Origin of the sequence: Leptotrichia sp. OH3620_COT-345 (genome assembly GCF_003932895.1) — a bacterium.
Lineage (GTDB): Bacteria > Fusobacteriota > Fusobacteriia > Fusobacteriales > Leptotrichiaceae > Pseudoleptotrichia.
The window spans coordinates 1-57671 of the sequence record NZ_RQYW01000013.1 but is presented as its reverse complement, the minus strand read 5'-3'; the positions used below and the strand labels follow the sequence as shown (position 1 = coordinate 57671).

Here is a 57671-nt window from a genome sequence, read left to right as displayed (position 1 = left end):
TTAATCCGAGTCTATGAGCATAAACATAAAGCCTTGCTAAATCTCTTGTAGTGTCCGTACTTTTATTGAATAATATAGTTGATATCCCTTGATCTACATGTCTTTGAATTACGGAAATCAGTTTCAGTATATTTTTCTGATCCATATCATATGCCGATTTATAGAAAAAATAATTATCATTTGTTAAGTAAGGCATAGGATAAAATGTCGTGCTATCTCCGTATTCCCTTACCTCTATGGTATCAACTATAGGCATCACTGAAGCTGTGGAATTCATTATATATGAAGTAGACTGATTAGGTGCTATTGCCATTCTATAAGCATTATACACTCCGTATTTCATAACATCTTCCTTCAATTTTGCCCAATCTTCTTTAGTAGGAATATGTATTCCCTCAAATAATGCTTTTATTTTTTCAGTTTGAGGCATATATTCTTTTTCAATATATTTATTGAAATAATTGCCGTTTGCATATTCCGACTTATCAAAATCTTTGAAAGTTTCACCTTTTTCCTTTGCTATTTCCATTGATCTTTCGAGGGAATAATAATTTACAATCATAAAAAATACATTACAGAAATCAAGAGCTTCTTTACTTTCATACATTATAAAATTTTTGGCAAAATACCCGTGCAGATTCATTGCTCCTAATCCTACACTGTGCAGTTCCTCGTTGGCTTTTTTTATGGATGGCACAATATCTATATTTGTTAAATCCGACACCATTGTCAGCGAATCTATCGCAGCTCTTGTAGCTTCTTTTATTCTTTTATTTTCCATTACGGTAACAATATTAAGAGAACCTAAATTACACGAAATACCTCTTCTTATTTCATCTTCTTCAAAGTAAGGATGAATATCCGATACTTCTGACAACTGCATTATTTCAGTACATAAATTCGAGAATTTTACATTTCCGATTTCTTTCAGTGCATGTTCTTTATTCGCATTATCTTTAAAGAATAAATAAGGATATCCGCTTTCTTTCTGTGTCTGAGATATTTTAACAAGAAGTTCCCTTGCATTTATTTTTTTCTTTTTGACATTTGGATTATCCACTAATTTTTCATACATTTCATTCATATCCATTTCGTCCAAATATTGTCCATATTCAAGAAATACAGTATGTGGATTGAATGTATAGCAGATTTCATCCTCTCTTGCCAATTCCATAAATTTATCAGGAACTATCACTCCTATAGAAAGGGATTTTATTCTGATTTTTTCATCTACATTTATTTTCTTACAATCCAGAAACTCATTAATATCCGAGTGGAACACATTTAGATATACTGCCCCTGCTCCTGCTCTCTGTCCTAGCTGATTTGCATATGAAAATATATCTTCCAGTATTTTCATAATAGGCAATACTCCCGATGCTCTTCCTTCCACTCCTTTTATAGATTCTCCCCTTGCTCTTACTTTGGAAAGATTAATGGAAACTCCTCCTCCGATAGAAGAAAGTTTCATTGCCGAATCAAATATATATCCTATTCCGCTTAAATTATCCCCCATTTCATCAAGAAAACACGAAACAAGCTCTCCTGAACGTTTTTTACCCGAATTCAGAAAAGTAGGCGTAGCAGGCTGATATTCCTGATTAATGAGCATTTCAGCATATTCCAGTGCTTTTTCCAAATCTCCCTGTGCCAAGTAAAGAGAAACTATTGCTATCCTGTCCTCGTATCTTTCAAGAAATTTTTCTCCCGAATCATCTCTTAATGCATAACTCTGATAAAATTTAGAAGCACTCATAAAAGAGGCAAATCTGAACTTTTTACCATACACTAATGAAAATACTTTTTTTATTTCTTCAAATTTATACATATCGTAAAAATTTATATAATATTCATTTTCTATAAGATAATCCATTTTTTCTTTCAAATTATGAAAGAATACCGTATTTTTATTTACATAATCCACAAAGTAAGAATAAACCGCTTCCTTGTCCTTTTCAAGTTGAAATTCTCCATCCTTTTTCAACATTATTTCATTATTCAGATATATCCATTTTTTTGCTTTTTTCATTTTTTTACTTGCCCTTTCTATATTTAAAAACTGTTTTTAGTTATCATTTTCTACATAATTTATAAAATATTCAACTTGTGGCTGAGTTCCTGACAGTTCAAATTTCATTAATATTGATATATTATATTCTCTTGATATTTTATCTGCAGCAACTCCGAATAAAGTTCCCCAATTCATATTACCGCTTGAACTTACTGATTTAATAAAGTTTCTGTTATTTTCTTTTTTTAAGAATTCTACTGTTGTTTCAGGAATTTCTCCAAATTTAGTAGTGAATGTAATCAGATGCCCTGAATTTTCTACTTCCATAGTTTCATTTATTTTTATGAAACTCCACTTCGGTCTTTCTTTTTTAAGTTTATCTATAAATCTCTGGACATTTCCCGTTTTTGAATCATAATATATAAACATAGTTATAACTCCTTATTTATTAAGGATAATTTTATTTTATCCGTTATTTACCGTAAAAATAAATACTCCCTTTTTAAATTTAGGAGCATTTTTGAACTCATTTTTCATATATATTAATTTATATCATTGTTATTATTTCTTTTAATTCTTCAGGGTTAAATCCAATTGTCCTTTTAATTTCTTCATCATTTTTAATAAGTATCGTTGTAGGTACTGTTCTGACTTTATATTTCATTGCTAATTCAGGGTTGTTAAAAGGATTTACTTTTTCGTATTCTACTCCGCTTTTATCCAGTAAATCTGATACCATAGCACAAGGATTACAGTCCTCTTTTTCAAATTTTATTAATTTTCTCATTGTTAATTATTCCTTTCTTTAACTGTGTCCCGGCAAATTTAATTTTTCACACTAAAACACAATATATAGTATTTTTTATTTTTAGTCTTTATAATATGTAGTAGTATACCTGTTATTTAAAAAAAATTCAATATATTTATCCTTTGAAAAAATTTAAAAAATTTTAATTTTTATTTTTTTTCAGTATTTACAGTATTTTTTATCAATGTATCTTTTATATATATAATATATAAAAAAACAGATATTATCTATAATTAAACCTTATCTTTTGCATATACATATAATTGAATTTACGATACAATAATAAAAATGTTTATAAACCGATAATATCCGATTTATGGAGAGTTTAAGGAGGAAAACTGAATGTCGGAAAATATAAATTACAAAAAATCATTTACTCGCCTTAAAGAAGATCCTAATAAAAAAATTATTCTTCTTGACAAGACTATAGGTACTATGATTTAGAAAGAAAATCTAACTGCTGTTGACTTTGGCGGAGAAAAATATGAAGGCTGTAATGATTATCTTATACTGACTAAGCCTGAAATAATAAAAAATATCCATAAAATGTATCTGCAAGCCGGAAGTGATATTATTGAAACAAATACATTCGGTGCCTTGGATATAGTTTTAAGAGATTATGAGTTGGAAGACAAAGTTTTTGAAATAAATCCACAGCCGAGCTTGTACATAAAGCTATTGAGAAATACAAATCGGAAAATCCTGATGAAAAAAGAAATCTATATGTAATTTAGCCGGAGCCTTAGGACCTTCAAATAAATCCATAAACGTTACAGGATGGGTGACTTTCAGCCAGCTTGTACATACTTATTACACATATTTCAGCTCTTCTTGCAGGAAATGCCGATATCATCCTTTTGAAACAATACAGGATACTAGAAACTTAAAAGCTGCTTATCTGGGTCTTCAAAAAGCAATGGGCAAATATTATAAAGTTCCTCTGATGCTTTCCTTTACTATTGAAAGTACAGGAACTACTCTTGCAGGACAGACAGCGGATACCTTTTACTATGCAGTAAGTCATATGAAACCTCTTTCAATAGGCTTAAACTGTGCAACAGGACCTGAATTTATGATACAGTTCCTGAAAATACTGAATGATATATCAGACATATATATTTCAGTTTATCCCAATGCAGGCCTTCCAAATGAAGAAGGAATGTCAGTTTCTCTTAAAAAAAAATAAGAGTGGCAAAAAGAAGTTACGAACTGCTTACAAAAAAATATGGTATTGATAAAAAAGATATAATTTTCGATACACTTGTATTTCCTGTAGCTACAGGTGATCAAAAATATATAGGTTCTGCAATAGCTACAATTGAAGCAATAAGAGAAATAAGAAAAGAAATGCTCAATGTAAAAACCGTACTCGGAGTAAGTAACGTCTCATTCGGACTTCCCGTTGCAGGACGTGAAGTTTTAAACAGTTATTATATGCAGAAAGCTTATGAAGCAGGATTGGATTTTGCTATAATAAATACTGAAAAACACATCCCTCTTACAGAAATATCCGATGAGGAGAAAAATCTTTCAAACGCACTGCTTTTTAACACTAATGATAATACTGTAGCTGATTTTGTTGTATTTTACATAGAAAAGAAAGGATTCCGGAAAAAAAACGATACAGGAAATATGACTCCTGAAGAAAAAGTTGCAAATCTTGTAGTTGAAGGAAGTAAAAAAGAACTGACGAAGTTACTTGACATATTACTAAAACAGTATTCCGCCGAATATTATAAACGGACCTTTAATGACAGGAACGGACGAGGTGGGAAGACTTTTCAATAATAATGGCTTAATTGTAGCTGAATTCATTCAAAGTGTCGAAGTTATGAAAGCATCAGTTTCCTATTTGGAACAGTTTATGAAAAAATCTGAATCTTCCACTAAAGGTAAAGTTATAATGGCAACTGTTAAAGGTGACGTACATGATATAGGGAAAAATCTTCTAGGAATTATAATAGGAAATAACGGATATGATGTTGTTGATTTAGGAATCAATACCCCTGCTGAGAAAATAAGAGAAGCTGTTACAAATGAAAAAGCTGATTTTCTAGGTCTTTTGGGACTTCTTGTAAAATCTGAGGCAGAAATGGTCAATACAGTGGCAGCTTTAAGAGAGGCAGGAATTAAAATACCTATATTTGTTGGAGGAACTGCCCTTACTGAAAAATTTACAGTAAATAAAATAGAACCGTCATACAAGAATAACATCGTCATTTATTCAAAAGATGCAATGACTGCCCTTGCAAATTTAAATAAAATGATTGTCCCTGAAAAATTTGAAGAATTCAAGCAATATCTTCAATCTAGAAGAGATATGCTTCTCATTAAAGATAAAGCTATCCTTGAGAAATTAAATGTAAAACAAAAAGTACTATAGTATTCTCTCAGCCATTTTGTAAATATTTTAACATTTAATTTTACTATCACTGAAAAAACTTCAATTTAAAATTTAAATGTTGAAAAAAATTAAAGGAATAAAAATGTAGTTAAACTGTAAAATAAAAGAAGCCTGGTTATAAGTAAAAAGCCTATATTCAAATTATTTTAATGAAAAAAAGATAGAAAAAAACGTCAGAAAAATCAATATCTAAGTGAAGTAAGTTCGTGATTTTTCAGTAAATGAAGTGCTTTTAATCGAAAATTTTTTGAGAGCTATATTGAAATTCAAAAATAACTTAAAAACATAAATAATATATATTTTTAAAAATTAAAATTACTACTTTACTGAATTTTATAAATATTAAACACATTCAAAATTTATGATTTTGATGTATTTTAATATCTTTTGAGACAGTTTTTAATAACAAAATATTAAACCTTCACAAAAAAAATTAAATAAATCATATTTATATTTATTAAATGCCTTATTTTAGGCATTTATTTATTTTTTTAAATAAACTTGACACTGCTAATATTTTATTATATAATCTTAACAGTGATTAGATTATCAAAATGTAAAGGAAGTATTTAATATGAAAAAAAATTATCACCATGGAAATTTGAAAAATGAACTCATTAAAGAAGGAATCAACACAATAAATAGCATAGGGGAAGAAAAACTGTCTTTAAGAAAACTTGCTGAAATATGTGGAGTAAGTGCTGCAGCTCCTTACACATATTTTAAAAAGAAAAGTGATCTTCTTGAAGCAATGAGCAGTTATATTTGGGACATATTAGCTGCAAAACTAGAAATAACGGTTGAAAAATATAAAAATAATGACGATTTGCTTGTAAAATTAGGTAAAACGTACATAATGTTTTTTTATAAAAATCCTGCATATTATCATTTTATAATCTCAAAAAAAAATACAAAAATAAATTTTTCATTGGAAATTACCGAAAAAGAGAATGAAAATGCTTTGAATATTTTAAAAAGAGAGGCGATTAAAGTATTTGAAAAAATAAATATGCCAAAAAAAATTATGGAAAATAAAATCATAGCAATGTGGGCATTAGTTCAAGGACTTACAACAATAATAATTATGCGTAATAAAGAATGTCCTGAAGATTGGGAAGAAAAAATAGAAGAAATAATAAAATCAAGCTTCATAACATACTATAAATAAAGTCATTATTTAAATCGGAGGGAAAATATGGAAGTAATTATAACTGATCTGAATAAAAAAACATTTCAAGAAACATATGAAAATGTTATAAAAAAAAGAAACTCCATAAATGTATCGGAAAGTCAAGAAATTGAAATAACAACAAATAAAAAAATATATGTAATTTATGATGACAATAAAATCAAAAGTTGTACCGGTTGTTTTGAATGTTGGATTAAAATTCCCGGAAAATGTAAAATTAAAGATAATTATGAAAATTTAGGAAAAATATATTCGAAAGCAGAAAAGATTACAATTATAAGTAAATGCTGTTACGGTTCATACAGTCCTTTTGTAAAAAACGTATTAGATAGAAGTATTCCCTATTTACTTCCATTTTTTAAATTTAAAAATAGAGAAATGCATCATTCAACAAGATATAAAACAAAATTTAATTTAAATGTTTATTTTTATGGAGAAAATCTTACGGAAAAAGAAAAGGAAACTGCTGAAAAAATGGTAGAAGCCAATGTTGTTAATTTAGACATTAAAAATTTCAATATTTCTTTTTTCGAAAAAAGTGAAAGAGAGAATTAAATATGAAAATAAGTATAATAAACGGAAGCCCTAAAGGAATTAAAGGTCATTCTGAAATGTTGATAAATTATTTTTCTTCATTACTCAAAGAAAATGAAATAAAAAAATATTATTCAATTTCTTTTAAATTAAATGATAAAACTAAAAACGAAATTAATAGCAGTGATGTTTTAATATTTTCCTTTCCTTTATATGTTGACGGTATTCCTTCTAATCTTTTAAAATTACTTACAGAATTTGAAAAAGAAAAGATTGTAAATTCAAATACAAAAGTTTATTGTATAGTTAATAATGGATTTTTTGAAGGAAAGCAAAATCATATAGCAATTTCTCAAATAAGAAACTGGTGTGAAAAAGTCAATGCAAAATGGGGGCAAGGTATAGGTATAGGAGCGGGAGAATTATTGACATATACTACAAAAATTCCACTGGGACACGGTCCTCTCAAAAACTTAGGAAACGCTCTGAATATACTCTCTCATAACATTTTATCTTTAAAAAGTGATAAAAATATTTATATAAATCCGAATTGGTTAAAAATTTTATATTGGGGACAGGGAACGTTTTCATGGATTATAAAAGCAAAGAAAAACAATTTAAAAATATACGAATTATTCAAAAAATAGAAATTCAGGAAAAATGGAATATAACATTTATTATAATAATATAAAGTGTATGTTTAATGAAACTTTTTTAAAGAATTATGATGTGTTTAAACTATTTTTCAGAATATTTTCTTATACTTCAGCAGTTGTTGAGTAAAAACATATAATATATCTTAAAATATCAGTAAATGTTATAGTTATTAGCACAGAGAAAAAAATTGGAAAAATATTGATTCTATTTCTAATTATCAATAAATATATAGTAATTCTATAATCGTCTAAATTTTTTAATATGTAAAATTAAAAAACTGTTTTAAAGTACTTACAATTTACCAAAACAGTTTTTTATTTTATATTATGACTTTGCGTTTATCTTTGGAGCGGAAAACGAGGCTCGAACTCGCGACCTCAACCTTGGCAAGGTTGCGCTCTACCAACTGAGCTATTCCCGCAATATTCTGCTACAAAGAAATATTACACTATTTTAAAATATATGTCAATAATTTTTTGTTATTCAAAAGCAGTTTCCAATTTTTTCTGTTAAAAATTTCTAATAATGATTTTTAGTTTTTACAATTTTTAACCGCTTTTCTATTCTTTCCGTTTTTATGTTTCTTTCATAATATAAAAATATTAAAAAAATTTAGATATAAAGTTTATTTTTAAACTTTTAATTCCAATCTTTCATTATCAATTTCATTTTTATATTTTTCAATCAAAGGATTTATTTCTTCATTTATAAAGTCCTCTGTCTGTTTGTCTGCAAAACCTATATAATTTTCTGAAATTAAAATATTTTCTATATCTTCAATTTTCAATCCGAGCCTGCCGTCTTTTATAATTCTTTGGATTAAATTATTTGATTTTCCGTTTGTTTTTATTTCCTTAGTTTCCTCCATAGAAAGTTCTCTTATTATTTCATGAACCTCCTGTCTGTCCATACCTTTTTTTACAGATTCCATAATAATATTTTCAGTTGCCATAAATGGAAGTTCTTTTTGTATATTGGATTCTATAACTTTAGGATAAACTACCACTCCATCCATTATATTAAGCCATATTATAAGGATAGCATCTACAGCTAAAAATGCTTGAGGAATTGAAAGTCTCTTATTTGCCGAATCGTCAAGAGTTCTTTCAAACCATTGTGTTGAATAAACCAATGCACCATTCATAGAAAGTGACATTACAAATTTTGCAAGAGATGATATCCTCTCACTTCTCATCGGATTTCTTTTATATGCCATTGCACTTGAACCTATCTGATTTCTTTCAAAAGGTTCTTCCAACTCTTTCAAATGCTGAAGTAATCGAAAATCATTACTAAATTTATGAGACGACTGTGCAATATCGGAAAGCAGATTTAATATCTGAGCATCCGTTTTTCTGTCATAAGTCTGTCCGGAAACGCTTTGTTTTATTTTAAATCCTGCCTTTTCAGTAACAAGACTATCAAGTTTTTTGACTTTTTTAAAATTTCCATCAAAAAGTTCTTTAAAACTTGCCTGAGTTCCTGTTGTTCCTTTTACACCTCTGTAACGCAACATTTCAATCCTAAATTCAAGTTCTTCAAAATCCATTAAAAGGGAATGCAACCATAAAGTTGCCCTCTTCCCTACTGTTGTTAACTGCGCCGGTTGAAAATGGGTGAATCCTAAAGTCGGAAGAGATTTATATTTCAATGCAAATTCTTTCATTTTTTGAATTAATGCAAGCAATCTTTTTCTTATAATTAAAAGACCTTCTTTTATCTGAATTAAATCTGTATTATCTCCCACATAAGCACTTGTTGCTCCTAAGTGAATTATTTTTCTGGCATTTTTTGCCTGTTCCCCATAAGTATGCACATGAGACATTACATCGTGTCTTAATTTTTTTTCAAATTGTGCCGCCATTTCAAAATCAACATCATCTTTAAATTTTTTCAGCTCTTCAATTTGTTCCTCAGTAATAAAATCAAGGCCAAGCTCTTTCTCGGCTTCAGCAAGTATAATCCAGAGCTTTCTCCATATTCTGAATTTATTTTCAGGAGAAAAATTGTACAACATTTCCTTACTGGAATATCTTTCTGCTAAAGGATTTGAATATTTTTCCAAACAACTCACTCCCTCTTAAATTTATTTTATTTTTACTTTGAATTTCAAGATTAAGGATTTATCCAGTTTTTTTATAAAAAAGTTTCCAACTCAAATTATTTAATACTCGAAAATACTTCATTCACTAAAAAATCACAAACTTGTTCCACTCAAACATTGATTTTTCTTTAAGCCTGTTCCCATATTTTTTAATTGAATAATTTGAATGTTGAATTTTGCTTCTATTTTGATTATATATTTCTATTACAACTACAGTTTAAATCATATTCTTAATTTTATTTCAATATTTTCTCTGACATTCAAAATTTTCCGAAAAAATGTGAAATTATACTGTTCAAGAAATACTAAATTTACAATGTTGGATAGCTTTTTTTCAAACATAACAAGTATTTTTAAGAGCTAAAAAATTTGCAGTCTAGTAGGAGTATAAAATCTTCATAAAAAACCAATACAGCAAATAGGCATTTTTGATTTCATATAAAATTTGAATTGAATTATTTTTTAATTTAACTTTTTTTATAAAACAAACTCTCCCAAATCATACCTATAAATATTCTGACTTCTTTCAGGCCCTACAGAAATCATTGAAATATTGCAGTTAAGTTTTTTTTCTATATATTCTACATATCTTTTACAATTTTCAGGAAGCTCTTCATATTTTTTTATTTGAGCTATATCTTCTTTCCATCCGTCAAACTCTTCATATATTATTTTCAGATTTTTTGATTTTCTTAAATTTCCGGGATATGATTTATAAATTTTACCGTCTATTTCATATCCTACAGCAACCTTTATCTTATCAAATCCTGTAAGAACATCAAGTTTTGTTAAAACTATATCAGTCAATCCGTCTATAAGTACCGCATATCTTCCTATTACAAGATCGAGCCATCCGCATCTTCTCGGTCTACCTGTTGTAGCTCCGAATTCATTCCCTTTTTCTCTTAATTTTTCTCCCACTTCATCATCAAGTTCTGTGGGAAACGGACCTTCCCCGACTCTTGTCGTATATGCTTTCATAACTCCTAGTATTCTGTCAATTTTTCTGGGAGAAACACCTGTTCCCACAGTTACACCTCCTGAAGTAGGTGAGGATGATGTAACATAAGGGTATGTTCCGTAATCAATATCAAGCATAAGTGCCTGTGCTCCCTCAAACAGTACTGTTTTTCCTTTTTCTATGGCTTCATTTATTTCTACAACCCCATCTATTATTCTATGTTTTATTTTTTCAGAAAGTTTCATAAACTTTTCATATAGTTTTTCAAAATCAAATGTTCCTTTACCATATCTTATAAGTATATCATTTTTTTCTTTTAAATTCCATTTAAGTTTATCTCTAAATCTTTCAGAATCGAGTAAATCTCCAATTCTTATTCCATTTCTTGCTATTTTATCAATATAGCATGGACCTATTCCCCTTTGCGTCGTTCCTATTTTATTTTCACCCATTGCCTCTTCTTTGGCTTTATCTATTTCAATATGATAGGGCATTATTATATGAGCTCTTTCATCTATATAAAGATTATCAAGCTTTTTCCCCCTATTCTCAAGCTTTTCTATTTCGTTCAGAAGAACTTCTATATCAACTACAACTCCTGCTCCTATCACGCATTTTCCTTCCGAATTTATTATTCCTGAAGGAAGTAAATGTAAAATAAATTTTTCATCATTTACTACAACAGTATGTCCTGCATTATTTCCTCCCTGAAATCTCACGACATAATCCGCTTTTGGAGAAAGAACATCTATTATCTTTCCTTTACCTTCATCTCCCCACTGGGTTCCCACAATTACAAAAGTATTGTTTTTCATTTATTACTCCTCCTCTTTTTTTACAATACCTATGTAAGGTAATGTTCTATGTTTTTGAGCAAAATCTATTCCGTATCCCACAACAAATTCATCCGGTATCTGAAATCCGACATAATCAACATTTATCTCTACTTCCCGTCTTTCAGGCTTATCAAGTAAAGTACATATTTTTATAGTTTCAGGCTCTCTTGTCATGAGCATTTCATAGACTTTTTTCAAGGTATTTCCTGTATCAATTATATCTTCAACTATAATCACATTTCTTTCTTTTATATCTTCTTCTAAATCTTTTATTATTCTTACATCTCTTGAACTTTCCATACTGTTTCCATAACTTGATACAACCATAAAATCAAGAGTTGCTTCTGTCTGAAGTTCTCTTACAAGATCACTTAAAAATATTAGTGAACCTCTCAGCAGACCTATCAAAAGGACTTCCTTTCCTTGAAAATCATTATCTATTTCACATGCCAAATCTTTTACTTTTTTTGCTATCTCTTCCTTTGAAATTAATATATCAACTTTATATTTAAACATAAAAATCCTCTCCGGTTCTTATTTTTTATTTTCCATCTATCAAATAAATTCATTATTATTTTACTATATTTATCCCATTTTTTCAAATAAGAAAAAAATATTAAAAATCTATTAATTTTTAAATATATTAAATATACAAAAAAATATGGGAAAAATTTCCCGACTAATATTTTTTTCAAATTATACTTTTAGTGAAATAATTTATTTTAAGAGAGGAGAACAAAAAATGAAAAGAAAAAAAATGTTTCTGTTTCTTACAGTACTTACTTTAATGACTCAAATCACAAATTACATTTTTGCATGTACTGCAATTATAGTAGGTAAAAAACTTACAACTGACGGAAGTTTTATTTTTGGTAGAAATGAAGATTTGGAACCTGATCATAATAAAACTTTTGTTGTTCATAACAGAAAGAAAAACAAACCGGGTGATGTATTTAAAGATGAGACAAACGGATTTACTTATATCCTTCCTTCTGAAAGTTTTAAATATACAGCCATTCCTGATGTTACTCCAAAAGAAGGAGTATTTGATGAAGCAGGATTTAATGAATATGGTGTTATCGTAGATGCTACCGTTTCAGCAAAGGCAAATAAAAAAATACAGGAAATTGACCCTTATGTAAAAGACGGACTTGCAGAATCCGCATTGACTTCTGTCGTCCTTCCTTATGTAAAAACTGCGAGAGAAGGAGTTATGCACTTGGGTAATATTATTAAAACAAAAGGTGCTGCAGAAGGAAATACTCTTGTAATTGCAGATAAAAATGAAGTATGGTATATAGAAATTTATTCAGGACACCAATTTGTCGCAATAAAATATCCTGATGACAAATTTTCCGTTTTCCCTAATACATTTTACTTAGGTACTGTAGATTTAAAAGATAAGAAAAATGTAATAGCATCAGAAAATATTGAAACTATCGCGAAAAAAGCAGGAACATATGTTTCTGAAAATGGAAAAATTCATTTGGCAAAATCTTATGCCCCTGAATTTGATGACAGAAACCGTTCACGTACTTATTCAGGAATATTGTCACTAAATCCTGAAGCAAAAATTACTTATACTGATGAAAGATATGATTTTTTCCAGTCAACAAACAAAAAAATATCACTTCAAGATGTTATGAGAACATTCAGAAATCGTTTTGAAAATATGGGCTTTAAAGCTGAATTATCTAAAGAAGACAAAGGAAAAGAAGGATATAAATATCCGATAGGAAATATAAATACTATGGAATCTCACATTTTCCAAATAAAAAAGAATTTATCCGATAAAGTAGGAGGAATTATGTGGCTTTCCATGGCAGCACCTAAATTTTCTCCTTATGTCCCTTATTATGGAAATATAAATGCTACCGACACTTCATACCATGACACAAGTACAAAATATAATGAAAATTCTTTTTACTGGGTAGCAGATAACGTAAATGACAGACTTGATAAATCTTCTGCTGAAATACAAAATAAGTTTTTAAATAAAATTAAAAATTATGAAGATAGAAAAATTTCCGAACAAGCTGAACTGGATAAAAAAATATCTAAAATGTCAGCAAAAGAAGCTGAAAAATTTGCTACAGAACTTGCTCTGAAAAATGGGAAGGAAGCTTTTAAAATGATGAAAGAGCAAGAAAATCTCTTGTTAGTAAAATAATAATCCTTTTTATATTTTATATATTGAAAAAGGACTGTATGTAAACTGAAAATAGTGCTTTGTTATAAATATTATCCGTCTTAATTATAAAGGATCGTTTAAAAACCTTTATAAATAACAAAATATGATATTTATTTATAACAGAATATAAAATTTTCAGTTTTGTTAAACAGTCCTTTTTCTTTATTTTATTTCTTACTATTCCATGTCATTTTTATTTTCAATCAGCCTAATTTTTCGGCATATTTTTAAATTCATTTATAAGGAAAAATACTGCAATAATAAATGAAATAAAATCTGTAATAGGAGTTGCATAAATTATACCTTCCACTCCTATAAAGCGCGGTAACAGAAATAACAAAGGTAATAAAATTGCTATTTGTTTAGTAAAAGATATTATAACTCCTTTTGCAGGTTTCCCTATTGCAGGAAAAAACGTTCCGGCTGAAATTTGTACTCCGTTAATAAATATAAATAAAAGAAATACTCTCATATATTTTATGCCGAACTTAAAATACAATTTACTTCCTGAACCGAATAATGAGATTATCTGAACAGGAAAACTCTGAAAAATAATAAATATTATGAAAGACATTATAACTATAACTGTAAGAAGTGTCCTCATTGTTTCTCTTACCCTTTTATAATTTTTAGCTCCATAATTATATCCGAATATGGGTTGTGCCCCCTGTACAATTCCTATTACAGCAGCTATGAAAATTATATTTATTTTGGCAACTATCCCTGCAACTGCAATCGGAATATCACTTCCATATATAGATTGACTTCCATATATTTTCAACAAATTATTTGTTGTTATCTGTACAAGCATTGTTGAAAATTGAAATATGAAAGAAGAAATGCCTAAAGATATTATAGTCCTTATTATATTAAAACGAGGAATAAGATCTTTTAGCTCAAGTTTTATGGACTTAAATCTCGGAAAATACAAAAAAAGCAAAATTGCCGAAACAATTTGACTTAATACTGTAGCCCACGCAGCTCCTGCTATTCCCATATTAAACACAAACATAAATATCGGATCCAAAACAGTATTTAAAACAGCACCTGCAATAATAGCAATCATGGAATATTTAGGACTTCTATCAGCTCTCACAAGAGGATTCATTCCTATGGAAAAAATAAGAAAAGGTACTCCAAACGAAGTAATTCCGGTGTATTTCATGGCATAATCAAGAATTTTTTCAGTCGCTCCGAACGAAATCATCATAGGCTTTAAAAATGTCAGTATAAATATGCAAAATAAAATTCCTATAATCATAAGAGAGCCTGCTGCAGTTCCTGCAGTATATTTTGCCTTATCGGGATTTCCTCTACCGAGTTCAAGATTAAAATTGGAAGCTGAACCTATCCCTATCATCAAACCTATTGCCAGACATATTGTAACAATAGGAAAAGCTATATTCGTAGCCGCATTTCCTAAATATCCCACTCCCTGCCCTATAAATATCTGGTCTACAATATTATATAATGCGTTGACCAAATTTGCTACTACTGCCGGAATTGCTAAAGTTCTAAGTAATTGAGTAACCGGCTTACATCCTAAAGGATTTTCCTCTTTATAAATTTTTTCCACTTTTTTCTCCTCTATTTTAATAATTTATTTAATATTTCAAAAAATATATTCTGCTCTTCTTCTGACAATTTCTCCAGAATTTTTTTCTCTTCTTTTAAAATAGTATCCCAATACTTTTTTATAATCTTTTTTCCTTCTTCGGTTAAATAAAGCATGTATACTCTTCTGTCATTTTTATCCGGTTCACGTTTTACATACTCTTTTTCCTGAAGATTATCAATTATCCTACTTACAACATTTTTATCTTTTTGGCTGATTTCCGATAGTTTTACTTGAGTAATTCCCGGATTTTCATAAATACAACACATTGCCATGTAGTTTCCATATGTCAAGTTTAACTTTTGAAGCTCCTCCGTCGATGTTTTTATTACTTTCCTGTGAAGTTTTTTTAACTTAAAGGAAATTAGATCTTTTATAGAATACATTTATATACCTCCTATATAATATACTAAGTATACTATTTTTTTTTAAATTTGTAAATACTCTTTTTGTAACTGTGGTATTTATGAATAAATATAAATAATGCATATGTATAAAAATAAAAGTAATAAAAAGAATATCTTATGAGATAAAAAAGTTTGATAACCTTAAAAAGTTGATACAACTTAGAATTTCTTAATATTACCAAACTTTTTTCACCCCCACTCTTGACAGAGAGCCTCAATAAAATCCACATAAAAAGACACTTGAAATTTCAAGTGTCTTTTTATCTTATTATTTTACCAACTTTTTACTAATTTATACAATTCCAAATATTCTTTTGCAGATTTATCCCATGAAAAATCCAAATCCATATTTCTTTTTACAAGTTTTTCCCATATTTCAGGTTTATCATAATATATACCTTCAGCTACTTTTATTGTAAAAAGCATATCATCGGCATTAAAGTTTGTAAAGGAAAATCCGTTGCCTTCATCACTATATATGTTATAAGGCTGCACAGTATCTTTAAGCCCTCCTGTTTCTCTTACAATAGGTATTGTACCGAATCTCATTGCTATCATCTGACTTAAACCGCAAGGTTCATATCTTGACGGCATTAGAAAAGCATCACTTCCCGCATATATTTCATTTGCAAGATTAGGATTATACCCTAAATACACTTTAAACTTGTCAGGATATTTTTCAGTCAGATAATTGTAATAATCTTCATAAAATTTATCTCCGCTTCCTAGGATTACTATCTGAACCGCATCATACCGTAAAAGATTCTCCAGTACAAGAGAGACCAAGTCAAGTCCTTTTCCTTCTACAAGTCTTGTTACCATTGATATGAGCATATTATCAGACTTTGGAAGACCGAGTTTTTCCTGTAATAAATATTTGTTTTCTTTTTTCTTTTTCAAGGCATTTTTACTGAAATGAATAATATCTTCATTAGTTTCGGGATTAAAATAATCCGTATCAATACCGTTTAATACACCGTGAATTTGTTTATTATTTGTTATTTTTTCCAATCCTTCACTAAAATATGGATATTTTATTTCTTCAGCATAAGTAGGGCTGACAGTATTTGTGATATCTGAAAATGCTATACCTATTTCCATAAAATTCAAATCCTGACCTTCAATAAAGTAACCCATTCTTTCAAAAGAATATTTTGAAAATCTCCCTTGATACATTAAATTATGTATAGTATAGACTGTTCTCATATCCCAGTAAAAAGGGTCATTATTATATCTCACATTTAAAAAATACGGCACGGGCCCCGTCTGCCAATCATTACAATGTAAAATATCAGGCTGCAAATCTATTTCCTTTAAAAATCTAAGTGCCAGCTCCGAAAACATCGCATATTGAACATCTTCATCACTATCACCGTAAACACGTCCTCTTTCATACAATGCTTGATTTTCAATAAAATAAAAATTTATTTTACTATCGGGATATTTCACTAAATTAAATATATCTCCGTGGCTTTCCAATCTTGCCACCCATTCAAGTTTTTCAAGATATTTTAAAGGTATTTTATCATACTTCGGCATTATTACTGAAACCTCATGTCCCAATTCCTGTATTTTCTTAGGCAAAGCATACATTACATCCGCCAGACCTCCTGTTTTAAAAAACGGAAATACCTCTGATGCCAAATATACTATTTTCAAAATGGTTTCCTCCTATTTTTCCAGTGTCTCTCCACTATTGACAATTTTATTAATATCATTTAACGTAACACCACCGAAAATTCTTACATTTCTTCCGATAACCGAGCCATCAGGAAGATGGGCACGTTTTCCTATAACACTTATTCCTTTTGTTAGTAAATCAGGTTTTGCTTTATTCGGAGTATAGTCATCTCCATGACCTAAAAGGGAATTTTTACCTACATATACCCTTTTATCAAGTATTATCGTATCTAAATGAGTATTTTCATCAATATAGCTCCCTGAAAAAATTATACTATTTTTTATTGTACTTCCCTTTCTTATTGTAACCCCCGGCCCAAGTACTGAATTTTCCACTCTTCCTTCTATTTTACAACCATCACATATAAGAGAATTCAGTACACTTCCTGTAACTCCTATTCTGACAGGAGCCAGATCTTCACTTCTCGTATAGATTTTCCATTCCTGATCATAAAGGTTTATTCCTACTTCTTCAGATTTTTTTATTAAATCAAGATTTGCATCCAAATAGGAATCATAAGTTCCTACATCCATCCAGTAACTATCGTATGTGTGAACAAAAACTTTTCTTTCTTCTTCTATCATTGACGGAATAACATGTTTTCCGAAATCCAAATCTTCATTTTCAAGCTTTTTAAGATATTCGAGCAATACATCGGTATTAAATATATATATACCCATTGAAGCCAGATTACTCTTAGGATCTTTCGGTTTTTCCTCAAAATTTAATATTTTTTTACTTTCATCAACTTCAAATATTCCAAATCTTCCCGCTTCTTCCAACGGCACTTCCTGAACTGCAATTGTAAGTTCCGCATTGCTTCTTTTATGGTCTTCCAGCATCCAATTATAGTTCATTTTATAAATATGATCACCCGATAAAATAAGTACATATTTCGGATTTTTACCTTTTATAAATTCGACATTCTGTCTTATGGCATCGGCAGTCCCCAGATACCAAGCATTCCCCCCCGGTTTTTCATGAGGCTGCAACATCGTAATACTTGAATCTCTTCTGTCAAAATCCCACGGCTTTCCTGAGCCTATATGTTCATTTAAAGAAAGGGGCAAGTATTGTGTCAATAATGCGACATCATAAATTCCGGAATTTGAACAGTTACTTAATGCAAAATCAATAATTCTGAATTTTCCAGCAAAAGGAACACTCGGCTTAACTCTTTTTTCAGACAAAATATCCAGTCTTGAACCTCTCCCTCCTGCTAAAATCATTGCTAAAATTTCCATAAAATTACCTCCCATTTAGTCTCTACATTATAAGTATACCTCACTTTTAAAAAAAGAAAACACCTTTACTAAAAATAATTTTATTTCTTTTTTTTCTTTTTGAAAATTTTATGAAAAAAATTCTGTTTTTTTACAATTTCCTTATTTCTTTCTTTATCACTAAAAAATTTCCCCAATTTTTCTTTATTTTCTTCTATTGTATTTTTAGCTTTTTCATCTGTATCTTTATCCGCCACATCAATTTCAAGAATACTGTTTGTTTCATAATCAAGCCGTATGTAGTTTTCTTCCGATAATAATTTATTTACCACATTATGGACACTTTTTGACCCTAACTGAAAAATAATTTTTATTAAAGGATTTGCCCAATTGGCAATTCCCCAACCCCATTGTTTAGCATCAAATTTATTTATCATTCTCTCTTCTCCGGTTCCTATTGACAGTATTTTTATATCCTTCAGTTCCTTTTTGTGTTCCGTATCTGACAAAACTTCAGAAATAGCAGTAAGAGAAGGATTGTTTGCCCATAATCCTCCGTCTGCAAATATCCTTTCTTCATCTATTTTCAGCGGATCGAAAAATATCGGTGCGGCACATGAAGACAATATTGCATCTATCAATTTTATATCATAACAATTTCTGTTTGTCAGTATTACCGCTTCTCCGTTTACAATATTTGTAGTAGTTATCATCAATTCGGTTTCAGCATTTTCAAAAGTTTTATTTTTAAAAGCTGTTTCGAGGAGTTCTCTTAAATATTTATTATCATATTTACTTTGAATAATTCCATTTTTCAGAATATCTTTCTTAAATATTTTTTCCATTTCTTCTATGTACATTTTTTCAATTATTTTTATATTCACTCCCAAAGCAAGAGCTGAAGCAATTATCGATCCTGTACTTGTACCTACTATTAAATCAAAGTATTCGTGAAATTTTATCTCATATTTTTCTTCTATTTTTCTTAATGTACTTGCAATAAATAAACCTCTGGCGCCTCCACCGTCAAGAGAAAGTATTCTAAATACATTATTTGACATTTTATCCTCCATATTTTCCTGAATGTAAAATAAATTTATTATACTTCTTTTTCAAAATATTCTATTGCCTTTAAAAGACTGTCCAGCTTACAATGTAACATTTTCGTTATTTCTTCCGTAGGCTGTATTTTATCAGGAATCATAACAGCAAACATTCCTGCTGAATGTGCAGCTTTGATCCCGTTCAAAGAATCTTCAAAAACCACTGCTTTTTCAGGAGAAACTCCCGCTTTTTGAGCTACAGTCAGAAATACTTCAGGGTCAGGTTTTCCTTTTTTCACATCATTTGATGTCACAATAAAACTGAAATATTTTTTTAACCCTTTATTTTCTATAAGTGTATCTGCCATCAGTCTATCGGCTGAAGTAGCAAGCACCATCTTCTTCCCGTTACTGTATAAATATGCAAGAAATTCCTCAACACCTTTCATAAGAGGGACTTTACATTTTTTCCCTTGTTCTATAATGTATTTGTAAATTTCCGAACTTAGTTCATCATAAGGAAAATCTTTTCCAAATTCTTCAAGATACACAGCTTTTGTAGCTTCATTAGTCATTCCTGTAGTCTTTTCAACAATACTGTCATTTATAATATATCCTTTACTTTCAGCAAGCTTTTTCCCATAATTTACGTATATTGTTTCCGTATCGAAAAGCAGCCCATCCATATCAAATACAAATAAATCCAATTTTTCAAAAAGTTTTTTACTCATCGCTTCTCCTTACTCAATAAAATCTCTTTCTTCAGGTAGCACAGCTATCGACCTGTGAGCTACCGATGTTATCACTTCGTTAAAATGAAGTATTCCGACACTTAGAAATATCGCTACTCCCAAATGTTCTCCATGTCTTGCCAGACCGATTTTACCTCCTACACTTAACCCATTTATATTAGTTTCTATCTGGCTCATTGCTTCTCTCACAGCTCCTATAACAGCTCCATCATGAATATGTTTATCCTGTATAATATTGTTTCTTTTAGCTGCCATTAATGCACTTTCAATAAATTTAAACCTTGAGTTGGGCATTCCTCCTCCCACATCTACAGCTGCCACTTTTATTTTTTCTGCTCTGTATTCTTTTATAAACTGTTTTTCTTCCTCTCTTGAAGAAATAGCCATTTTCAAAGCAATCCGACATATGTCTACACTTTTGCTATCCTTAAATTCCATATTATAACCTACTTTCATTACTGTATTTTCAATATTTGTTTTCTGTCAGGAAGTCTATTGCTTCAATATAACCGTCTTTTCCTTTCCCGTATATCTGTTTTACGCATGCAGGTGCAGTAACGGACACTTTCCTAAAATCCTCACGTTCATGTATGTTACTTAAATGTACTTCAACTGTAGGAAGGATTATCGATTTTATAGCATCAAAAATTGCATAACTGTAATGAGTGTATGCACCCGGATTTATTACAATCCCTTTTACATTTTCATAATAAGCATTCTGAAGAAAATTTATTATTTCTCCTTCAGAATTTGACTGGAAAATTTGTACTTCTATATTTTTTTTTTCACAATAATTTTTTATATATTCACATAAATCTTTATAAGTTTCATTTCCATAAATCCCTAATTCTCTTATTCCCAGAAAATTCAGATTAGGACCGTTTATTACCGTTATTTTTTCTACCATTGAAACTCCTTTATATAATATTTTTTCTTTTAAGAATTTCTGTTATTCTGTCAGTAATTTTATAAAGTGTTTTATTATTTTCAATTGTAATGTCAGCGTACATATTATACAGTTCTATTCTTTCCTTGTATAACTTATTGATATTTTCTATATTTTGTAAAAGGGGTCTATATTTATGGTTTTCCTTTGCAATATCTTCGATTTTCCTACTTAAAAAAATTATTATACCGTTTTTTTTCAGTTCTTCCATATTTTCTGCTCTCTTGACTGCTCCACCTCCGGTAGATATTATTATTCCTTTTCTTTCGGATAATTCTTTTATGTACTTTGTTTCCAAATCACGGAAATACTTTTCCCCCTCCTCAGAAAAAATGGTACTGATTTTTTTATTTTCTTTCATTTCGAGATACCTGTCAATGTCGTAATGTTCATATTTTATTTTTTTTGACAGCATTTTTCCTATAGTGCTTTTTCCACTTGCAGGCATCCCTATTAATACGATATTTTTCATTTAGTTCCCTTCAAAAAAATAAGTTAAATTTTTCTAAACTGATTTACTTCCTCGTTATAAAAGTATCCTTCTTTTTCCATTCTCTTCAATATAATTTCTTTATTTAATGAATAATAACCTATAAGCTTATCCAAATCTGAAAATTCATCTCTTAATTTCATATTTAAAAGGCTTAACATCATATTTATATCTCCACTTTCAAAATTAAACATTATTTTACTTTTTCTCCTACTTTTTTTATTTTCCGTTTTTCTAAACTACATTCTTTAAAATTTAGAGTATCAGTACTACTTCATTCTCATTATCTTCATCTATGTTTTTTATGACCACATTATTTTTAAGAAATAGTGAATGATATTCTTTTCCGTCTTTTTCTATAAAATCTCCTACTTGAAGGTCTTTTACTCCTAAATCTCTTTTTACTTCAAATATTTCATTGTATATTGTTTCAAGATATTCGGCGTCAAATATTGTATATAATTCAGCATCTTTATTTATCCTTTTGTAAGCATCTTCTGATACGATAAAATAAAGGGCGGAATTAAAGCCTATATTAAGTCCGAACATTGTAAGTCCATATTTTTTAAGTTCATAATTTATCATTGCATATAATATATCAAATAAAGATTCTTTATACTTTTTTTCTTTTGTTTCCATACCGAGCCAGTCTATGTCCAGTGTTTTATGATCAATATTATGGCTTTCTAAAAGCTTTTTCATACTTTTTGTAAACCCTTTTTCCAGAAAAGTATATAAATAACAATTTTCATTTTCTGCCAAATAGTAATAAAAGAAGTCTCCAAATGTTTTTATTTCTTCTTTATATTTACTATTTCCAAAATATTCTTTCGTTGTTTTTTCAGGCTCAAGAAAATATTCCTTTTTTATGCCCATATATTTTAAAAGTCCTTCAGGACTAAGTACTTCCGCACAAAAATCATCCATTTCATCATATATTTCGCTATTGACCACTTTCTTCTCCCTCCAATTTTTCCAATGACTTTGTCATAAATTTTAAACTTGCTATGTTTTCAAATTTTACTAATTTCTTTATTTTTTCCTTATCTTCTTTTTTCAATCCTGATCCGTCTATATATTCTTCAAAGCTTTTATCATACTGTCTGTAAAATTTTTCCATTTTTTTCAGACTTGTTCTGGCATTGTTTCCCATTTTCTTTTCTACATGATTTCCTTCAGAAATTCTTTTTTCCAGAGCTTCGTATAATTTTATATATTCTTTATCAACAATTTCAGCTATTTCTCCGTTTGACATTTTCTGATAATCTTCTTTTGATTTCTCATCTCCGTTATAATAAAGATAATCAATTACAGTTTTTATATTCGGTTCTATTGTTTCAGAATTTTTCTGCCCTTCAAGATAAGTATTCATATTCAGATTAAACGCTTCAATGGACAGATAAATATTTGTATACAGATATGCCTGTAAATCATCCTTTTCCTGTAGAAAATTTGAAAAAATACTTCTCGAAAATTTTGAATTTTCAACTATGTATTCATTAAACTGAACATACATTTTCCTAAATAGAGATTTTCTACTGTTTTCCTTTGCAGAAGCCAGCTTGTTAAATTCCCTGTCATAAATATTTCTGTTTATTTTATCCAAATTTGTTATTATTTCAGGAAAAACTGAATTAAGTAAATTTGAGTCTTTTCTTGAAGTTCCGCTCGGTGTCTTGTTAAAATGCTTATCAAAAATCGCTTTCTGGATAGCTGCACCTTGTGAAATAATTTCTTCATTTGTAATTGCAAGCCCTATATTTGAAATTAATATTGCAAATATTGCCATTATTATTTTCTTTGTCATTATATTTCCTTTCCGTCTCTTATTTATATAATTTTTTTGCAAGTCTATCATAAATTTCTTCCGAAATTTTTTCATCATAAGTTTCATTATTCCATATTTCCTGAGATTTTATTGCCTGTGAAACAAGCATCATAAGACCATTTGCACTTTTAACGCCTTTTTCTTTGTATTTTTTCATTAATACCGTTTCTTCAGGATTATATATAAGATCTATAAGATATTCCGTTCCGATGAGATTATCCCCCTCAAGAGGAGACATATTAATTGTCGGATACATTCCTACAGGAGTGCAGTTCACTACAAGATCCACACTTCTTATATTTCTTATTTCTGAATAATTAAGGAGTCTGTCATATTTCCTTATTTTAAATATATCATTTTCCAAAATTGTTGCAACATATATGTGTTCAGCTTCTCTATCCGATAATAAACTGTATACTGACTTTGCCGCTCCACCTGTTCCTAAAATCAAGATTTTTTTGTCTTTAACTTCTATCCGGTTTTTCTCTAATGTTTTGGCAAAACCAAAATAATCGGTATTTTCTCCTGTAAGTTTATTATTTTTTACTGTTACAGTATTTACAGCTCCTATTTTTTTGGCTTCGGGAGAAATTTCATCTAAATACTGCATTATTTCAATTTTATAAGGAATTGTTATATTTATCCCTTTATATTCACCCTCTCTTACTTTATCCAGCAATTCCTCTATTTCATTATATTTTTTTTCAATTAAATCATATTTGGCATTTTTCCCCGTAATTTTAAAGAATATTTTATGTATTTCCTTTGAAAAGCTATGTCCCAATTTTTCACCTAAAAGTCCGAATTTTTCCATACTTCTCCTTCCGTTTCTAAATTTTTAAAATCTCCCATTTTATTTTTAGTTATTTATTCTACTGTTTTTTTAAAATTTCAATTTCTTTTTCCGTTAACTCTCTGTATTCCCCTATTTTCAATGTTTTATCCAGTTCCAATTTTCCCATTTTCACTCTTTTAAGATAGAGGACTTTATTATTTATCGCCTTGAACATTCTCTTGACTTGATGATATTTCCCTTCTGTAATTGTAATATATACTTTATTCGGAAATTTCTCTCGTGTAAAGTCTCCATGTACAGTATCTCCGTTTTTTACTACCTCCACTTTTGCACTTTTTGTTATCGTTCCATTTTCCAGTTCTATACCATTTTCCAGTTTTTCTATTTCAAGAGAAGATACAGGTTTTTTCAATTCTACATAATATTTTTTCTCAACATGTTTAACAGGGGACAGGAGATTATGAGCCAATATTCCGTCATTGGTAAGGATAAGCAATCCCTCAGTATCAATATCCAATCTGCCTACAGGAAATAAACTGTAAGTTCTGTATTTATCTTCCAGAAGTTTCGTCACTGTCTTATGCTCTTTATCTTCAGTTGCTGAAATTACTCCGTCAGGTTTATTCATCATTATATAAACAAAAGGTTTGTAAAGTATCCGTTTTTCATTACTTTCTACAACATCTCCATTTTCATCAATATGAATACTTCCGTCAATTATTATACTCCCGTTTACTTTTATTTTTCTTTTTTTCAAAATTTCCTTTACTTCTTTTCTTGTTCCTACTCCTGAATTTGCCAAAAATCTGTCGAGTCTCATTTTTTTATTCCTTATAAATTAAATTTATTGATTATCTTTTTCAATTTCCGCCTTCTGATATTCCTTACTTACATTCATAATATTATTTAACAGAATATTTATATAATATTTTATATTTTCATCAGAAATATTTTTTAAGTTTTTTTCTATAACCTCTTCTTCTCTTTTACTGTCAAATATTTTCATATTATTCATTTTTTTATATATTGCTACTTCTTTTACTATTTTAAGACGATTTTCCAACATCTTTACAAGTTCTCTGTCAATTCTGTCTATTCTTCCCCTTATTTCATTCAAATCCAGTTTTTCCTTGATTTCATCATATGTTATTTTTTTATTGTTCATAATATTTTCCTCTTATTTTATTTTAAATTTTTATTTTATAAATTATATCATAATTTTCTATATTTATAAACAATATTTGACTATAAAGCAAAATTATGATTAAATACACCTATAATTATTTTTAAAACTTATACAAGGAGAGTATATCATGGAGAGAAAACCCATTATCGGAATATCCGGAAATATTTTAACAACAACCGACGGAGTATTTGCAGGATATCCTCGTGCCTATGTAAATCATGCTTATGTGGAATCTGTAATAAAAGCGGGCGGAATCCCCTTTATTATACCGTTCAATACAAATGCTGAAGTTACAAAAGAACAGATGAAAGTTGTAGACGGATTAATTCTATCAGGGGGACACGATGTATTTCCTCAGCTTTTTGGAGAAGAGCCCAAGCAAAATATAGGCGAAACTTTTTTAGATAGGGATAATTTCGACATACTTCTTTTAAAAACGGCTGTAGAACTTAAAAAACCCGTTTTAGGTATATGTAGGGGACACCAAGTAATAAATGTCGCTTTTGGAGGAAGCCTGTATCAAGATCTTTCTTATAATAGTGATTTTTATATAAAACACTCTCAATTATCAAAATGGGATAGACCCACTCACACCATTGATGTAAAAAAGGAAAGTTTTCTTGGAGAAATTTTCGGAAACGAAGGGCTTGTAAACAGTTTTCATCACCAAGTTGTAAACAAAGTGGCAGATAATTTTAAAGTGACTGCGCGTAGTAAAGACGGAGCTATTGAAGCTCTGGAAAGTATTTCAGAAAACAGATTTATTGTAGGAATTCAATGGCATCCTGAATCAATGATTCATACAGATAAAAATTCGGTAATTCTGTTTGAAAAATTTATAAATAGAGTAAAATTTGGAAAATAATATAAAATTGCAGAAATTATAATTTTAAAAAAAGACCTTTTCAAGTATTTATATATTGAAACGGTCTTTTTTTATGAAAATAATTTAAATATTAAGATTTGATTTTTATTTTTTAACATCCATATTCATATTGTCAAATATAATTTTTCTATATTTTTGTTTAAAATTATTTTATAATTTTATTCTAAATTTCATCCGATATTCAAAAATTTTCTGAAAACATATGAATTTATACTGTTCAAAAAAGCAGCTGTCTGAACAAACTGATTTTTTTGATTTGTCAAGCATAATGATTATTTCTTAGCTTTTAAAATTTTTATAGTTTTAGCTAAAGCATACGAAAGGACAATGCTCCTTATGAAAAAAATTTTAAGTTTAAAAACCAAGCATTTTAGACTCTTTTGAAAATAAAATATTATTAATGCAAAAAAAAATTATAAAAAACTATTGACTATATGAAAAAATATATTAAAATATAGAGTAAGAAAAAGTTTGAATATTATTGGAGGTAAAAAATGAAATAATATATTAAGAAGTAATAATAATCTAAAAATAATAAAATAATCCTAAAAGAAAGAGAGATAATTATGAAATTCGGAACTAAAGTTTTACATGGATATAATATGATTGATAAGTCTACAGGAGCATCTTCTATATCCATATGTCAGGCATCTACATTTCATCAAAGTGATATAGATAATGACCAGAAATATACTTATTCCAGATTTGGCAATCCCACAAGAGAGGCTCTTGAAGAAGCTATTGCAAGTCTTGAAAAAGGAAAATATGGATTGTCTTTTTCTTCCGGAATGGCTGCAATAACTGCTGTTTTGCTGTCATTTTCCACGGGAGATCACATTGTAATGTGTAAAGATGTCTATGGAGGAGCATTTCAACTTGCTACTGAAATTTTCCCCCGTTTCGGAATTGAAGTGACATTTATTGATGAGACTGACATCAACGAATGGAAAAAAGCTATAAAAAGAAATACAAAAGCTTTTTATTTGGAAACACCTTCAAATCCTCTGTTAAAAATTACGGACATAAAAGCTGTTGTAGATATTGCAAAAGAGCATGGTATAATAACAATAATAGATAATACTTTTATGACTCCTCAATATCAGAATCCTATTTCATTAGGTGTGGATATTGTCATTCACAGTGCAACAAAATTTTTGAACGGTCATAGTGATGTAGTTCTGGGAATGATTGTCACTGACAGTGAAACTATATATCAAGAACTTAAAAAACAGCAAATTATTTTAGGTGCATTACCGGGAGTGGAAGAATGCTGGCTCCTTATGCGGGGAATGAAAACAATGGAAATAAGAATGAACAAAAGTTCGGAAACAGCACTGAAAATAGCCGAGCGTCTTGAAAAACATCCAAAAGTCCATAAAGTTTACTATCCCGGACTCAAATCCCATGAGGGATATGAAATTAATAAAAAACAATCTTCCAGCGGAGGAGCTGTATTATCTTTTGATTTAGGCTGCTGTGAAGCTGTAAAACAGTTTTTTAAACATATAAAATATCCTATTGTTGCTGTTAGCTTAGGAGGAGTGGAATCTATACTCTCTTATCCCGTAAAAATGTCTCATGCATGTATTCCTGAAGAAGAACGTTTAAAAATGGGGATAACTTCCGGACTAGTAAGGTTATCCGTAGGAATAGAAGATTATGAAGATTTAATAAATGATATTGAAGATGCATTAAAAATAATAGAATAATATTCAAAAATTTATAAAAAATAAAGTTGATTATGGAGGAAAATATGGAAAGTAATTTAAGAAACACAAAAGAAAAAAATTCTTCGTCTTTTTTTAACTTGATTGAAAAAATAGGAAATAAACTTCCTCATTCTGTATTTATTTTCGTTATTTTAGCGGTAATTGTAATTTTCGCTTCAGAAATTGTACATAGAATGGGTATTTCAGTTTCTTATTTTGATGCAAAAGCCGGAAAAGATGTAACTGTAACTCCTGTTTCTCTTATGAATCGTGAGGGATTTGTATATATGATAACTTCAATGGTTAAAAATTTCACAGGCTTTGCTCCACTGGGAGTGGCTTTAGTTGCAATAATCGGTGTTGGAGTTGCCGAGTATTCAGGATTGATTGATGCTTTTTTAAAGAAAATTGTTATGTCGGTACCGGGAAAATATATAACGGCAGCAGTTGTATTTGTAGGAATTATTTCAAATATTGCAGCTGATTCGGGATATCTTGTAGTAATTCCTTTAGGGGGAATTATATTCATGGGATTGAAAAGACACCCTTTTGCGGGTATTGCAGCTGCATTTGCAGGAGTTTCCGCCGGATTTTCAGCAAATCTGTTAATAGGTCCTATCGATGCCCAGCTTGCAGGACTTACTAATGAAGCACTTAAAGCTTCAGGAATAGAGCACTCCGTGAGTCCGACATCTAACTGGTTCTTTCTTGCAGTTTCAACTGTTTTATTGACTGCAATAGGAACTTTTGTTACAGAAAAAATTGTAGAACCTAAATTAGGTAAATATAAAAATGACAAAAATGAATTTGAATATTCCGAATTGACGGAAAATGAAAACAAAGGATTGTTCTGGGCAGGGATTTCCCTTTTATTATTCATAATTGTAATGGCATTTCTTATTTTCCCGAAAAATGCTATTTTGAAAACACTTGACCCTAAAACTTCCACTTATACATTAACTCAATATTTGCATAGTGGAATTGTTCCTACAATACTGTTTTTCTTCTTTATTCCGGGTGTAGTTTACGGAAAAATAACAAAAAGTATAAAAAATGGTAAGGATATTGTTAAAGGGATGAATAAATCCATGGAAAGTATGTCACTTTTCCTTGTAATAGTATTTTTTGCAGCTCAGTTTATAAGTTACTTTAACCATTCAAAATTAGGATTTATAATTTCAGTAAAAGGGGCTATTTTCCTAAAAAATATAGGATTCACAGGATTACCTCTTGTTATTACTTTCATATTTTTATGTGCATTTATAAATCTTTTTATAGCTTCCGCTTCTGCAAAATGGGCTATAATGGCTCCAATATTTATTCCTATGATGTACAATCTCGGCATATCTCCTGAGGCGACTCAACTTGCATACAGAATAGGGGATTCTTCAACAAATATTATTATGCCTCTTATGAGTTATTTTCCTCTGATTGTTGCATATATGAATAAATATGATGAAGATGCGGGTGTCGGAAATTTGATTTCAATAATGCTCCCATATTCACTTTCATTCCTGATAGGATGGACATTAATGCTTATATTATGGTACCTTACAGGATTGCCTATCGGACCGGGTGTATTTTTCAAAATTATGTAAAATATAAAAAATACATTACAGGGTAAAAAATCCGATAAATTAAAAGTAATACAACTTTTATCAGTTATTTTTTACCCTTTTTCTTAAATAATAAACTTAAATATACAATAAATTTTATGGAGTGATTAATTATGGAAAAAAAACCGATTATCGGTATATCTTCAAGTGTAATAACTGATCAGGGCGGCATGTTTCCCGGATACAAAAGAGCTTATGTAAATAAAGATTATGTGGATGCCGTAATAAAAAACGGAGGATTACCGATAATTATCCCTTTCAACGAGGACAAAGAAATAACAGAACAACTTATAAGCTACATTGATGCTCTTATTTTATCAGGAGGACATGATGTTACTCCATGTAATTATGGTGAAGAGCCTCAGCAAAGACTCGGAGAAATATTCCCTGAAAGGGATAAGTTTGACTATTTGCTTTTATCCGAGTCAAAGAAAAAAGGTATCCCGATTTTGGGGATATGTAGAGGGTTACAAATTATAAATACTTATGAAGGCGGTACATTATATCAGGATCTTTCGTATATCGACTCTGTTCCTGTGTATAAGCATTCTCAAGGGCACAGTCCCGAACTAAAGACTCACAGTGTAAAAATATCAGAAAATTCCCATTTATATGAAATATTCGGTACTGAAGAAATAAGAGTAAACTCTTTTCATCACCAAACTTTAAAAAAAGTAGCAGAAAATTATAAAATAACTGCTCAAGCAAAGGACGGAGTAATAGAAGCCATTGAATGTAAAAACTATCCGTTTCTTGTGGGAGTGCAATGGCATCCTGAAATGCTGTTTAAAGTTCATGATGACATGAATAGATTATTTTCAGTATTTATAGACAAAGCAAAGGAAAGAAAGGAAAAAAACGATGGAAGAAAATAAAAAAATGAAATTTTGGTCAATAGTATTATTAACAATAAACTCAATTATAGGAACAGGAATATTTTTATCTCCGGGAAGTGTGGCAAAATCAACAGGAACTTTAGCTCCTTGGATATACCTGTGTGCTGCAATATTTACTTCTGTAATGGCAATAACTTTTTCTTCGGCAGCTAAATATGTTGTAAAGAATGGAGCCGGATATGCCTATTCTAAAGCTGCATTTGGTGAGAATGTCGGATTGTATATAGGAATTACAAGATTCGTATCTGCAAGTCTTGCATGGGGAGTTATGGCTACAGGAGTAGTAAAAACAACATTATCCATTTTTAGTATTGATAGTGAAAACTTGCAAAATATAACTATAGGTTTTCTTATTTTAATGACTATCCTTCTTATTATAAACATAATAGGTACAAAAACATTGACATTTATAAGTGATCTTTCTACAATAGGAAAATTACTTGCTCTAAGTATTACAATTATTGCAGGAATTTTTATTCTTATAAAAACAGGACAAAATCATATATCCGAATTGGATGTGTTAACAAACGAAGCAGGAGAAAAATTAATTCCGACTTTGACAACTACAGGTTTTGTTACTGCCGTTATAGCTGCTTTCTATGCTTTTACAGGTTTTGAAAGTATTGCTAGTGGAGCAAGTGATATGGAAAATCCTGAAAAAAATCTTCCACGTGCTATACCTTTGGCTATAGGAATTATTGCTGCAATATACTTCGGAATAGTTTTAGTTTCAATGTTTATAAATCCTGTAGCTATGGTTACATCTAAAGAAGTTGTTATTCTGGCCTCAGTATTTGAAAATAAAATTATTTCAAACATTATAATATATGGAGCACTAATTTCCATGTTTGGAATAAATGTAGCCGCTTCATTTCATACTCCGAGAATTTTTGAAGCAATGGCGAGAGAAAATCAAGTTCCTAAGTTTTTCGATAAAAGAACTGAAAAAGGACTTCCTATAAGAGCATTTTTATTGACTGCAGCATTAGCAATAATTATTCCTATGGCATTTAACTATAATATGATGGGAATAATGATAATAAGTTCTATTTCAAGATTTATACAATTCATTATTGTTCCATTAGGAGTTATTTCTTTCTATTATGGAAAAAATAAAGAAAAAGTGTTAGATGCAAAGAAAAATTATTTAACTGATGTAATTTTTCCGGTGATTTCAATAATTTTAACAGTATTTTTATTAGCAAAATTTAACTGGCCTGCACAATTCTCGATAAAAAATTCTGTCGGAGAAATGGTTGCTAACTGGTATGCAATTTCAGCAATGATAATAGGTTATATAATTCTTCCTGCATTGTTGTTTGTTTATAAACAGGTTTCTCATAAAAAATAGTTTTTATATTGGATCACAATATCATTAGTATTCGCTAAAATACAACATATGAGAAATACAAATATAAAAAATACAGATAAAATAATTTTTTGAACATTCAGAAATATTCTTAATTAATATTTCTGACACTAACACAGTAAAAGAAAAATTTTTATATTAAAATATAACTGTCTTATAAGTCATAAAAAACTTTAATAACTAACTAGTGCCGTTACTGTCATGAAATCTTTTTATTCGAGTTGTACAGTATTTGAGCCGTGTAAATATCAGATAGAAAAACTTAGTTTTTACTTTTTTATCCGGTGTCGACTTAGTATATGTTGTAACTTAAAAGTTGATTTTGACTTATAAGACAGTTTTTTTTATTATTCCTAAAATATAAATTACAAAGTAATCCATAATATTTAATGTTTATTTTTAAAAACTTTTCAAGTAAAAAATACTTCAGCTTTTCAGTCAAAAATATAAGATGAAAAAAAATAGCAGTAAATTAAATATGAGTAGTTAAAGAAATTTTATACATAAGTAAATATAAGTAATTTTTCAAAAATTAGAGATATATGTAAAAATTTCTATTGAATAAAAATAATTTATAAACTCAAAAAGCATATTTTTACAATTTATAAATTATTATTTTTAGTAATTTTATAAAAACAATACAGACAAATTATTACTTTATTTTTCTCACTATGACATAATTATCTGTAATCAAAAATAACCAGATTATTTCAAATAATAGAAATACTGAAATAGCACCTATCTAAACAGAAAGAACCTGAATTAACTTAAATTTTTTTTTAATCATATTGATAAGCTACCTTTTAATCAAATAAACTTTTTATTTCAAGTATCAATTCATTTTGAAAATTCTGCATATGTATTTTTACAGCTCTTTGAGCATTTTCATGATTTGTTTCGTCATTTTTCAGTTCCATCAATACATCATATAAATGCATCTTCGATCTTTCTATTGCCGCTTTGAACATAGTTCTTATTGTTTTAAAAACTATTTTATCAATAATATCGTGAAGATCTTCATCAAAGTTAATCAGCTTTTGTGTAGTATATCCATTTAACTCCGAAATAATACTATCCCAGTTTTTTTTAATGCTGTTCTTTAAAATATATTCTATATATTTCTTTTCAATACTCCATCTTATTTCCTGACATTTCAAAATAAGTAAAAGCTGTAATCCCTTCCCCGAAACAATATCTCTGTTAAAATCTTCAAAAAATTTTCGTAGCTCGACAAGCATTCTGGTCAACTCTTTAAAGAAAGGGATAGCATATTTCCATGCCGCTATCCCTATTCCGGACATAAAAATCAAGCTTATGCCGTGATTTTCTATATAAATTAATAACTCTCTAACTCCCAAGATTCTAACCTCCCTAAATACCTATCTCTATTTTTTCTTCCCCCAATATTTCTTCAATAAATTTTTTTATATTTATTTCATTTTTAATTACTTCTATTGTTTAGAGTATCAATTCTTCTGTTGCAAATTCAATACTGTCCGGAATATATTTATTATCCACTTTTTTAGATTTTTCAATAAATTTTCTGATGTTTTCCCAAAAATTATCCATTACGGCCTCTAATTTTTCAAGCCCCTTTTTGGATCCTTTTATTATTTCCTCTTCAAGTATTCTTTTTCTTATAAATTCTTTAATCTTTCCTAATAATATTATTTTTAATGCCATATTCATATTAAATCATTCCTTTGTTTTTTATTTTTAAAATATTTTAAATATTTTCTATCTCTTTTATTTTTTTATCATTTTTTAGTATAATCTGAAACTCTATTTTTTAAATTCAAATTTTTTATTTTTAAAATATTCAGATCTTATTTTAACTCAATATGCGGATAATCTTTAAATCTTTTCCAATCTCCGCCCCATTCAATTTTTACTCCGTTTTCTTTTGCTACAGACTTTAAATGCTCTGCCACTTCTTTATACTTACTTACTGTATTCCAATCAATTTTACCGGGTAATTCAGGAGCATAAATCGCAAAATCAACAGCATGACCGTAACCGTCCCGCTTAACTTGGTGATTGGACTTAATTTTATATCCGTCACAGTTGGTTACTTTCGCTCCGGGTTTTGTTCTCCCTTGCTGATACAAACTATTCTGATACGCTGCCGTTCTTACTCCCTGTACAACCATAAAATCGTATGGGCTGTCAGTTATCCCGAGTGTAATAACTGTTTTTAGTTTAGGATGTACTCCTTCCAGTCTTTCCAAACTCTTTTTACTTAATACAAATGCCATTATATCACCTCCTTTTCTTTTATAAGTTCCATAAATTTTAAATATTTATACAGCCTTTCAGGATTAAATTTGTGATATCTTTTCTCAAGACCTTTGCCTTTATATGTTAATGTATACTGTAATGCGTAATCTATTGCTGCAAGGCAAAATTCACTACAGAAATATTTTTCTTTATCTTCCAATCCTAAAAAATACAGAAACTGACTTCCTAAAATTGCAAGATAGTCATACCCTTTTCCTTCATTTTTCCCAAAAAATTCAAGTATATCCTCAATTTCTATATGTTCATGTAGTTTAAAAATATCATAATTTTTTTTAATTTTTAAAGGCTGTTTTCTTATTCCTCCCGGATTAGCCAAATATACATTCCCGTTGTAAATAAATTCGGTATGACTGTACTTTCCAAGAGTCCAACCTGCTATTAAATATCCTATTAAATTTCTCGGTCTGTGAAAACTTATATATAAAATATTCTTTTTTAACATTTTTGTTCCCTTTCCTTTTTTATGCTATAATAATAAAAAATTTTAAGGAGTTTTTATGAAAAAATATAATCAATTTGAATTTTTTAGATTTGTAGGAGCATTTAGTGTTTTAACTTTTCATACTGCTAAAAATACAGATTTTTATTCTAAAATACCGATTCTTTTTCAAAATGGTACAATATGGGTTTATTTTTTCTTTGTTTTATCCGGATTTATGCTTTCCTATTCTTATTTAAATAAAGAAATTAATATTGAACACTTTTATCTGACAAGATTTTTTAAATTCTATCCTTTGTATATGTTTTCTTTACTACTTCTTTTTATTTATTCTTTAAAATATAAAGAAAAATTGATATACAGTATTTTAATGATACAAAGTTTAATTTTTGGAAAAGCTACAGATCAAAATTATAATTATTCCGCATGGTATCTTTCTGTATTAGCTTTTTTAATATTAATATTTCCTTATTTTTTAATTTTTTTAAAAAAATATTCAAAATATTTTACAATATTTACTGTATTTATAACCATGTATACTTATTATACTTATTCAGTTTTTAATGAATACACTGAAAATACATATATTTATCACCTTATTAATTATTTTCCTTTGATGCACATTTCGTCATTTGTAATGGGAATGCTCCTATTTTATAAATTGAAAGATATAAATGGAAAAAAATGTTACTCTGCTTTTACAGTTTTATATTTTTTATTTTTAATATTATTTGTTCAGTATAATGACATAGTACCTTATTTTTCAACATTGATATCATTATCATTTGTTCCTTTGATAGCATTCTTATATTTAGACAACGGTATAACAAATAAAATCCTAGCCAATAAATTTTTTGTTTATCTCGGAAATTTAAGTTTTTCTGTATATATTCTGCACGTTCCTATTTATCATATATACAGAAAATATATCCATGAAATTGACAGTTATTATCATTTTAGTGTGTTTTTTGTCATAGTATTCACATTTTCAAACATTACAAAGACTTTTATTGAAAATAAAGGTTATAAATTTCTGTATGAAAAGTATTTGAATAAGGCTGGCTAATCAGCCTTATTCCACATATTTTCATATTCCTCTTTTACCTGAAATCCCTTTAACTCTTGATCACTCAATGTTTCTATTTTCTTAATCAGACTACTTTCTATTTTCATTGCTTTTGTTGTCTGTTTTTGCATAATATCAGCCATTTGTAACATTTCCTGTATAGTTAAATCCACATATACATCATTTCCATCCTTATCCTTAAATTTCCAATCCTTAAAATGCTGCTATTTACTTACAAGTAGCATTGTAACTATATTTCCCAGATTATTTTTATCCAATTCTCTATTTTTTTGTAAATATTTTTCTTTAAAAATAAATTCCTTTTCAGAATACTCGATTTTTAAATTTGTCAGTTCTTTTAAAATATTCTCTGTTTTTTTCTCTCTGTTAAGTTTTATTTTGTTATTCTCTATATATTCGTATTCTGACAATTCTACACTCTTTATTTTCCCATTCTCTATTAATTCGTTTTTAGCGAGATTATATTTTCCAACTTTGTACAACTCATCTTTTGTCATTTCTCTTAGTTTTCCATTTTCTATTTTTGGGTTTAGATATTCTATTTCAGAAAACACCATTGTTTCACTGTTCCAGTCCGGATAAAACCGTTCTGAATTACTTTTAAAATCTTCTGTACTTGTTGTAATAGGTTTAGCTATAAGTTCTAAATTACTTCTATTGTATATGTGTATTACTTGCATTTTTACCTCCTAATTTTTATTAAATTCTTGCCACGGTTATGCATTGTCCCGTAAGTTGATGAATAATATTAGTATTTGTAAGTTGTGGAAAAATTTTTATACTCCTATTTTCAATGTCAAGATAAAATTCAGCCGTATCCATACCGATTCCTCCAGTTCCATTACCCAAAACTGACCATGTTGTTTCCGCATTTTTACAAAACCATTCAGGTAAATTTGGGAAAGTAGTTTGGTATTGATTCTTAATTCCTATATTTATGACCCAAACAATCCTAACATTTCCAGAAGCTACAAAGTTAAATTTTGCTATTTGTCCATCTGTGCTTGTTAATACTATTTCTTCACGTTTAAAACTAGATAAATTTTCTAATCTATCTGAAATTGGTTTATTAGAAATTGGTTTAAATTTAGTAACATCTACATAGGTTAAATCATTATTATTTGTACACTCAAAGTAATGTTTTATAGATTTATCATAATAAAATTTTCCGGTTATTTTTGTTCCTATATCTTGAATATTTCCCCCAAATTCTAATCCCATTATTTCAGTAAGTCTTTTTCCTTCTAATGCTGTTCCTGATTCCGTTCCATATTTTGTTATTCCTCTTGAATTTTCAGAAGCAATTTGATTTTCCAATATAAACGATCCATTACAATAAATGATGTTAACTATTTCATTTATATTTAATTCACCTTTTCGAACATTAATTAAGGAATTTCCACTTACTATCTTTAAATTATAAGTTTGAGTTCCTAAAACAATTACAGGATTTTCATAAATATTTGTTCGAGGTATTTTAAATTTTAGTTTTAACCCTTCAAATAAACCTTGCTCGTTAATAAAATTTTTAATTACATATCCGTCTACACCACTCCCATAATTTTCTGAATATTCTACGGTAACAAAAACTGTACCGTTCTTTTGTATTTCATTATGTTCTTCTGCTGTTATAACATCTCCTTGTTGTTGTATTACCCCTCTGAAAGGTGTTATTTCCTTTACTTCATTATCTCCGACATTAACAGTCGGATTTTTTATTTTAAATAGGTTAGAGTGTTCGTATACTCCTTGTTTAAACTTTTTTATAATTGGCATCTTCTTAACCTCCTTTAATCATTAAGTTCTAACATTTCATCAAGATTATATTCATGTCTGTCATATTCATAATTAACATCACTTTTAACTATATATTTCTTTCTTACACCTTTACAGTCGACCAAAAAATTTCCGTCCAACATTTCCCAACAATCGACTATTATCCCTGCCGCTTTTATTTTTATTAAAAAAGGAATTATTTCCTGCATATCCACCTTCTGCAATATTCTTAATTTAATATGTCTCGCCTTAATATCTTTATCTGAATTATGGTCAAATATTTTTATTTTCTGCTTTTCAATATCAAAGAAAATGGAAACGGCATTTACTATAAAATTAAAATCTGTTCTTCCCAATCTCAATAAAAAAGATAATTTCAGATATTTTTTGTATTCTTCATCCGTTCTCCCGCTTCTGTAGAGATTAAACTGGGAACCGAATAAATCAAGCTCATTTTCAATTAATCTGTCTATAACATCTGAAAATAGAGTTTTTTCATAGTATTTGTTGTATAATTCAAAACCTTTGGAAATCATATTAAATATTTTCTTATTACTCGGCTCTTTCCTATCAATTATATTCCCGCATAAGCTCAAAAAATTATCAGCTTTCATTACAGTATCACCTCTATATTATTCATACTTAAAAAGCTGTATTCATCATGTTCAATATCTAAATCCGATTTTCCCCAGTTTCCGTTTATTTTTTTTATTTCTACATCAGCTTCCAATTGATTTGATATTTTATATACTGCTGCTTGAATTTTTTCATAATTTACATATTGCCCGAGTTTAAAATTTCCTGCTTCCTTAAATATATTGTTTATTATTTCTTCTCTTGTTATTCTATTCTGTTCGGATATATTCCTTATATTTCTGACCCTTACAGCATATTCTACTTTTACTGCCTGCTTAAATTTTATTATCCTGCTCTGATTGGAATCCGTTACTACTCTCATTTCCACATTTCCGTCAGTTACAATTCCGGGAGAAATGGTATTTAAAACTGAATAAGCTACCTCTTCATCAATTAAACCTTTAACTATTATTCTTATATGTCCCGGTTCTAATTTTAAAGTTTCATTTCTCGTATCTGTATAATTTTCCTTTATGTCACAATCCTCCACTTGAGAAAGTTTAAGTAATGCAGCTTTTATCCCATTTATATCTGAACCTCCCTTTGAATGAGATAAATTCAGTATCCTCTCTCTTAAATCTTCATCGCTTTCTAAAAAAGTTCCTCCTGTAATAGCTTCGGAGTTGTATATACGAGTTACATTTTCATCTCCTGTCGCTTTTTCTAAAATAGTATTTTCTTCTGTGTTATATTCTTCTCCGAACTCCAGAGCTTTTATCTGAACTTTTGCCTTTCCTGCCGAATTAATAAGAACATTTGAAACGGTTTTGTATAAAAGCCCCTTTTTAGAACGCACCTGGAACCCTTTTGTAACTATGTGCCCGGGAGTTCCTTCAATATTAAGATTTCCGTAAGAATATTTCCCCTGTATTCTTTCTATACCGTAATTGCTCGCATATTCTGACAGCAAAGCACCATTTTTATTAAACAGCCAGAATAAGAAATACACATTCTGTAACTGTTTACTTGTATTTTCAAGCATATATGAAATAACTTCCAAAAATTGACCTAAAGATGTTTCAGGATCAATGGTAAAATCATCTCCAAACTGTATTTTCCCTTCCTTTTCCATTTCATCTTTAAAATCTGTAAATACAGGAAATATAAGTCCGTTTTTATCTGTCTTAAATCCCATTAAATGCACCTCCCTCTATTTCTTGATTTACTTTTTCACCCAAATAGACAAATTCTATATTGAAACTTGCCTCCCTGTTTTCTTTTTTCACTTTTTCTATGAAAATACTGCTTACATCTATTCCTTTGTATCCGGAAACCTTTTCATACATAAAAGTGATTATTATATTGTCCCTTTCAGTACTATTGAGCTTCCCGTTATATTCCATCCATGGAATACCTAATTCTTCCCTTAAATTATAAGTTCCTTTTATAAGCTTTATCTTTTCTTCTATTTCTTGCAATATTCTTGCTTTTTCTGAAATAACTTGAAGATCATTATTTACTATTTTCAAATCTCCATTTTCCATTTTAAACATTTTATGCCTCCGTCGACTAATAAAAAATCACAGCTAAATCAATAACTGTGATTAAAATTATTACTTGTATATTTTGTTTCCATGGTCTAAATCAATAGCTACTATAATCAATTCATCATCTTGAATACCCGCTATCAATCTATAATCTATTATCCTGTATCTCCAAAGACCTTTAAAATCCCTGTTAAGGCTTTTCCTTTTCTTCTCGGATTATCTGTATTTTTTAAATTATTATCAATATAGCCGGTTACTATTAGTAAAGTCTGTTTGTCTAATTTTTTAATATTTTTAGAAAAGATTTTTCAAATTTTATCGTATATTTTTTCATTATTATAATCCTAATTCTTTCACTGCCTCTTTATAGGATACTAACTCAAGTATTCCTTCTTCTTTTGCTTTCAAATATTCTTTTACAATTTCTAAATCATATTCATTTTCTATTTGTTCAAATATTAAACCTTTAGTATATTGAGATACAGTAGAGCCTTTGTTTTCTATAATTTTTTTTATTATTCTTTCTTCTTCATCATTAAATCTTATGGAAATTACCGGCATAATATTACTCTCCTTTATATGTTTACATTGTAAACTATAAAATATAAAAAGTTAAGTAATTCCTTATATTTCTATCACAGTTATTATTCATCTGTCATTGTCCTCTTAAATTTTTTACGGATGTATATATTCTACTCCGCCTTTGGAAATTCCGCTTTTTGTTTCAATATCATCTGTTTCTATTGACTTCACTTTCAGTTTCCCGTTCACCGTCATATTACCGTTTACTGTCAACTCACCGTTTACAGTAGTATTTCCTGTAATATTTACACTTCCGTTTTTTATAACTACTTTTGTTTCATTATTTCTTATAACTATATTTTCATATTCAGACTGTTCTTCTGACAACATATTTTTCGGTATAGCCTTTAAAACTATCGAATATCCCATATCCATTCTTCCGAATAACTGCTGCTCCTGTATTTCATCATTATGAAATGCTTCTGTATACGGTCTTTCAAGAATACATATCAATACTTTATCTCCGTTATTATATGGAACATATATTTCAAAATTCAAACTTGAAAACACGGGTAATAAAGGAACATCCGTTATATCCTCGGGAGAAGTCTGAAAAAAATCATTTTTTAATGTTCTTATTGCTTTCTGTAAAAACTTTACACTTGCTTTCCTTTTAGAATTATCAACATCATATAACTTTCCTATCCATAAAGTATGAATATCGTTTAATTCTTCATTTATAAGTGTTCTGTTATGTTTTTCGATTTCTGAAAATGCCATTATTTTTTCTCCTTATTTATTATTTTCTTTTTCCTCCGGTTCCTTCACTTTTTCTTCAGATTTTTTCTTAATTTCTTCTAATTCTTTGAGCATATTCTGACCGAATATATCCATATCCAGTATTTTCAGTTCTGTCACAAAATCTCCGTCTTCTCCGTTGCAGTTGTGTTTTATCTTATCTATTACAAAATCCTTTTCCAGACCTTCAATATATACCTGAGTATTTATTTTGAAATTTCTGAATCCAAGCTTAACATTATAACCGTTATCATCTGCTTTTAAGTCAAGTAAATCCATCTGTTTTAATTTTATTTTTTCTTTTACAAAAGAATGTTTAGGTAAAAAATAAAGTAATCCGTTTTCTATATAAAATATACTCATTGTATCTTTTGCAAGAGCTTCAAATATTTTTTGTAAACTTGTATTTGACTTTGAAAAATTTGACTGATAAGGTAAATCTTTAAACGGTTCTATTTTCCCAATCCCAAGTTTAACTTCTTCTTTACTTCCTACTTTTTCAACTAAATCTTTAATAATAAAAGAAGGTTTATTTCCCTTAGGATAGCTTACATTTAAAGTCTGCATTACCAGAATATCCCTCTCTTGAAAACATACAAGGGAATATTTTATGTCCAAATCGGCATAATCATTTTTTATTGTTGCAAGTTGTCCGCTAAATACAAGATCCTTCACTTTGATTTCTTTTTTTTCCCTATACCCTGCATACAACTCAATACGCGGTTTCAATTTCATAAATTCATATTCCAGTGAATCTATTCCATTTTCTCTTTCTTTTATATTATACAAATTAAGTTCCAATACATTTGACTGACTGCTCCTGTCAGTTTCAAGACTGAAATCAATATTAAAATTATCATTGTTATAAACAAGTTCGTTATTATCAAGTATCAATTTTATTTCAATATATCTGAATTTATCCATTTTCTCTTACCTCTTTGAACAAAAAGAAGCCATAGCCGTCTAAATTTTTAAGTTTAAAAGCCTTATCTTTCATAATAGCTTTATTTTTAGGAATTAACAGCATAACAAGATCATCGTAGTCATTCGTGATTTGTTTTACAGTGTATAACAAGTCCTGTCTTAACCGGAGCTTTCCTGTGGATAAAAGCTCATTATCCACATTAAATATTTGAAGTACGACATTTTCAATATCATCAAACAGATAATCATATTTTTTGTTTATATACATCAGCTCAAACTTTATTTTTCTTTCAAATACAATAGCTTCTATTTTTATTGTTTTCCTTTTTATATTTTCTGTGTCAAAAGGTATTTCAACAAAATTATTATTTAATATCATATTTTTTATTTCATTTTCTTTATACTGTATTTTCATTCTAACACCTACTTTATAGCCCTGCTGTATAAATTAACTACCGTATTCAGCTTTTCTTTTACTTTTCCTACAACCTGTGTAAACATTCCGTCTGAACTTGTTATATTCTTTATATCTTCATAAATATTTCCTTCAGGAATTCCATATCTCATTTCTTGAAAAGATACATTCAGTTCAATGATATTATCTTTTTCAGTATCATATTCCTGAGTATTTGAAATATTTTTTATTACCATATTCCTAAATATTTGATTATGCTTAAGAAGTATCAATACCTGTTTATCATTATTTTTCCACATACTTTCCAAAGCAGTAAGATGAAGTTTTTTAAGCCTACCTTCCAAAACTATTGTAAGATTTATTTCCTTTGCTTTAAAATAACGGTGATCATTGTCCTCATATCCTAAATAGGTTTTTCTTGAAGTTATTTCTTTTTGTAAATTTATATTGTTTGATATGGATTTAAATGGTAAAATTCCAAAAAATCCGTCATATTTAAAAAACATATTACCCGCCTTTCTTAGCATTTTGTATTTGATATAAATCTCTTATCCGTGTATTTTCATTTATCCCGTTATCAGAAATTTTATTCCCGTTAAGTATTATTTCCAGATTATTTGTAGTCTTGTTTTGAATATATCTGTCTTTTATATCTCTGAACATTTCCATAATTCCCATTTTTTTCTGACTTTCCAGTATTGCAGTCCTTTTTGCTTCAAACAAGTTTGCTCTTTTTATTTCAGAAGTTATATCGTATCCGGTTTTTTTGAGAATATCCTGTAAATTTTCTATCGCCGATACTATTATTTTATTTTCTTCTTTAGCCTTAGCGTCTTTTTCTCTTCCTTTACTTCTTGTATCTTTTTTAGGAGGAGCACTTCTGTTACTTACCGAATTACCGCCGATATTTTTTTTCATATTTTTATAAGGATCCGTCTTTTTATCTTTTTCATTTTTATTATTTGGAAATTCCTTTCTTTCCTTTCCTGTATTTCCTGCTTCAGAATACCCTCTTATTTCTTTTTTTCTCTTTTCCTTATTATTATCTAAGTTATCGGCATAACCTTCAGTATTTTTACTTTTTTCTCTTACCCGCTTTGCTTCTTCTTTTGCAATACCTCCTACTAAATCCCCCATTCCGAAAGGCAATTTCAAAAACATATCTCCTATTTTATCTATTCCGTCTGCAAACAGATTTAGTATATATGCAACTGCCCTTGCCGAAGCGGACATTATAGTATCAAAAATATTTAAAACCATATTTTTCAGCTGTTCAAATCCTTCCGCCGCTCTCGGAATATTTCCGGTAAATAATGCTACAATAATATCTACAATTACTGAAATATATTCCTGTACTGTTCCTATGGTAAGCATTATTCCTTCACACAGAAAATTCCATACTTCTAAAAGTATCGGAACAACTTCTTCGGAAACAAAGATCATTAATCCATTGAAACCTTCCGTTATTCCATTCAGAATATCCTGCACCGATACACTTACTCCAATCCATTCCAGAAATCCGTCAATTATTGAAAATATGTAACTGTTTCCTGTTGTAAGCCCGTTCCATAAATCTATTATTATGGCAGTTAATATTGCTATTTTTGCTATTAACACAAGCACCGGAACACTTATTGCCGTTAATATCGGAGCAATTACTGATGCCGCCATTGAAAGTCCTCCCAAAACAGCAATAACCATTCCTATAATACCCGTCAGTTCGGAATTTTCTTCCGCCCATTTCTGAAAAGATTCCAGAAGATTCTGCACAACATTTAAAACAGGAGATAAATACTTTTCTATTTTTTCAAAAAAAGTTATTTTTATATTTGTTATCGTATCGGAAATACTTTTCATTATACTGTTAAAATCTCCGGATGATTTTTCGGCTGCTCCTACTACTCCGGGCAGACGCCCTAAACCTGCCATATAATTATATATATCCTGCTCATTTTTCTTTACTTTGGTCGATACTCCGCTAAATGTGTATATCCACGAGTCTCCTGCATCTTTAGCAGTTACTCCGAATTGTTTCAGTCCTTCATTTTCTCCTTTAACTGCATCCGTGACTGCTCCTATCCATTGTCCCAAATCCTTTTTCTGAGCTTTTGCCATATTGTTAAATTGAAGCATTTCCTCTTTAGTCGGCTTTAATCCGTTATTTATAAGTTCATTGAATGCCGATCCTGTTTCACCCATTCCGAGGTTGGCTTCTCTTGCAGTTTTCTTTATAATGTTCATCAAACCCGAAGCTTCCGCATCTTCTCCGAGGGAATTACTCAGCATTGTTTTTAATTCCTGAAATTTCCCTCCTATACTGAGTATTTCTTTGGTAAAATCAGTCGGTACGGCTTGCGATATTTTCTTTGCAAATTTTCCTACCTTTTCAAATTTTCCCTGCTTTTCATTTCCTGAATCTTCCTGTCCGGAATCAGAAGATACTTTTGATGTTTTCTTTATACCTTTTTTAATCTTTCCTCCGAATGCTTTTTGAATAAAATTATCCGACACAATTTTCGGAATTTTTCCCTTTTGTTCAAATTGAACAGGAACTTTTACTTTCTTGGATATTTCTTTTTTTAACTTATGAATGTCTTTATACCCTTTAGGATTAAGCTCAACATTAACTTTGATATCGGTTTTCAATCTTTTTTCTATTGTCCTTTTTACTGTGCCGAGCAATCTCTCCAACTCTTTAAAATCAGCTTCGAAACCAATTTTTGCCTTTATATTCTGATTTTCCGCCATATTAAAACTCCTACCTTAACCTATTTTTCAAATGCTCTCTTAAAAATGCCGTTGTCTGAGCAATCTGAAACTCACTCCAATTGTCTTCAATTTCATAAGGGTTTAAGCCGAACTCAAACCCTATTAAATGTGATGCATAACTCCTATAATCCATTTCCGAAAAATGTTTATTGTAATTTATATATCCATCACTTTTTAGAAAAACTGGGAGACACTGAAATCTCAGCAGCAAATCCTATTAAATGGAACAGACCGTCGAATGTCAGTTTATCTATTTCCGTACTCGAAATCTGAAATAGTTCCTGAGTTATATCTATAAGATCATTTATTTCCTGTCCGTCTCCTATTGTAAGAGTATCTCCATTTAACAAACCTGAAACTTTGGATATAAACCCTGTCAGCTTTCTTGCGAGAGGAGTAATCAGCTGAATTGATACAATACTTTTTTCTCCATCATTTCCCAGTCCTTCTAAATAAAGAATATATGTTTTATTAGGTAATCCGAAAAACTTCCTTTCTCCTTTAAAAGACTTGGCAAAAGGTTCTTTTCCCGCTTCCAATTGTATAAACTCGCTTTTGTTATTTTTTTTATCCATGTTTCATCTCCTTTATATTTATATTTTCTTTTCCGTTCTTGTTCCTGCTATTGCAAATGTATTTTTAGGGGCATCTGCTGTCAACATTCCTTCTGCAGATAGTTCTGTCATAACATTTCCATCCTCATAGTAAGTAATAACTTCTTCACCGTCAATTTTTTCATGTGTTTCAAAATTTAACGACGGATAGTCATTACTTTTTAAAAATTCTAAATACGATAAAACTCTTTTCATAGCTTTAGAAGTAGAAGGTATCGTAAATGTCAACTTATATGGAACATCTCCCATAATTGAATATATCCCCTTACCTCTTGTCGTACTTCTACGAGTAGTTTTATCTCCCAGTGCTTCAATACTTATTGCATCTTCATCAAGTTCATCTATTATAAGTTCCCTGCCGTTAGCAGTAATTTTTACATATCCTTTTCTTAAATAAGCCATTTATATTCCCTCCTAATTTCCTTTTTCCGAATTTAATTTTACAGCTACTTTAGATTTAATAATTGCTCCTTGGAACCAACATTTATATTCTATTTCAGCTTCTCTGTTATTAAGCGATACTATTTTAACTTCAAATGCTTTTTCTCCGCTCATAAGTAAATCTTCTTTGTTATAAATTATTCCTCTATCCGCAAATTCTTTAAGTATTTCAATTCCTTTAGAAACTAAAAGAGATTTACCGAAGTCATTAGCAGGTATTTTTTCTCCTAAGGTATTTTTTTCAACTATATACTTTGTCATATATACTCTCATATACTCATCTATTGCTATAGTTGCAACGGAATAATCAAACCATGTAGTTCCGTCCATTGCTTTTCCATAATAAGGAATAACCATCTGATCTTCTTCTGTTACAAGATTTACTCCTGTATCTGATGTTCTTTGAATTCCTACAAGTTTAAGTTTTTCACTTTCACTAAATGTCGAACCTGTCAATCCGTTTAATTTTATTGCAGCAAAAGGAACCGAACCTGGAAAGAAATCTTTTACAGTTGCCACTAAATTACTTACCTGACCTTCTTTCTTGTCCGTAGCAACATAAAACGCTAAATTAGTCGGATTTTCCTTTGCTATTTTTAAATTCACTTCTGTTGTAAAGTTTTGAGCTCCTTGCAACAAAGCTACATAGTTCACTGATGTTCCTTTAAGAAAATCAATAATTTCTTTAACTTCTCCTTCTTCACTTACAGCTGCCAATGTATAAAACCATTTTCCACGGAATCTTACATCCAGCCCTTCCAATATTTTTGTATACGTTACTTCTGATGTATTTTCTCCATATACCCATATGTAATCAGGTTTTGGATTTGCTCCGAAATAATCTTTTACCAATGCGGTTTCCTTCGCATCATCATCATAACCCAGCTCTTTAAATTCCGCTACACTTGTTATTGCTTTCGGTAAATTATTTTCATTAATCGCTTTCCCTTTCACAACGAACAAGACGCTTGAAAAATCCCTTATTGTTAAAGATAAAGCCGCATTTATTGCCTGAATACTCACTATTGCATTTCTTGACATTTTAGTCCTCCTTATTTTTTAATTTTCCTGTTAAATTTATTCTTTCAATATAATCATTTTTAAAGTTATATATTGTATCTGCTTTAAATTCTAAATTATATACTTTTTTATTTAAAATTTTGTCATTTACTATAACTTCATTTTCAGATAATAGATCTAAATTCTGTATTTCAAAATCTTTTATATGCTCAAAACGGAATGAAGTCCTTTTCAATATGTGTTCAAATATTATGTTTTTACTTAAAACAAGGTCCAGATCAATATCATTGGGCTTTAAATAATAGTTAATCGTTACTCTGTAATTTCTTTTTATTCTTACTTCACTTTCATAATTATCTTTATTTTCTAAAACATCGGCAAAACTTGTAAAATCATTCATTTTACCTACTTGGACAATATCATAAGTTAAAAATGATCTGTTACAATTTTTAAAATATTCATTTTGAAAAAATGCTGAATAAATAACTGCTTCAATATTCAATCTGTTGAATAAAGTATAAAAAAGATTGTTCAATTCTGTCCTATACTTGTCAAATCCGATATTTTTAAAATAACCTGTTAAGTAAAATATACCGTAATGTTCTGTTTCTTCGTTTATTTCATAATAGTCGATAATTTCGTATTTTTTCCCGTCCATTTCAAGCAGATCTCCATTACTTACCGTTATAGTTTCTTCATTATTATTAATATTAACTGCCGTCAAAGGAATTTTTATCTTTCCTTTAAATTTTTTCACTATCTGTGTATTCTCCGATTTTATTTCCTGTAAGATATCCAGTCGATTACTTATACGGACCTTTACTTTATATTCTTTAAAATTTTTCATAATTATTCCTGAAACATTATCAGCAGCCATTAATTTAAAAAACTTATATTCTTTTTCCTTTGAATATAAAATTGTATTTTCCTTTTCCATATCCGCCTTTCTATCAGTACTGTAAAATATAACTGATAACTATAATTTATATCCTGAAAAATTTTGATTCCTGTTTTTCATTTTTCAATTTTTCCATTCTTTTTCTTATTTTAAACTCTGATCACTGAATCCGTCTAAACAAAAATTTTAATTTTTCCGTTACTCTGAGCAATTATCCTTTCCATTCTCAAATCTATATTTTCTATTTCAAACATTCCTATTTCATCATACTTTACTGTTTCTCCGGTTTGAAATAAAATCAGAGTTATCGGTTCTTTAACTTCTATTTTCATAAATCCTCCTAACTTAAAAATTTAAATATGTGATGTTTTTATTTATCATTTTTACATCATTAGTATATTTTGATGTTAAAAGAGTTGCCGAACAATCAATAACCAAAATATTATTCTCATTTCCGTCAAGGTATTTTCATTATACTTCGTATCATTTCGCCTCCTTTCTCATGGAAGTTTTACAGCTTAAACCAATAATACCTCCAATATATTTTTATCGATTTTTAGGTTTTACTAATAAATTAATCGTCCTTAAAGTATCAGTTCATAAAATATATCAAATTATAAATCTCAGATTTTTTACTATTTTTGTATAAACAATAAAAACATTAACTTATATTTTCTAGCTTATGAAATAATCTACTCTCCAATTTTCTGGACATTTTACTTTTTTATTAAATATCTGTATCTGATATGTCCCGTATTTAAATTATTATTCAATATTACTTTTCTAATTTTTTTATAAATCTAACCGTTATTTTTCATAACTGTAGAATTATTTAAATTTTTTATAAAACTTATATTCTTTTAAGCCGAAATTTATTTCATACTTTTCAAATATTGAAAATAAAGAAAAAGCGAACCGCTACGTATTACTACGTAACAGATCCGCTCGGGATGCTCTGAATAAAAAGTATAATTAACTTATACTTACCTATATGTTATAGTTTCAAAATATTTAATTTTATATTTTTGATAATTTAATATTTATCACTTTTTTTATAAGAATATAATCCTTTAAATAATTTATTATTTTAATTTCTATTTATTAAAAATAACAAATTAATAATACAATAAAAATTTAACAACTTAAAATTTATATTTATTTTTTTCATACATTGTCTTTTTTTTCGGTTTTATCAATTATTGTGCCTACATTTCTATTTTTACATCTTGGGCATATAAAATTATAGTTAAATCTTCCGCCTATTATCTCCACTTCCATTTTTTTCTTTTTACAAAATTTACATCTTATTTCCTGTATTTCCATCTTTTATTCTCCTTTAAACGGAAAAGACTCTATACATTTGACCTTTCCAATATTTTTTATCATATATTTCCGAAAATTTACTCTATTCTCTATTTTTTTATATTTCATTATTAAATTTAACAATTTCTGTTGTATTTTAATATACTTTATTATCATACTGTATCAATTTTTTCATATCCAAGTTTTTTCAACAATCTCGAAATATGTTCGATCCCTTTCTGATAAACTACTGTTTTGAGTGAAATTTTTATGTTTCCGGTCGTGCAGTCATTCCATTTACTTTCAGCGACTCTGAAATATCCGTTATCTATATATTTCTGATAAGGTATATTATTCTGTTATAATAGTCTCTTTTTTCTCAAAATTTTAAATAACGTATTTCTCCCTACTCCTTTAAAATTAAGTAATTTTGATACTGTTCCTACATCCGTTACCAATGTACTTTCCATAACATCATTATAAAAGTTAACTTTATGTTTCTGTTCTGTCAGTCGTTTTTTGATTTTTTGGTAATCGACAAACATTTTTTCAATTTTCCCATTTTTAAAATTCTTTAATTCATTCATTTTAAATCCTTTCTTGAACAATATTATTTTTTAAACTGTATTTTTCGATTTTCCCAATTTTATTTTTCAAATTTATTTTTATTCATCAATATATTTTTTATGAATCTGATTTTTCCTAATATCTCACACAATAGTTTTTTACGGATAGTAGATATTTTAGTTATTCTTCATTAAATACTTACAAATACTTATTTTTTAATTTCCTAATAATTCAAATTTTAAATAAATTTCTTCAAATAATATTTTTTTAACGTTAAACAAATATATTATTTCTTAATTTTATTTAATACAAACATTTTTTGTAACTAAAAAGTTACTTTAAAGGTGTAAAAAATCATTGTTTTAAAAAGCTTAAAACTTCCTCACATCTATTTTTCTTATTTTTACTTATTATTTTTTTCAATTTTCTATGACTGCTATAATCTAATTTTACTATCATTTCATTTATACTGTAACTATTTAAGTAAATAATATTTTTTATTTTGTTTCCATTTTTATCATCTCAATTTAATATAACACATTTGTAACTTTTTTGTAACATATTTTTTTAAAAAAATAGAAGATTTTCTTTAATCCCTTATTTTTCCTATTATTTTAAGTTTATTTTCAATTTTTCCTGTTTTTTTCTGTTGCTATTTAGTATTAAATTTTCTAATTTTACCACATTAGGGAACATCATAAAATTTTTTCTTAGTTATTTCAGTTCCCTAATTTATACTTTTACAATTTATTTCGCCTTCTATGGAATGTAAAACTGACAAAAAATCCCGATTACTGTCCGGAAACATTTGAAATCTGCTACCATCAACTCTTAACATCTAATTTGAATATAGTCAATACATAAAACTATTATTTTCTAAATCAAGTTCATAATAAATATAATCAATATTACTTGATTTTTTAAAATTTCCTTTTTTAAAACTGTAAATTTTTCGCTAATTCCATAACTACTGTTTTTTAGTTTTTCTTAGGCTATTTAACCGTTTCTTCATCCTGAATCATATTTTCTCCAAAATTTTCCAGTATTTTAGTAAACCCGAAACTTATTATTTCAAAAAACGGTTTGTTTTTTTCATTTTCAGTATCAACTTCCCATTCTTTTCCATTTTTCTTTAAAACGACATCTACATTTTCTTCGTTGTATTTTAAGTCTTTCGAGTTTAATTTTTTTTCAAAGAAATCTAGAGTAAACTTATCTTGAATACCTTTTATTTCTTGATTACTTTTTCCGAAATTGGCGAAAGCCAATCCCATAATTTCCTGTACATATTCTGAAAAATATACTGTTAAATCAGGAGCTTTCAAGTCCAGATTTATTGTTGCTATATCTCCTTTAACTTTAGTACTTTTTATTTTGTAAGTCATTTTTTTATATCCATTTAAAAATATTTTTGAATCCTCATCACTATTCATAAATTCCGAATTAGAGTTCAGCTTTTTTATTTTTTCCACATCTCCGCTTTGTAACGCTTTAAGTACAATTTCAAACTCTTTCTGAACTTTCGGAGTTCCACAACTCACAACTAAAAACAATAACGATAAAATCATCAATATCTTTTTCAATTCAATCACTCCTTTTATTTTTTATAATTTGTTATATCTTAGTTTTAAAAAGTAAAATTATAATTTGGTTCTATTTTCAACTTTAAGGTTTTTATTTTACTAATTACATGATAAAACCATTTTGAAATCACAGATTTTAAAAACTCTCATTATTATAATACTTAATAATTTATTTTTATTGTAATTTGTTATCCTTTAAAATCTTTTATATTTTCTTATTTCCTCCATTACTTCAAGTCCCAAATCACAATTTTCAATTAAATTATAACTTATTTCCTGAGCATCGTAGGATAATAGTTCCGCTGCAAATTCATTAGCTTCATTTTCTAATTCAGGAGTGTATCTGTAAAAATTTTCTTTCATTAATAAAACATCTTTACTTGAATGCATTACTCCATGCCCCAACTCGTGAGACAATACCACTTTTTTTGAATAATCATCTAGATTTTCATTAATTACTATATATTTATTTCCAAGTACTTTTTTAAAATATCCTTTTATATTTCCCAAGTCCATATACTTTATATAAATGTTTAACTTTCTGCATAATTCATATGGATTTTTTGTATTGTATTTTTCAATCAGATTTTTGACCCTTTGCTTTATATTTTTCTTTTTTCGCATCCAACATCCCTACTTTTTTCTTTTATTTTTTGATTTTGCATCAAAATATAATTCCTGTAAACTGTCGTATAGCTTTTTCTTATCCTCCTCGTTTATACTTTCATCATTAAAAAAATGATTTGCACTGGACATTACATCATCTAACTGTGTACGTTCACGTTTATTTAATTTTGAAATCCGCTCATCCGTCTCATCAAGTGCCGCACCTGCTAAGTTAAATAAGGTAACTTTGTCTAAAACAAATAATTCTGCTAATGCTGAAAGAACTTTTATAGGAACTTTGTCAAACTTATTATCTTCCAATCTTTTTATATTAGTATGACTGTACTGAATGTTTTTGGATTTTAATTTATATTCTACCTGTCTTAATGAAAGTCCTTTACTCTCTCTCTTTTCCTTTAAAACTTCTCCTAAACTCATATTTTTTCCTCCCGTTTCTAAATGTATTTTATCATATTTTAGTAACAAAGTTGTTACATTTTTTTGATTTTTTAAAAAAAATCGTTATATTTAAGTTACAATTTTGATATAATTATTTTTGAGGTTAAACATTTAACCTTTTCTTTAAATTTGTTTTGTAACTATTATATTACAAAACATGTTAAAATAAATGTTTCTAATATATTTACAAAAAAGATTAGCTACAAATAAAGAAAAAATTTAATTTAAAAAAAGCTAATCTCATTTTTTATTTTTTGAGACAGCTTTTTTTGCAAAATTAAATTTATAAGCTGAAAAAATATATCAGTCTGTAAATACTATTTTTTTAATTAATGAAAATAGTAATTTACAATTAATTTTCAGATTATAAACTCAAAATGATTTTAAGCTAAATTTCATAAATTATTCTGTAAAGCCAATCAGCCATAGGATCTTTTATTTTAGTCATTTCTCCATACAATTCCGTCAGCATTTCTTTTTTTATGTCCTTGTATTTTTCATTGTAAAAAAGATTTTCCATTTCTTCAGGATCATCTTTGATATTATATAACTCACAAATATCCGAAGCATTAAATACAAGTTTAAAATCTTTTCTTCTCCACATTCTTTGTTCAAAATATACAAAATGTCCTGCCAGCTGACACAACAGCCCTTTTCTATTATTCTTATAATTTTCTCTCACTATATTCAATATAGATTCTCCCTGAAACTGTTCGGGTATATTTTCTCCTGAAATATCATATGCAGTAGATGTAAGGTCATGTAAATATACAAGATTATCATCTGTTTCGTTTTTTCTACCTGATCGAGGATCTTTTACTATCATAGGAATATTATATGTAGTGTCGAACATAAATTCCCCTTTTTCTATCATTCTATGTGCTCCCATAGCATCTCCATGATCTGCCGTTACCACTATGAAGGAATTATTATATAGCCCGTTCTCTTTAAGAAAAGAAAAGAACTCTCCTATAGCATCATCAATAAGAGTTATATATCCCCAAAATTTAGATATTACTTCTTTCCATCTTTCTTCACTTGCTTCCCACATACCCCACATCTTTGAAATTGTCCTGTAATGCTTAGGTTTTCCTTTAAGAGGTCTAAAAAAGCTTTCATCCAAAACTACATCTTCAGGTTTATACATTGAATAATAAGGTTCAGGAACAATACATGGTGTGTGAGGTCCCCAGAAATTAATCCATGTAAAAAACGGTTTCCTATCGTTAAGAGATTCTGTTATAAATTTTTTAGCTTCATCTATTATAAAATAAGGTATCGTTTCCTTTCTTGTTCCGGATAGAAGACCGCATAATTCCTGTACTCTCAAGTGAGGATTGTCTCCAAAGTATGCTTTACTTACTTCAGGAATTTCATATCCTTTTTCTTCAAGCCATTCCTTATATCTGTTTCCTCGTGTCGGCGGCTGATTAAACACAAGATTTTTATAAATTCCGCTTCCCGGATATCCGTATCCGTCAAAATCATGTCCTTTTATTCCGTAATCTGAAGGTACAGATCTTGTCCCTACATGCCATTTCCCAACTACATAAGTATTGTAATCTTTTAAATTCGCCATTATGTTGGGAGCTTCGCGGAGTATTTCTCCTATACCTCCTTTTTCTCCATTTTTTATTATTCCGTGAGTTGACGGCATCTGTCCTGTAAACAGGGAAGTCCTTGCAGGCCCGCAAACCGAAGCAGGTGTAAAAGCATTCTGAAACTTTACTCCTTCTTCAGCAAGTCTGTCTATATTGGGAGTTTTAACTATTTTGTGCCCGTAAGTTCCCAACATATCCTTTCTTACCTGATCTAATAAAATATAGACTATATTATTCATTTTTTTCTCCTTAAAAATCAGTTTACAAATTTTCTTTTTTTCTTCTATAGTTTCTTAAAAAATATACCACCATTATAATTTCAACTATTAAAAATATTCCTGTTACCAGTAAAGGCTTTCCCGATTTTGAAGCCAAACCTATTGGAGAAAGAAGGGCATACAAGTAGAATAGCCCTGATATTACGATCATAATTACCAAATCAACATATTTCCAATCAGCCAAATCAACATTTGATTTATTTTCTTTTGATTCATTATAAGGTGTACTCCTTTTAAAAAATATCCCTAATATGAGCATTACTATGACATCAAATACGAATAATGCCCCCATTACATGGACAAAATTTACTTTCACTTTAAATATCCATACAAGGGAATAGTAAAGTAGAATATGCAATATAACTGTTATTCTGGCAGCTTTTCCTGAAACTGTCCTATTCAATATTCCTACTACAAATAGTGCTACTATAGGTATATTAAAAAAACCTGCAAATCTTCTTGTAAAAAGAAATATCCCCTCAGTTCCATACATTAAAAAAGGGGCTACTACCATTGTAAAAAGTGCCATAACTGTCGAAATTTTTTTTGCAAATATTATCAGTTCTTTATCTGACCTTTCCTTTTTAGAAATTATAGGAAGTAAATCATTACAGAATATAGTTGCAGCCGAGTTCAAAAAGGAATTGAACGTACTGAGAACAGCTCCAAATAGTGCTGCTATAAAAAATCCGATTAACGGCAAAGGAAGTACTTTATTTACAAGTTCAGGATATGCTATATCAATAGGTTTCAAACCTTCTCCAACAATATGATAAGCAATCAATCCGGGCAAATTCAGCATTATAGGAAGTAACAACAAGAAAATAGAAGCTAGAAGTATACCCTTTTGACCTGATTTTAAATCTTTTGCTCCAAGAGTTCTCTGAACGATAGCCTGATTCGTAGTCCAATAAAAAAAATTTACAATTAATATACCTGTGAAAATTGCCGTCCACGGTACGGCATCTTTTGGACCTCCTATTGCACTGAACTTTTCAATATTCTGAGTAGTTACTATTGATATTCCGTTTAAAACATTTCCATTTCCTAAAAATTTTAATCCAAATATAGGAACTAAAAGACCTCCTATTATTAAAATTATTGCATTCAAAGTATCTGATACCGCTACTGCCTTCAGTCCTCCAAATATTGCATAAATTCCTCCTACTATTCCTATTGTCCATATCGTAATCCACATAGACTGGGCATAAGTAAGTCCGAAAACTATTTCCAGATTGAATACTTTGTTAAAAGCAATAGCACCCGTATAAAGTGCCACGGGAATAGCTATAAAGAGATAAAAAAATAGAAATAATGTAGACATTATAAGTCTTGTAGCTCTATCATATCTGTTTTCAAAAAATTCAGGTATTGTAGTATACCCCTCTTTTATATACTTAGGCAGTAAAACCTTTGCAAGTACGCATAAAGGTATAACTGACTGAACTGTCCATGCTATTATTGAAAAATTTCCTTTGTAAGATTCCGCATTGAGTCCTATTATCTGTTCTGTGGACAAAGATGTCAGAACCATAGAACATCCTATTACGGCTCCGCTTAATCCTCTTCCCGCCAAAAAATAACCTTTTGAAGTGGAAAGATCATCATCTCTCGTTTTCCACCATGAAATAAGAGCAATAATTCCCGTAACTATTAAAAAAGAAATTAATGTCATAAACATTCCTCCCAAAAAATAATATAATTTATCTGAATTAAAATTACTCATTTTTATATATTTCTTTATTCTTCATTATAAAAGTCTATAGTATATATAAATCTGTCACCTCTGACAATTGATTCGGTGTATTCCAGTACTTCTTTGCCGTAAAACATAATCCGTTCCACATGCATTCCCACATCTCCCGTTTTTGTTTGCAGATATTTCATTTCAGTCTCTGACAGTTTACACGGATAAAACCATTCTTTTCCATTTTCAGGTTTTATACCGAATTTTTTTTCGAGAATATCATACAGTTTTATACTGCCAAAAATAAACTTTTCAATTCCGTTTACAAATTTATAATTTAAATGTATTGTTTCATATATTAAGGGTTCTTCGCTTCCGTATCTTATCCATGTCATACTGTATACATATTCCTCATTTTTCAGTCTCATTTTCTCTTTTATGTTTATATTTGGAATTTCTTTTTTTGCACTTAATATTTTTGAATTGGGAGTAAGTCCGAGAATTCTCATATCATCATGAAATTTACTAAATTTGGATCTATTCTGATAAATTTTAGGCGACCGGATAAAACTCCCTTTTCCTTTAACCTTTTTTATAATTCCTTCTTTTTCAAGTATTTCCAAAGCTTTTCTTACAGTATTTCTACTTATATAATATTTTTTTGAATAATATATTTCCGATTTAAGCTTATCTCCCTGCTTTATTTCTCCTTCTTTTATTCTTGCTTTTATTTCATTTACTATCTGAATATAAATAGGATGACTGCTTTCATAATCAATATTTATTTCCATAAATTCCCCCGTATATATAAATATCTTTAATAAAAAACAAATCAATTCTTTTCATAATAAGTATAACTTCAAAAAAAAAGTTGTCAATAAAAATTCAACAACATTCCTGACTTGTACTATATGATATTTCCTTTTATCTCTCATATTATATAACTCCTGTTTTATTTTTATTAATTAAAAAATTTATTATAAAATTAATATCACGTAACAATTAGTTATACTAAATTTTATTTTTCAGAATTATATTATAAATCAGACTTGAAAAAACTTTTCTTTTAACATTGACTCAAATGCTAAAACCTATTTAAAATCGGACTAAAATATTATTTAACGGATTTGGTCCATTAAATAAATTAGTCCGATTTCAAGTCTGCTCTATTTATTTTGTATAATTTTTAAGTGAATTGTTATTCTCTCTGCATTTTACGGAAAAATTCTTTTCCTGTTTACTTAAAGAAGGATAAAATGACTCTATAATATTAATATATTTCATTTTTATCACCTTATATTTACAGACTGATATTTTCTTCTGTTT

General features: G+C 28.8%; 64 protein-coding genes, 1 tRNA gene and 2 pseudogenes (1 of these 67 running past the window's edge). 14 read left to right on the top strand and 53 right to left on the bottom strand.

What is annotated here, in order from left to right; all coding sequences use genetic code 11:
* The 3 genes from nrdE to EII29_RS08525 all read right to left on the bottom strand — a co-directional run.
* Positions 1–2029, bottom strand: the 5' portion of a protein-coding gene (gene nrdE / locus EII29_RS08535; RefSeq protein WP_125237109.1) for a class 1b ribonucleoside-diphosphate reductase subunit alpha. Its footprint begins 65 nt before the window's first position; the window shows 2029 of its 2094 coding nt (coding positions 1–2029); it begins with the start codon at positions 2027–2029; its stop codon lies beyond the left edge, outside the window.
* A 36-nt stretch (positions 2030–2065) separates the two neighbouring features.
* Positions 2066–2440 carry a class Ib ribonucleoside-diphosphate reductase assembly flavoprotein NrdI gene (nrdI, locus tag EII29_RS08530; protein WP_125237108.1) on the bottom strand — a complete coding sequence of 125 codons (375 nt, stop codon included), beginning with the start codon at positions 2438–2440 and terminating at the stop codon, positions 2066–2068.
* Between the two features lie 118 nt (positions 2441–2558).
* Entirely contained in the window at positions 2559–2798 is a 240-nt protein-coding gene (locus tag EII29_RS08525; protein ID WP_125237107.1) for a thioredoxin domain-containing protein, read from the bottom strand.
* A 528-nt stretch (positions 2799–3326) separates the two neighbouring features.
* On the opposite strand from EII29_RS08525, the gene EII29_RS13070 reads away from it, so the two are divergent.
* The 7 genes from EII29_RS13070 (at position 3327) to EII29_RS08505 (ending at position 7593) form a co-directional block, all read left to right on the top strand.
* Complete coding sequence (locus tag EII29_RS13070; RefSeq protein WP_368665482.1) at positions 3327–3548, top strand: homocysteine S-methyltransferase family protein; 222 nt, start codon at positions 3327–3329, stop codon at positions 3546–3548.
* 52 nt (positions 3549–3600) lie between these two features.
* Positions 3601–4005: a homocysteine S-methyltransferase family protein gene (locus EII29_RS13065; protein WP_255411027.1), complete on the top strand. Its 405-nt coding sequence runs from the start codon at positions 3601–3603 to the stop codon at positions 4003–4005.
* Between the two features lie 2 nt (positions 4006–4007).
* Complete coding sequence (locus EII29_RS12885; RefSeq protein ID WP_233573297.1) at positions 4008–4607, top strand: dihydropteroate synthase; 600 nt, start codon at positions 4008–4010, stop codon at positions 4605–4607.
* Positions 4588–5202, top strand: coding sequence for a cobalamin-dependent protein (locus EII29_RS12880; RefSeq protein WP_233573296.1), 615 nt, complete (start codon positions 4588–4590; stop codon positions 5200–5202). The genes EII29_RS12885 and EII29_RS12880 overlap by 20 nt, the downstream gene beginning before the upstream one ends.
* Positions 5203–5797: 595 nt before the next feature.
* Positions 5798–6391, top strand: a complete 594-nt coding sequence (locus EII29_RS08515; protein WP_125237106.1) for a TetR/AcrR family transcriptional regulator — start codon at positions 5798–5800, stop codon at positions 6389–6391.
* A 27-nt stretch (positions 6392–6418) separates the two neighbouring features.
* Complete coding sequence (locus EII29_RS08510) at positions 6419–6967, top strand: flavodoxin family protein (protein ID WP_125237105.1); 549 nt, start codon at positions 6419–6421, stop codon at positions 6965–6967.
* Between the two features lie 2 nt (positions 6968–6969).
* On the top strand, positions 6970–7593 hold the full coding sequence (locus EII29_RS08505) for a hypothetical protein (protein ID WP_125237104.1): 624 nt from the start codon (positions 6970–6972) through the stop codon (positions 7591–7593).
* A 355-nt stretch (positions 7594–7948) separates the two neighbouring features.
* Here the strand turns inward: EII29_RS08505 and EII29_RS08500 are convergent.
* The 4 genes from EII29_RS08500 to hpt all read right to left on the bottom strand — a co-directional run bounded on the left by EII29_RS08500 (position 7949) and on the right by hpt (position 12020).
* Positions 7949–8024 (bottom strand) — tRNA-Gly (locus tag EII29_RS08500).
* A gap of 210 nt (positions 8025–8234) precedes the next feature.
* Positions 8235–9668: an adenylosuccinate lyase gene (gene purB / locus EII29_RS08495; RefSeq protein ID WP_125237103.1), complete on the bottom strand. Its 1434-nt coding sequence runs from the start codon at positions 9666–9668 to the stop codon at positions 8235–8237.
* A gap of 516 nt (positions 9669–10184) precedes the next feature.
* Positions 10185–11483 (bottom strand): adenylosuccinate synthase, encoded by a 1299-nt coding sequence (locus EII29_RS08490; RefSeq protein WP_125237102.1) that lies wholly within the window; start codon positions 11481–11483, stop codon positions 10185–10187.
* Positions 11484–11486: 3 nt separating this feature from the next.
* On the bottom strand, positions 11487–12020 hold the full coding sequence (gene hpt, locus EII29_RS08485; protein WP_125237101.1) for a hypoxanthine phosphoribosyltransferase: 534 nt from the start codon (positions 12018–12020) through the stop codon (positions 11487–11489).
* Positions 12021–12246: 226 nt separating this feature from the next.
* Between hpt and EII29_RS08480 the strand changes: the two genes are divergently transcribed.
* A complete protein-coding gene (locus EII29_RS08480) occupies positions 12247–13674 on the top strand; it encodes a C69 family dipeptidase (protein ID WP_125237100.1) in 1428 nt (475 codons plus the stop codon).
* A gap of 229 nt (positions 13675–13903) precedes the next feature.
* On the opposite strand, the gene EII29_RS08475 is transcribed toward EII29_RS08480, so the two are convergent.
* The 15 genes from EII29_RS08475 to EII29_RS08405 all read right to left on the bottom strand — a co-directional run bounded on the left by EII29_RS08475 (position 13904) and on the right by EII29_RS08405 (position 25641).
* Positions 13904–15271 (bottom strand): MATE family efflux transporter, encoded by a 1368-nt coding sequence (locus tag EII29_RS08475; protein ID WP_125237099.1) that lies wholly within the window; start codon positions 15269–15271, stop codon positions 13904–13906.
* A gap of 11 nt (positions 15272–15282) precedes the next feature.
* Positions 15283–15696, bottom strand: coding sequence for a MarR family winged helix-turn-helix transcriptional regulator (locus EII29_RS08470; protein ID WP_125237098.1), 414 nt, complete (start codon positions 15694–15696; stop codon positions 15283–15285).
* Between the two features lie 294 nt (positions 15697–15990).
* Complete coding sequence (locus EII29_RS08465; protein WP_125237097.1) at positions 15991–17376, bottom strand: glycogen synthase; 1386 nt, start codon at positions 17374–17376, stop codon at positions 15991–15993.
* A 12-nt stretch (positions 17377–17388) separates the two neighbouring features.
* Positions 17389–18642 carry a glucose-1-phosphate adenylyltransferase gene (locus EII29_RS08460; RefSeq protein WP_125237096.1) on the bottom strand — a complete coding sequence of 418 codons (1254 nt, stop codon included), beginning with the start codon at positions 18640–18642 and terminating at the stop codon, positions 17389–17391.
* An 80-nt stretch (positions 18643–18722) separates the two neighbouring features.
* Complete coding sequence (locus tag EII29_RS08455) at positions 18723–19682, bottom strand: CBASS cGAMP-activated phospholipase (protein WP_158612499.1); 960 nt, start codon at positions 19680–19682, stop codon at positions 18723–18725.
* 38 nt (positions 19683–19720) lie between these two features.
* Positions 19721–20395: an HAD family phosphatase gene (locus EII29_RS08450; protein ID WP_125237094.1), complete on the bottom strand. Its 675-nt coding sequence runs from the start codon at positions 20393–20395 to the stop codon at positions 19721–19723.
* Between the two features lie 9 nt (positions 20396–20404).
* On the bottom strand, positions 20405–20872 hold the full coding sequence (locus EII29_RS08445) for a HutP family protein (protein ID WP_233573295.1): 468 nt from the start codon (positions 20870–20872) through the stop codon (positions 20405–20407).
* Between the two features lie 10 nt (positions 20873–20882).
* Positions 20883–21323 (bottom strand): type II 3-dehydroquinate dehydratase, encoded by a 441-nt coding sequence (gene aroQ / locus EII29_RS08440; protein ID WP_125237092.1) that lies wholly within the window; start codon positions 21321–21323, stop codon positions 20883–20885.
* Between the two features lie 10 nt (positions 21324–21333).
* Positions 21334–21834: a shikimate kinase gene (locus tag EII29_RS08435; protein WP_125237091.1), complete on the bottom strand. Its 501-nt coding sequence runs from the start codon at positions 21832–21834 to the stop codon at positions 21334–21336.
* 23 nt (positions 21835–21857) lie between these two features.
* Complete coding sequence (locus EII29_RS08430; RefSeq protein ID WP_125237090.1) at positions 21858–22046, bottom strand: DUF4250 domain-containing protein; 189 nt, start codon at positions 22044–22046, stop codon at positions 21858–21860.
* 61 nt (positions 22047–22107) lie between these two features.
* Positions 22108–22806, bottom strand: a complete 699-nt coding sequence (locus EII29_RS08425) for a hypothetical protein (RefSeq protein ID WP_233573294.1) — start codon at positions 22804–22806, stop codon at positions 22108–22110.
* On the bottom strand, positions 22796–23659 hold the full coding sequence (locus EII29_RS08420; RefSeq protein ID WP_125237089.1) for a hypothetical protein: 864 nt from the start codon (positions 23657–23659) through the stop codon (positions 22796–22798). Before EII29_RS08420 ends, EII29_RS08425 begins: the two co-directional genes overlap by 11 nt.
* 19 nt (positions 23660–23678) lie before the next feature.
* Entirely contained in the window at positions 23679–24494 is an 816-nt protein-coding gene (aroE, locus tag EII29_RS08415) for a shikimate dehydrogenase (protein ID WP_125237088.1), read from the bottom strand.
* A 58-nt stretch (positions 24495–24552) separates the two neighbouring features.
* Positions 24553–25296, bottom strand: coding sequence for a pseudouridine synthase (locus tag EII29_RS08410; RefSeq protein ID WP_125237087.1), 744 nt, complete (start codon positions 25294–25296; stop codon positions 24553–24555).
* A 24-nt stretch (positions 25297–25320) separates the two neighbouring features.
* Complete coding sequence (locus tag EII29_RS08405; protein ID WP_125237086.1) at positions 25321–25641, bottom strand: chorismate mutase; 321 nt, start codon at positions 25639–25641, stop codon at positions 25321–25323.
* 148 nt (positions 25642–25789) lie between these two features.
* On the opposite strand from EII29_RS08405, the gene EII29_RS08400 reads away from it, so the two are divergent.
* From EII29_RS08400 to EII29_RS08380, 5 genes are all read left to right on the top strand, one after another.
* On the top strand, positions 25790–26527 hold the full coding sequence (locus EII29_RS08400; RefSeq protein WP_125237085.1) for a gamma-glutamyl-gamma-aminobutyrate hydrolase family protein: 738 nt from the start codon (positions 25790–25792) through the stop codon (positions 26525–26527).
* Positions 26528–27114: 587 nt separating this feature from the next.
* Complete coding sequence (locus tag EII29_RS08395) at positions 27115–28257, top strand: PLP-dependent aspartate aminotransferase family protein (protein WP_125237084.1); 1143 nt, start codon at positions 27115–27117, stop codon at positions 28255–28257.
* A gap of 44 nt (positions 28258–28301) precedes the next feature.
* Positions 28302–29855, top strand: coding sequence for an AbgT family transporter (locus tag EII29_RS08390; protein ID WP_125237083.1), 1554 nt, complete (start codon positions 28302–28304; stop codon positions 29853–29855).
* 131 nt (positions 29856–29986) lie between these two features.
* The gene (locus EII29_RS08385) at positions 29987–30748 is read left to right on the top strand and encodes a gamma-glutamyl-gamma-aminobutyrate hydrolase family protein (RefSeq protein ID WP_125237082.1); all 762 of its coding nucleotides are present in this window, start codon (positions 29987–29989) and stop codon (positions 30746–30748) included.
* Entirely contained in the window at positions 30735–32120 is a 1386-nt protein-coding gene (locus EII29_RS08380) for an APC family permease (protein WP_125237081.1), read from the top strand. The genes EII29_RS08385 and EII29_RS08380 overlap by 14 nt, the downstream gene beginning before the upstream one ends.
* 821 nt (positions 32121–32941) lie before the next feature.
* On the opposite strand, the gene EII29_RS08375 is transcribed toward EII29_RS08380, so the two are convergent.
* The 4 genes from EII29_RS08375 to EII29_RS08360 form a co-directional block, all read right to left on the bottom strand.
* Entirely contained in the window at positions 32942–33496 is a 555-nt protein-coding gene (locus EII29_RS08375; RefSeq protein WP_125237080.1) for a hypothetical protein, read from the bottom strand.
* Between the two features lie 100 nt (positions 33497–33596).
* On the bottom strand, positions 33597–33827 hold the full coding sequence (locus EII29_RS08370; protein WP_125237079.1) for a hypothetical protein: 231 nt from the start codon (positions 33825–33827) through the stop codon (positions 33597–33599).
* Between the two features lie 137 nt (positions 33828–33964).
* Positions 33965–34393: a M15 family metallopeptidase gene (locus EII29_RS08365; protein ID WP_125237078.1), complete on the bottom strand. Its 429-nt coding sequence runs from the start codon at positions 34391–34393 to the stop codon at positions 33965–33967.
* Positions 34393–34878 carry a cytoplasmic protein gene (locus EII29_RS08360; protein WP_125237077.1) on the bottom strand — a complete coding sequence of 162 codons (486 nt, stop codon included), beginning with the start codon at positions 34876–34878 and terminating at the stop codon, positions 34393–34395. Before EII29_RS08360 ends, EII29_RS08365 begins: the two co-directional genes overlap by 1 nt.
* Before the next feature lie 55 nt (positions 34879–34933).
* Here EII29_RS08360 and EII29_RS13185 point away from each other — a divergent pair, with 55 nt between their 5' ends.
* Positions 34934–35941 (top strand): acyltransferase, encoded by a 1008-nt coding sequence (locus EII29_RS13185; RefSeq protein ID WP_125237076.1) that lies wholly within the window; start codon positions 34934–34936, stop codon positions 35939–35941.
* Here EII29_RS13185 and EII29_RS12115 read toward each other — a convergent pair.
* The 27 genes and pseudogenes from EII29_RS12115 to EII29_RS08235 form a co-directional block, all read right to left on the bottom strand.
* Positions 35938–36114, bottom strand: coding sequence for a hypothetical protein (locus tag EII29_RS12115; RefSeq protein ID WP_158612498.1), 177 nt, complete (start codon positions 36112–36114; stop codon positions 35938–35940). The genes EII29_RS13185 and EII29_RS12115 overlap by 4 nt on opposite strands.
* Positions 36115–36165: 51 nt before the next feature.
* Complete coding sequence (locus tag EII29_RS08350) at positions 36166–36642, bottom strand: hypothetical protein (RefSeq protein ID WP_125237075.1); 477 nt, start codon at positions 36640–36642, stop codon at positions 36166–36168.
* A gap of 19 nt (positions 36643–36661) precedes the next feature.
* Positions 36662–37738 (bottom strand): hypothetical protein, encoded by a 1077-nt coding sequence (locus tag EII29_RS08345; RefSeq protein WP_125237074.1) that lies wholly within the window; start codon positions 37736–37738, stop codon positions 36662–36664.
* A 14-nt stretch (positions 37739–37752) separates the two neighbouring features.
* Complete coding sequence (locus tag EII29_RS08340) at positions 37753–38352, bottom strand: hypothetical protein (protein WP_125237073.1); 600 nt, start codon at positions 38350–38352, stop codon at positions 37753–37755.
* Positions 38352–39509 carry a baseplate J/gp47 family protein gene (locus tag EII29_RS08335; RefSeq protein WP_125237072.1) on the bottom strand — a complete coding sequence of 386 codons (1158 nt, stop codon included), beginning with the start codon at positions 39507–39509 and terminating at the stop codon, positions 38352–38354. The genes EII29_RS08340 and EII29_RS08335 overlap by 1 nt, the downstream gene beginning before the upstream one ends.
* Positions 39499–39867 (bottom strand): hypothetical protein, encoded by a 369-nt coding sequence (locus tag EII29_RS08330; RefSeq protein WP_125237071.1) that lies wholly within the window; start codon positions 39865–39867, stop codon positions 39499–39501. The genes EII29_RS08335 and EII29_RS08330 overlap by 11 nt, the downstream gene beginning before the upstream one ends.
* Before the next feature lie 60 nt (positions 39868–39927).
* A pseudogene (locus EII29_RS08325) lies at positions 39928–40166 on the bottom strand (type II toxin-antitoxin system RelE/ParE family toxin).
* A 31-nt stretch (positions 40167–40197) separates the two neighbouring features.
* Complete coding sequence (gene relB / locus EII29_RS08320) at positions 40198–40422, bottom strand: type II toxin-antitoxin system RelB family antitoxin (RefSeq protein ID WP_125237070.1); 225 nt, start codon at positions 40420–40422, stop codon at positions 40198–40200.
* Positions 40423–40536: 114 nt separating this feature from the next.
* Positions 40537–41163 (bottom strand): hypothetical protein, encoded by a 627-nt coding sequence (locus tag EII29_RS08315; protein ID WP_125237069.1) that lies wholly within the window; start codon positions 41161–41163, stop codon positions 40537–40539.
* A gap of 12 nt (positions 41164–41175) precedes the next feature.
* Positions 41176–42105, bottom strand: coding sequence for a hypothetical protein (locus tag EII29_RS08310; RefSeq protein ID WP_125237068.1), 930 nt, complete (start codon positions 42103–42105; stop codon positions 41176–41178).
* A complete protein-coding gene (locus EII29_RS08305; protein ID WP_125237067.1) occupies positions 42098–42520 on the bottom strand; it encodes a hypothetical protein in 423 nt (140 codons plus the stop codon). The genes EII29_RS08310 and EII29_RS08305 overlap by 8 nt, the downstream gene beginning before the upstream one ends.
* 8 nt (positions 42521–42528) lie before the next feature.
* The gene (locus EII29_RS08300; RefSeq protein ID WP_125237066.1) at positions 42529–43026 is read right to left on the bottom strand and encodes a phage baseplate protein; all 498 of its coding nucleotides are present in this window, start codon (positions 43024–43026) and stop codon (positions 42529–42531) included.
* A gap of 1 nt (position 43027) precedes the next feature.
* Positions 43028–45268 carry a hypothetical protein gene (locus tag EII29_RS08295; RefSeq protein ID WP_125237065.1) on the bottom strand — a complete coding sequence of 747 codons (2241 nt, stop codon included), beginning with the start codon at positions 45266–45268 and terminating at the stop codon, positions 43028–43030.
* Between the two features lie 10 nt (positions 45269–45278).
* Positions 45279–45422 (bottom strand): hypothetical protein, encoded by a 144-nt coding sequence (locus EII29_RS12110; protein WP_158612497.1) that lies wholly within the window; start codon positions 45420–45422, stop codon positions 45279–45281.
* Between the two features lie 34 nt (positions 45423–45456).
* A complete protein-coding gene (locus EII29_RS08290) occupies positions 45457–45864 on the bottom strand; it encodes a hypothetical protein (RefSeq protein WP_125237064.1) in 408 nt (135 codons plus the stop codon).
* Between the two features lie 18 nt (positions 45865–45882).
* Positions 45883–46305 (bottom strand): hypothetical protein, encoded by a 423-nt coding sequence (locus tag EII29_RS08285; RefSeq protein WP_125237063.1) that lies wholly within the window; start codon positions 46303–46305, stop codon positions 45883–45885.
* Positions 46306–46317: 12 nt separating this feature from the next.
* Positions 46318–47385: a hypothetical protein gene (locus EII29_RS08280; RefSeq protein ID WP_125237062.1), complete on the bottom strand. Its 1068-nt coding sequence runs from the start codon at positions 47383–47385 to the stop codon at positions 46318–46320.
* Between the two features lies 1 nt (position 47386).
* Positions 47387–48301, bottom strand: coding sequence for a hypothetical protein (locus EII29_RS08275; RefSeq protein ID WP_125237061.1), 915 nt, complete (start codon positions 48299–48301; stop codon positions 47387–47389).
* Between the two features lie 134 nt (positions 48302–48435).
* Positions 48436–48594, bottom strand: a complete 159-nt coding sequence (locus EII29_RS12105) for a hypothetical protein (protein WP_158612496.1) — start codon at positions 48592–48594, stop codon at positions 48436–48438.
* An 832-nt stretch (positions 48595–49426) separates the two neighbouring features.
* Positions 49427–49585 (bottom strand): hypothetical protein, encoded by a 159-nt coding sequence (locus tag EII29_RS12100; protein ID WP_158612495.1) that lies wholly within the window; start codon positions 49583–49585, stop codon positions 49427–49429.
* A 152-nt stretch (positions 49586–49737) separates the two neighbouring features.
* Positions 49738–50109 (bottom strand): annotated as a pseudogene (locus EII29_RS12875) (phage antirepressor KilAC domain-containing protein).
* A gap of 1014 nt (positions 50110–51123) precedes the next feature.
* On the bottom strand, positions 51124–51714 hold the full coding sequence (locus EII29_RS08260) for a DUF5105 domain-containing protein (protein ID WP_125237059.1): 591 nt from the start codon (positions 51712–51714) through the stop codon (positions 51124–51126).
* A 195-nt stretch (positions 51715–51909) separates the two neighbouring features.
* Positions 51910–52338, bottom strand: a complete 429-nt coding sequence (locus EII29_RS08255) for an ImmA/IrrE family metallo-endopeptidase (protein WP_125237058.1) — start codon at positions 52336–52338, stop codon at positions 51910–51912.
* 9 nt (positions 52339–52347) lie between these two features.
* The gene (locus tag EII29_RS08250) at positions 52348–52758 is read right to left on the bottom strand and encodes a RodZ family helix-turn-helix domain-containing protein (protein ID WP_125237057.1); all 411 of its coding nucleotides are present in this window, start codon (positions 52756–52758) and stop codon (positions 52348–52350) included.
* Positions 52759–53167: 409 nt separating this feature from the next.
* The gene (locus EII29_RS08245) at positions 53168–54619 is read right to left on the bottom strand and encodes a sulfatase-like hydrolase/transferase (RefSeq protein ID WP_125237056.1); all 1452 of its coding nucleotides are present in this window, start codon (positions 54617–54619) and stop codon (positions 53168–53170) included.
* Between the two features lie 22 nt (positions 54620–54641).
* Positions 54642–56333 carry a solute:sodium symporter family transporter gene (locus EII29_RS08240; protein ID WP_199726058.1) on the bottom strand — a complete coding sequence of 564 codons (1692 nt, stop codon included), beginning with the start codon at positions 56331–56333 and terminating at the stop codon, positions 54642–54644.
* Positions 56334–56398: 65 nt separating this feature from the next.
* Positions 56399–57136 (bottom strand): GntR family transcriptional regulator, encoded by a 738-nt coding sequence (locus tag EII29_RS08235; protein WP_125237054.1) that lies wholly within the window; start codon positions 57134–57136, stop codon positions 56399–56401.
* Between the last annotated feature and the right edge of the window lie 535 nt (positions 57137–57671).

What these genes read in the sequence shown, in the direction of transcription:
- EII29_RS08285 (WP_125237063.1), bottom strand. Translation starts at nt 46,305, where the DNA reads ATGGCTTATTTAAGAAAAGGATATGTAAAAATTACTGCTAACGGCAGG.
- EII29_RS08460 (WP_125237096.1), bottom strand. Translation starts at nt 18,642, where the DNA reads ATGGAAATTTTAGCAATGATTTTAGCAGGAGGGAGAGGTTCAAGACTG.
- aroE (WP_125237088.1), bottom strand. Translation starts at nt 24,494, where the DNA reads ATGGAAAAATTCGGACTTTTAGGTGAAAAATTGGGACATAGCTTTTCA.
- EII29_RS08435 (WP_125237091.1), bottom strand. Translation starts at nt 21,834, where the DNA reads ATGAAAAATATCGTATTAATAGGGATGCCTGCAAGTGGAAAAAGCACT.
- EII29_RS08515 (WP_125237106.1), top strand. Translation starts at nt 5,798, where the DNA reads ATGAAAAAAAATTATCACCATGGAAATTTGAAAAATGAACTCATTAAA.
- EII29_RS08235 (WP_125237054.1), bottom strand. Translation starts at nt 57,136, where the DNA reads ATGGAAATAAATATTGATTATGAAAGCAGTCATCCTATTTATATTCAG.
- EII29_RS08445 (WP_233573295.1), bottom strand. Translation starts at nt 20,872, where the DNA reads ATGAAAGTAGGTTATAATATGGAATTTAAGGATAGCAAAAGTGTAGAC.
- EII29_RS12105 (WP_158612496.1), bottom strand. Translation starts at nt 48,594, where the DNA reads ATGAAAATAGAAGTTAAAGAACCGATAACTCTGATTTTATTTCAAACC.
- EII29_RS08430 (WP_125237090.1), bottom strand. Translation starts at nt 22,046, where the DNA reads ATGTTTAATTTTGAAAGTGGAGATATAAATATGATGTTAAGCCTTTTA.
- EII29_RS08455 (WP_158612499.1), bottom strand. Translation starts at nt 19,682, where the DNA reads ATGTCAAATAATGTATTTAGAATACTTTCTCTTGACGGTGGAGGCGCC.
- EII29_RS08365 (WP_125237078.1), bottom strand. Translation starts at nt 34,393, where the DNA reads ATGGCATTTGTATTAAGTAAAAAGAGTTTGGAAAGACTGGAAGGAGTA.
- EII29_RS08295 (WP_125237065.1), bottom strand. Translation starts at nt 45,268, where the DNA reads ATGGCGGAAAATCAGAATATAAAGGCAAAAATTGGTTTCGAAGCTGAT.
- EII29_RS08490 (WP_125237102.1), bottom strand. Translation starts at nt 11,483, where the DNA reads ATGAAAAACAATACTTTTGTAATTGTGGGAACCCAGTGGGGAGATGAA.
- EII29_RS08385 (WP_125237082.1), top strand. Translation starts at nt 29,987, where the DNA reads ATGGAAAAAAAACCGATTATCGGTATATCTTCAAGTGTAATAACTGAT.
- EII29_RS08330 (WP_125237071.1), bottom strand. Translation starts at nt 39,867, where the DNA reads ATGTTTAAAATGGAAAATGGAGATTTGAAAATAGTAAATAATGATCTT.
- EII29_RS08525 (WP_125237107.1), bottom strand. Translation starts at nt 2,798, where the DNA reads ATGAGAAAATTAATAAAATTTGAAAAAGAGGACTGTAATCCTTGTGCT.
- EII29_RS13185 (WP_125237076.1), top strand. Translation starts at nt 34,934, where the DNA reads ATGAAAAAATATAATCAATTTGAATTTTTTAGATTTGTAGGAGCATTT.
- relB (WP_125237070.1), bottom strand. Translation starts at nt 40,422, where the DNA reads ATGCCGGTAATTTCCATAAGATTTAATGATGAAGAAGAAAGAATAATA.
- EII29_RS08335 (WP_125237072.1), bottom strand. Translation starts at nt 39,509, where the DNA reads ATGGGATTTAAGACAGATAAAAACGGACTTATATTTCCTGTATTTACA.
- EII29_RS08275 (WP_125237061.1), bottom strand. Translation starts at nt 48,301, where the DNA reads ATGGAAAAGGAAAATACAATTTTATATTCAAAGGAAAAAGAATATAAG.
- EII29_RS08240 (WP_199726058.1), bottom strand. Translation starts at nt 56,333, where the DNA reads ATGACATTAATTTCTTTTTTAATAGTTACGGGAATTATTGCTCTTATT.
- EII29_RS08340 (WP_125237073.1), bottom strand. Translation starts at nt 38,352, where the DNA reads ATGAAAGCTGATAATTTTTTGAGCTTATGCGGGAATATAATTGATAGG.
- EII29_RS08255 (WP_125237058.1), bottom strand. Translation starts at nt 52,338, where the DNA reads ATGCGAAAAAAGAAAAATATAAAGCAAAGGGTCAAAAATCTGATTGAA.
- EII29_RS08390 (WP_125237083.1), top strand. Translation starts at nt 28,302, where the DNA reads ATGGAAAGTAATTTAAGAAACACAAAAGAAAAAAATTCTTCGTCTTTT.
- EII29_RS08420 (WP_125237089.1), bottom strand. Translation starts at nt 23,659, where the DNA reads ATGACAAAGAAAATAATAATGGCAATATTTGCAATATTAATTTCAAAT.
- EII29_RS12100 (WP_158612495.1), bottom strand. Translation starts at nt 49,585, where the DNA reads ATGGAAATACAGGAAATAAGATGTAAATTTTGTAAAAAGAAAAAAATG.
- EII29_RS08400 (WP_125237085.1), top strand. Translation starts at nt 25,790, where the DNA reads ATGGAGAGAAAACCCATTATCGGAATATCCGGAAATATTTTAACAACA.
- EII29_RS08510 (WP_125237105.1), top strand. Translation starts at nt 6,419, where the DNA reads ATGGAAGTAATTATAACTGATCTGAATAAAAAAACATTTCAAGAAACA.
- EII29_RS08380 (WP_125237081.1), top strand. Translation starts at nt 30,735, where the DNA reads ATGGAAGAAAATAAAAAAATGAAATTTTGGTCAATAGTATTATTAACA.
- EII29_RS08315 (WP_125237069.1), bottom strand. Translation starts at nt 41,163, where the DNA reads ATGGCATTTTCAGAAATCGAAAAACATAACAGAACACTTATAAATGAA.
- hpt (WP_125237101.1), bottom strand. Translation starts at nt 12,020, where the DNA reads ATGTTTAAATATAAAGTTGATATATTAATTTCAAAGGAAGAGATAGCA.
- EII29_RS08480 (WP_125237100.1), top strand. Translation starts at nt 12,247, where the DNA reads ATGAAAAGAAAAAAAATGTTTCTGTTTCTTACAGTACTTACTTTAATG.
- EII29_RS08410 (WP_125237087.1), bottom strand. Translation starts at nt 25,296, where the DNA reads ATGAGACTCGACAGATTTTTGGCAAATTCAGGAGTAGGAACAAGAAAA.
- EII29_RS08370 (WP_125237079.1), bottom strand. Translation starts at nt 33,827, where the DNA reads ATGAATATGGCATTAAAAATAATATTATTAGGAAAGATTAAAGAATTT.
- aroQ (WP_125237092.1), bottom strand. Translation starts at nt 21,323, where the DNA reads ATGGTAGAAAAAATAACGGTAATAAACGGTCCTAATCTGAATTTTCTG.
- EII29_RS08350 (WP_125237075.1), bottom strand. Translation starts at nt 36,642, where the DNA reads ATGCAAGTAATACACATATACAATAGAAGTAATTTAGAACTTATAGCT.
- EII29_RS08360 (WP_125237077.1), bottom strand. Translation starts at nt 34,878, where the DNA reads ATGTTAAAAAAGAATATTTTATATATAAGTTTTCACAGACCGAGAAAT.
- EII29_RS08305 (WP_125237067.1), bottom strand. Translation starts at nt 42,520, where the DNA reads ATGAAAATACAGTATAAAGAAAATGAAATAAAAAATATGATATTAAAT.
- EII29_RS08470 (WP_125237098.1), bottom strand. Translation starts at nt 15,696, where the DNA reads ATGTATTCTATAAAAGATCTAATTTCCTTTAAGTTAAAAAAACTTCAC.
- EII29_RS08345 (WP_125237074.1), bottom strand. Translation starts at nt 37,738, where the DNA reads ATGCCAATTATAAAAAAGTTTAAACAAGGAGTATACGAACACTCTAAC.
- EII29_RS08450 (WP_125237094.1), bottom strand. Translation starts at nt 20,395, where the DNA reads ATGAGTAAAAAACTTTTTGAAAAATTGGATTTATTTGTATTTGATATG.
- EII29_RS08300 (WP_125237066.1), bottom strand. Translation starts at nt 43,026, where the DNA reads ATGTTTTTTAAATATGACGGATTTTTTGGAATTTTACCATTTAAATCC.
- EII29_RS08245 (WP_125237056.1), bottom strand. Translation starts at nt 54,619, where the DNA reads ATGAATAATATAGTCTATATTTTATTAGATCAGGTAAGAAAGGATATG.
- EII29_RS08310 (WP_125237068.1), bottom strand. Translation starts at nt 42,105, where the DNA reads ATGGATAAATTCAGATATATTGAAATAAAATTGATACTTGATAATAAC.
- nrdI (WP_125237108.1), bottom strand. Translation starts at nt 2,440, where the DNA reads ATGTTTATATATTATGATTCAAAAACGGGAAATGTCCAGAGATTTATA.
- EII29_RS08250 (WP_125237057.1), bottom strand. Translation starts at nt 52,758, where the DNA reads ATGAGTTTAGGAGAAGTTTTAAAGGAAAAGAGAGAGAGTAAAGGACTT.
- EII29_RS08405 (WP_125237086.1), bottom strand. Translation starts at nt 25,641, where the DNA reads ATGAACAATAAAAAAATAACATATGATGAAATCAAGGAAAAACTGGAT.
- EII29_RS12110 (WP_158612497.1), bottom strand. Translation starts at nt 45,422, where the DNA reads ATGGATTATAGGAGTTATGCATCACATTTAATAGGGTTTGAGTTCGGC.
- EII29_RS08395 (WP_125237084.1), top strand. Translation starts at nt 27,115, where the DNA reads ATGAAATTCGGAACTAAAGTTTTACATGGATATAATATGATTGATAAG.
- EII29_RS08290 (WP_125237064.1), bottom strand. Translation starts at nt 45,864, where the DNA reads ATGGATAAAAAAAATAACAAAAGCGAGTTTATACAATTGGAAGCGGGA.
- EII29_RS08280 (WP_125237062.1), bottom strand. Translation starts at nt 47,385, where the DNA reads ATGTCAAGAAATGCAATAGTGAGTATTCAGGCAATAAATGCGGCTTTA.
- EII29_RS08505 (WP_125237104.1), top strand. Translation starts at nt 6,970, where the DNA reads ATGAAAATAAGTATAATAAACGGAAGCCCTAAAGGAATTAAAGGTCAT.